Source organism: Vogesella sp. LIG4 (assembly GCF_900090205.1).
Classification (GTDB): Bacteria; Pseudomonadota; Gammaproteobacteria; order Burkholderiales; family Chromobacteriaceae; genus Vogesella.
Map to the genome: position 1 here is coordinate 3731607 of NZ_LT607802.1, position 57508 is coordinate 3789114.

The window sequence follows — 57508 nt, forward strand, 5'->3', positions numbered from 1 at the left end:
TTCAGGCGCAGGCGCAGCGCGTCGGCCATGGCGGTGACGATGGCCTGCGAAAAGTAGCCGGTGTAGTAGAAGACCACGCTCTCGTCGCGGGCCAGGTTCTGGAAACGGTGAAAAGCGTCCAGGCTCATGCGTGCTGCTCCATGAAATGCATGCCAAACAGGCTGACGTCGTCGCGGCGGCTGTTTTCGCCCTGCCAGTGGTGGAAGGCGTCCAGCAGTGCCTGGCGCTGTGCCGCCATCGGCTTGTGGGCGTGTTTGAGAATCTGTTCCTTGAAGCGCTTCTTGCCAAAGCAGATGCGCTTGGGGCCGCCGATCTGGTCGATGATGCCGTCGGTGCTGATGTACAGCCGGCTGCCCGGCTTCAGCTTGACGCGGTGGTTGTCCCACTCGTAGTCCAGCGGCGTGGACACATAGCCCACCCCCTTCTTGTTGCCGTCGACCACCACCACCTCGTCGCTCCCCTTGGGCAGTACGAAGATCGGCGTCTTGGCGCCGGCAAAGGTCAGCGAATGGCTGGCGTTGTCGTACCAGCAGAACGCGCAGTCCATGCCGTCGTCGGAGCGCACCTCGACGTTTTCCTCCACCTGGCGCTCGTCGTCGGACAGCTGGCCCAGCGACTCCTTCACCAGGCGGTTGATGGCGGACAGCAGCGCTGCCGGGTTGTGCAGGTCGTAGGTGCTCAATACCTGCTTCAGCGCCGAGGCCATGATCAGCGTCATGAAGGCGCCGGGCACGCCGTGGCCGGTGCAGTCGATTACCGCCACGAAAAAGCCGTCGTCGCGCTTCACGAAGTAGTAGTAGTCGCCGCCCACCACGTCGCGCGGCTCCCACACCATGAAGTAATCATCCAGCCGGGCCGCCATGTCGCGGCGCGAGCTTTGCAGGAAGGACTGCTGGATCACCGAGGCGTAGTTGATGCTGTCCATCATCTGGCGATGCTTCTGCGCCTGCTGGTCGGCCAGCGCCTGCACCAGCGACACCCCCAGACCCAGGCCGGCGTAGGCACCGTCCACGGTGAGGATGAAGCCGTCGGACAGCACCTTGTCGCCGCGCGACAGCGCCAGGTAGGACAGCTCGGTCAGCGGCAGGTGGTAATCCACCACCAGCGGGTTGGCATCCATGAACGCGGTACACGGCTTGCGGCCGAAGATTTCGCGATGGAACGGCCGCGCCAGCATGCTCATGAAGTGGTTGCGGTTGATGATGCCCAGCGGCGCGCCATCGCGCACCACCGGCAGGTTGGACAAGTCCGGCTGGGCGGTGAACAGCTCCAGCACCTGGTAGTTGCTGCTTTCCGGGGTCACTACCGGCGGGCTTTGCAGCAGATGGCCGGCTACCTGGGTTACCGCGGACAGCGCAGCGCGATCGCTATGCATGATGGATTCCTGCGTCAACGAAACAATGGCGCGCAGTGTAGGCAGCCGGCATTACCGTACCGTGACGTTAATTTGAATGCACTGTTAAACAGAATCCAAAGAATCAAACGTCATTGTTCAATATTAATGATAAGTACCAGGGGAATTTGCCACCACGCAGCCGGGGCAAGCACCGTGGCGGCAGCAGAATCCACCACCAGCAAATGCGCATGCCGCAGCGTTTTCAACGCGCTGGCAGCCCAGACACAGCTGACTGCGAACAGATGCCTATAATATGGTCACGTCATAGCCAACCCGGAGCCCGCCCATGCGCCGCCTGTTCCTGTCTGCCGCCCTGCTGCTGGCGCTGCCCGCCGCCCATGCGGCCAACTGTGACGGCCTGCCCGCCCTCGCCGCCCCTGTTGTGCGCGGGCTGTGTGCCGGCATCGTCGCCGACGGCCTGAGCCAGCCGCGCGGCATTGCCCTGCTGGCCGACGGCGGCGTGCTGTTTACCGAGCTGGGGCGCTGGGATGGTGCCAGCGGCCGCCTGCTGCTGCTGCGCCGCCAGGGTGACCAGTGGCAAAAACAGGTGCTGCTCAAGGGCCTGGACCGCCCGCACGGCGTCACCCAGCTGCCGGACGGCAGCATCCTGCTGGGCGAGGTTGGCCGCATCAGCCGCTTTACCCTGGACAAGCCGGAGCAACGCCAGCAGCTGGCCACCCTGCCCATTCGCCAGCGCCACCCGCTGAGCACCTTCACCCTGGCCGGCGACACGCTGTACGTGAACGTGGGCAGCAGCAGCAATAACTGCGAGCAGGCCAGCGCCGCCGAGCGCCAGGCCGGGCACTGCCCGGAGGCGGAAGGCGACGAGGCCGCCGGCGTGGTGCGCCGCTACCGCTGGGATGGCAGCGCGCTGCAATACCAGGGCATCTTCGCCCGCGGCCTGCGCAACAGCATGGCCATCGCCGTACACCCGTCCGGCAGCGTGCTGCAGGTGGAAAACAGCCGCGATGCCATCCACCTGCCGCTGGGCCTGCCCAACGACAACGAACTGCCGCACGACGAGCTGAACCTGCTGCAGGCCGGCCAGCACTACGGCTGGCCCTACTGCTACGACAACGCGGTGGCGGCGCCGGAATTCCCCGGCTACGACTGCCGCAGCACACGCAAACCGCTGCGCCTGCTGCCGGCGCATGCCGCACCGCTGGGCATGAGCTGGTGGAGCGGCAGCCAGGCGCCGGCGGCGTGGCGCAACTGGCTGGTGATCGGCTACCACGGCTACCGCCAGCATGGTCAGCGCATCGTCGCCTTCCCCACCGACGCGCGCGGCCTGCCGCGCGGGCCGAGCGTCACCCTGCTCGGCCCGTGGCGCGGCCAGCACGGCCCGGCCGGGCCGGTGGAGATCAAGTCGGCGGCCGACGGCAGCCTGTGGTTCAGCGACGACCGCAACGGCCAGTTGATCCGCCTGGTAGCCAAACCCGCCAGCTAGCCCCCCGCAAACCTTTCCCCGACAACGTTTCACCTACCCTGGAGCACCACATGATCGACCACACCGGCATCATCGTCAGCGACTTTGCCCGCAGCAAAGCCTTCTACCTGGCCGCGCTCGCGCCTATCGGCTACCAGCTGCTGCTGGAGTTCAGCGCCGCCATTACCGGCCACACCGACGTGGCCGGCTTCGGCGAGGCACCCAAGCCGGACTTCTGGCTCAGCCGCGGCACGCCGAACCAGCCGCCGCTGCACGTGGCCTTCCGGGCAAGCAACCGTCAGCAGGTGGATGCCTTCCACGCCGCCGCGCTGGCCGCCGGCGGCCGCGACAATGGCGCCCCGGGGCTGCGCCCGCACTATCACCCGCACTACTACGGTGCCTTCGTGCTGGACCCGGACGGACACAATATCGAGGTGGTGTGCCACGAAGCTGTCTGAGTACCATCCAGCAACTTGCGGCCAACTCTGCCACCCTTGATGCGCCAAGGTTGGCCGCAAGGCGCCGGGCTGCTACACTCCGGCGCCTTGAATCATCAGCAAAGCCAAGTCATTGTGAGCAAAGCCAAATTCGCCAGCCTTAACCTGCCCGCCCCGATGCTGGCCAACCTCGACAGCCTCGGCTACCACAGCATGACGGCGATCCAGTCCGCCAGCCTGCCTTCCATCCTGGACAACCGCGACGTGATCGCCCAGGCCAAGACCGGCAGCGGCAAGACGGCGGCGTTCGGCCTGGGCCTGCTCACCAGCCTCAACCCGCGCTGGTTCGGCATCCAGTCCCTGGTGCTGTGCCCCACGCGCGAGCTGGCCGACCAGGTGGCGCAGGAAATCCGCCGCCTGGCGCGCTGCATCGACAATATCAAGGTAATCACCCTGTGCGGCGGTACGCCGATGGCGCCGCAACGCGCCTCGCTGGAGCACGGCGCGCACATCGTGGTGGGTACGCCGGGCCGGCTGCAGGATCACCTGTCGCGCGGCACGCTCAACCTGTCCGGGGTGAAGACCCTGGTGCTGGACGAGGCCGACCGCATGGTGGACATGGGCTTCATCGAGGAGATCGTCGGCATCGTGCGCGCCTGCCCGCGCCAGCGCCAGACGCTGATGTTCAGCGCCACCTACCCGGACAATATCCGCAAGCTGGCCGAGCAGTTCATGAAACAGCCGCACATGGTGCAGGTGGAAGCGCTGCACGACGCGGGCCAGATCGAGCAATGGTGGTACGAGATCGACCCGGATCATCGCCTGGACGTGGTGGCGAGCATCCTGCAAAGCGTGCGCCCCGGCTCGGCGCTGGCGTTCTGCAACACCAAGCAGCGTTGCAAGGAGCTGGTGGAGGCGCTGCAGTTCGCCGGCTACTCGGCGCTGGCGCTGTACGGCGAGCTGGAGCAGCGCGACCGCGACCAGGTGCTGGCACGCTTCGCCAGCAAGAGCGCCACCGTGCTGGTGGCCACCGACGTGGCGGCACGCGGCCTGGACATCAAGGAGCTGGACCTGGTGATCAACGTGGACGTAGCGCACGACCCGGAAGTGCACATCCACCGCATCGGCCGTACCGGCCGCGGCGAAAAGCACGGCCTGGCACTGACCCTGGTCAGCCCCAGCGACGCCCGCCGCGCCTCGGCGATCGAGGAATACCAGAAGGCCGACCTGAACTGGGAGCGTTTGGAGGATCTCAAGGCAGCCCCGGGCGGCCCGCTGCTGCCGCCGATGGTGATGCTGGAGATTGCCGGCGGCAAGCGCGACAAGCTGCGCCCGGGCGACATTCTTGGCGCCTTCACCGGCGAAGGCGGCCTCACCGGCAGCCAGGTGGGCAAGATCACCGTGTTCGAGTTCAACACCTTCGTGGCGCTGGACCGCAACATCGCCGACAAGGCCTTCCCGCGCCTGGCCAACGGCAAGATCAAGGCCAAGCAGTACAAGATGCGGCTGCTGGACTAATGACCATCAAACTGGACAAGCGCGACCGCGAGCAGGCGCTGGACTCGCTGCAACGCTACTGTGCGGCCAACCTGGACGAAACGCCGGGGCGGCTGCAGTGCGAGGCGCTGCTGGATTTCCTGCTGGGCGAGATCGGCCCCAGCATCTACAACCGCGCGGTGCGCGACACCCAGCAGCGCCTGCTGCAGCGGGTGCAGGAAGTGGATGCCGAGGTGCACGAGGAAGAGTTCGGCTGGTGGCAGGCACAGCGCCGGCGCTGAGCTGCCGGTAGCAGCATCCCCCATCGAGGTTGGCCGCAAGGCCAGCCTCTTTTTGTTTGCGGCCGCCTTTTTCTTTGCCGCTGTCGCATTTCGTCTACGCTTTACTGGCAGCCTGCCCCGGTCATAACATCAAATTGCTTTACACTTAAATTATTTAAATCTAACGTACAGCGTACATCACCGCCTCGCCGTCATGTCACGGCAGGCAGTTCCACCCCAGCATTAGGGAGACACACCATGCGTATTGTCTGTATGGGCGGCGGCCCGGCCGGTCTGTATTTCGCCATCCTGATGAAGCGGCTCAACCCGCAGCACCACATCACCGTGGTGGAGCGCAACAAGCCGTTCGATACCTTCGGCTGGGGCGTGGTGTTCTCCGATGCCACCATGGAAGGCCTGCGCCAGTGGGACCCGCAATCGGCCGAGGCCATCCAGGTGGCGTTCAACCACTGGGACGACATCGAGCTGCGCATCCACGACGAAACCATCCTCAGCAGCGGCCACGGCTTTGTCGGCATCGGCCGCAAGAAACTGCTGAACATCCTGCAGGAGCGCTGCCTGGAGCTGGGCGTGGAACTGGTGTTCGAGCACGAGATCGAATCGGACGACGAATTCGCCGATGCCGACCTGATCATCGCCGCCGACGGCATTTCGTCGCGCACGCGGCAGAAGTACGAAAGCGTGTTCAAGCCGGACATCGTCAAGCGCCCCAACCGCTACATCTGGCTGGGCACCAACCAGCTGTTCGACGCCTTTACCTTCATCTGGGAACAGACCGAGCACGGCTGGTTCCAGGCGCACATCTACAAGTTCGACGAGAACACCACCACCTTCATCGTGGAATGCCCGGAAGACGTGTGGCTGGCGCACGGCCTGGACCAGGCCGACCAGCAGCAGTCCATCGACTTCTGCCAGCAGCTGTTCGCCCGCCACCTGGGCGGCCACCCGCTGATGACCAATGCCCGCCACCTGCGCGGCTCGGCCTGGCTCAACTTCCAGCGCGTGGTGTGCGAGCAATGGTGGCTGCAGAGCGACAACGGCGCGCACGTGGTACTGATGGGCGACGCGGTGCACACCGCGCACTTCGCCATCGGCTCCGGCACCAAGCTGGCACTGGAAGACGCCATCGAGCTTACCCGCCAGTTCCAGCTGCACGGCGACAGCCCGCAGCAGATCGGCCACGTGCTGCGCGAATACCAGGCGGCACGCAGCATCGAGACCCTGCGCCTGCAGAACGCCGCCTGGAACGCCATGGCCTGGTTCGAGGTATGCGGCCAACGTTACTGCGACCGCTTCGAACCGCAGCAATTCATGTACTCCATGCTCACCCGCTCGCAGCGCATCTCGCACGAAAACCTGCGCCTGCGCGACAAGGGCTGGCTGGAAGGCTACGAGCGCTGGTTCGCCGCGCAGGCCGGCGTGCCGGTGGCCGCCGACCAGGCTGCGCCGCCGCCGATGTTCACCCCGTTCACCGTGCGCGGCCTCACCCTGCCCAACCGGGTGGTGATGTCGCCGATGGCAATGTACTCGGCACAGGACGGCACCGTGGGCGACTTCCACCTGGTGCACTTCGGCTCGCGCGCCATGGGCGGTGCCGGCCTGCTGTACACCGAGATGACCTGCGTATCGCCGGAGGCGCGCATCACCCCGGGCTGCGCCGGCATGTACCGGCCGGAGCATGCCGCGGCATGGAAGCGCATCGTCGACTTCGTGCATGCCAGCAGCCCGGCCAAGATCGGCATCCAGCTGGGCCACGCCGGCCGCAAGGGCGCCACCCGCGTGGCGTGGGAAGGCATAGACCAGCCGCTGGAGCAAGACGCCTGGGAGCTGGTTTCCGCCAGCGCGCTGCCCTACCTGCCGCACAGCCAGCTGCCGCGTGCGGCCAACCGTGCCGACCTGGACAAGATCACCACCGATTTCGTCAACGCCACCCGGCTTGCCGCCGAGGCCGGCTTCGACATCCTGGAGCTGCACTGCGCGCACGGCTACCTGCTGTCGTCCTTCCTGTCGCCGCTGACCAACCGCCGCGACGACGAATACGGCGGCAGCCTGGAAAACCGCGCCCGCTTCCCGCTGGAAGTGTTCCGCGCCATCCGCGCGGTGTGGCCGCAGCACAAGCCGATCTCGGTGCGGCTGTCCTGCCATGACTGGTTCCCCGGCGGCAACACCCCGGACGACGCGCTAGCCATCGCCCGCCTGTTCAAGGAAGCCGGCGCCGACCTCATCGACTGCTCGTCCGGCCAGGTATGGAAGGAAGAAAAGCCGGTGTACGGCCGCATGTTCCAGACCCCGTTCGCCGACCAGATCCGCAACGAGGCCGGCATCCCCACCGTGGCGGTGGGCACCATCTTCGAGGCAGACCACGTCAACAGCATCATCGCCGCCGGCCGCGCCGACCTGTGCGCCATCGCCCGCCCGCACCTGGCCGACCCGGCCTGGACGCTGCACGAAGCGGCACGCATCGGCTACAAGGGCCTGGCCTGGCCGAAGCAGTACCAGTCCGGCCGCTGGCAGTACGAAACCAACCTTGGCCGCAGCTACCAGCAGCCCGCCAAGTAAGCGCCACCAGACAGGAACACCGGCATGAACAACAAACACTCCACCCTGCTAGACGGCCGCCATGCGCTGGTCACCGGTGCCGGCGGCGGCATCGGCCAGGCCATCGCCGTGGCGCTGGCCAGCCACGGCGCCCGCCTCACCCTGCTGGGCCGTGACGCGGCCAAGCTGGAGGCGGTGCGCCAGCAGCTGCCGGGCGACGGCCACGGCCAGGTACTGGCCGACATCACCAACCACCAGCAAGTGCAGCACGCCTTTGCCGAGGCGGCGCGCGCACGCGGCGATATCGACATCCTGATCAACAACGCCGGCGCCGCGCGTTCGGCGCCGTTCGGCAAGACCGACCCCGAGCTGTGGCAGCAGATGCTGGATACCAACCTCGGCGGCTGCTACCACGGCATCCACGCCGCGCTGCCGGCGATGCAGCGGCACGGCTGGGGCCGCATCGTCAACATCGCCAGCACCGCCGGGCTGACCGGCTACGCCTACGTGGCCGCCTACTGCGCCGCCAAGCACGGCGTGATCGGCCTCACCCGCGCGCTGGCACTGGAGCTGGCGCGCAGCGGCATCACCGTCAACGCCGTCTGCCCCGGCTATACCGATACCCCGCTGCTGCAGGCAGCCATCCACAACATCGTCGCCAAGACCGGGCGCAGCAGTGCCGAGGCCGAGGCCTCGCTGGCCGCCAGCAACCCGCAGGGGCGGTTGATCCAGCCGGAGGAAGTGGCCAATGCCGTGCTGTGGCTGTGCCTGCCCGGCGCCGAAGCCATCAACGGCCAGTCCATCGCCGTTGCCGGCGGTGAAGTGATGTAGCCCCATACCGAGGAAACCGCCATGGCCGAATTCTCCATGCAAGACCACAAGCAGCCGCTGCAGCACTACCAGGCGCGCCATTTCGCCTGGCAGTGCAGCGAGGATGGCCGCGTCGCCACCATCACCCTCAACCGCCCGGAGCGCAAGAACCCGCTCACCTTCGATTCCTACGCCGAGCTGCGCGACCTGTTCCAGCGCCTGGTGCATGCCTCCGACGTGCGGGTGGTGATCCTGCAGGGTGCCGGCGGCAACTTCTGCTCCGGCGGCGATGTGTTCGAGATCATCGAGCCGCTCACCCGCATGAGCATGCCGCAGCTGCTGGCGTTCACCCGCATGACCGGCGACCTGATCAAGGCCATGCGCCGTGCGCCGCAGCCGGTGATCTGCGCCATCGACGGCGTGTGCGCCGGCGCCGGCGCCATGCTGGCGCTGGCCGCCGACTTCCGCCTGGCCACGCCGGAGGCGCGCACCGCCTTCCTGTTCACCCGCGTCGGCCTGGCCGGCGCCGACATGGGCGCCTGCGGCCTGCTGCCGCGCATGATAGGCACCGGCCGCGCCACCGACCTGCTGATGACCGGCCGCGCCATGAGCGCCGAAGAAGGCCTGGCCTGGGGCTTTTTCAAGGAGCTGTACGCGCAGGATGCGCTGCAGGCCGGCGCCGAGGCACTGGCGCGCAGCCTGGCCGACGGCCCGTGGTTCGCCCACGGCATCACCAAGACCATGATCAACCAGGAATGGGCGATGGGCATCGAGGAGATGATCGAATCCGAGGCGCAGGCCCAGGCCATCTGCATGATGACCCAGGACTTCCACCGCGCGTTCGAGGCTTTCGCCGCCAAGCAGCGCCCCCGTTTCGAAGGCAACTGAGGACCGCGCCATGGATCGCAGCCATCTCGACCTGCCGTTTTTCGGCGAAGAACACCGCCAGCTGTCCGCGCAGCTGCTGCAATGGGCGCGCGAGCGCATGCCGGCCATCGACCACCACGATGTCGACCACAGCTGCCGCCAGCTGGTGCGTGCGCTGGGTGCCGCCGGCTTCCTGCGCTACTGCGTGCCCGGCGAGTACGGCGGCGCATTGCCGCAGCTGGATTCGCGCGCGCTGTGCATCGCCCGTGAAACCCTGGCCTATCATGACGGCCTCGCCGACTTCGCCTTTGCCATGCAGGGCCTGGGCAGCGGCGCCATCACCCTGGCCGGCACGGCGGAGCAGAAAAGCTACTGGCTGCCGCGCGTGGCCAGTGGCGACGCCATCGCCGCCTTTGCGCTGACCGAGCCGCTGGCCGGCTCCGACGTGGCTGCCATGCAGTGCGAGGCGCGGCTGGACGGCGAGCACTACCTGCTGAACGGCGAAAAGATCTGGATCTCCAATGGTGGCATCGCCGACTTCTACTGCGTGTTCGCCCGCACCGGCGAGGCGCCGGGCACGCGCGGCATCTCCGCCTTCATCGTCACGCCGGACATGCCGGGCTTCGACATCGTCGAGCGGCTGGAAGTGATGGCGCCGCACCCGCTGGCGCACCTGCGCTTCACCGATATGCGCGTGCCTGCGGCCAACCGTCTGGGGCCGTCCGGCGAAGGCTTCAAGCTGGCGATGCGCACGCTGGACATCTTCCGCGCCTCGGTGGCGGCGGCGGCGCAGGGTTTCGCCCGCCGCGCGCTGGACGAAGCGGTGAGCTACGCACGGCAGCGACCGATGTTCGGCCACACCCTGGCCGACCTGCAGCTGAGCCAGGCCAGCCTGGGCAGCATGGCTACCGATATCGATGCCGCCGCGCTGCTGACCTGGCGCGCCGCCTGGCAGCGCGACGTGCTGCAGCGCCCCACCACCCGCGAAGCGGCCATGGCCAAGATGACCGCCACCGAGAACGCCCAGCGCGTGATCGACGCCGCACTGCAGCTGCACGGCGGCCTGGGGGTGAAAAGCGGCGTCAAGGTGGAGTCGCTGTACCGCGAGATCCGCGCGCTGCGCATCTACGAAGGCGCCACCGAAGTGCAGAAGCTGATCGTTGGCCGCGAGCTGCTCAAGGCCGCCAGCGCGGGAGACAGCCAATGAGCGAACTGAGCCAGCTGCCGGACGGCGGCCGCTTCCGCCGCGAGGTGCGCGTGCAGTTCATGGACTGCGACCCGGCCGGCATCGTGTTCTTCCCGCAGTACTTCTGCATGCTCAACGGCGTGGTGGAGCAATGGTGGGAACAGCTGGGCCACCCGTGGAGCCAGCTGATCATGCAGCGGCGCATCGGCACCCCCACCGCCCACCTGGAAACCGACTTCCTGCGCCCGTCGCGCATGGGCGACATCCTGCAGTTCGAACTGGCGGTAAGCCACGTCGGCACCCGCTCGCTGCAGCTGCAGCACCTGATCAGCCACCAGGGCGAGCCGCGGCTGCGCATCCGCCAGCGCCTGGTCGCCACCTCGCTGGACACCCACCAATCGCAACCCTGGCCGGACGACGTGCGGCTGGCGCTGCTGAACTTCAAGGAAACCCCGTGATGCACAAGATCATTCAACCGGAAAACTGGCTGGCCCCGCGCGGCTACTCCAACGGCATCGAGGCACGCGGCAGGCAGATCTACGTCGGCGGCCAGATCGGCTGGAACGCGCAGTGCCAGTTCGACAGCGACGACCTGGTAGCGCAGATCCGCCAGGCACTGGACAACTGCGTGGCGGTGGTGGCCACCGCCGGCGGCGAGCCCGCCCATATCGTGCGCATGACCTGGTACCTGAAAGACAAGAAGGAATACGTTGCCCGGCTGAAGGAAATCGGCCGCGCCTACCGCGAGGTGATGGGCAGCCACTACCCGGTGATGAGCGCGGTGCAGGTGGCCGACCTGGTGGAAGACCGCGCGCAGGTGGAAATCGAAGTCACCGCCGTGATTCCGGACTGACGCCATGAACGCCGCCCCTTACCAGGCCGACCCCACGCTGCTGCTGCTCACGCCGCCAGCTGCCGGCGTGCTGGAAATCCAGCTCAATCGCCCCGAGGCGCGCAACGCACTGTCCACCCCGCTGCTGCAGGCGCTGGCCGCGCTGCTGGAGCAGGCCGCGGCCGACCCGGCAGTGAACTGCGTGCTGCTCAGCGGCGGCGAGCGCTTCTTCGCCGCCGGCTCCGACCTGGCGGAGATGGCCGCCAAGGACATGGTGGCAGTGCTGCTGGACGAGCGGCGCCAGCTGTTCGCCCGCATCGCCCGCTTTCCCAAGCCGCTGATCGGCGCGGTGTGCGGCTTTGCGCTGGGCGGCGGCTGCGAGCTGGCGATGCATGCCGACATCCTGATCGCCGGCGAATCCGCCCGCTTCGGCCAGCCGGAAATCAACCTCGGGCTGATGCCGGGCGCCGGCGGCACCCAGCGCCTGCTGCGCACGGTGGGCAAGTCGCTGACCATGAAAATGGTGCTCAGCGGCCTGCCCATCACCGCCGCCGAAGCGTTGGCCGCAGGGCTGGTGGCCGAAGTCTGCGCCGATGCCGACTGCCTGCCGCGCGCCCGCGAACTGGCCGCCACCATCGCCGGCAAGGCACCGCTGGCGCTGCGGCTGGCCAAGGAGGCCATCCTGCAGGCGGACGAAACCACGCTGAGCGCCGGCCTGGCGCTGGAGCGCGCCAGCTTCGTGCTGCTGGCCGGCAGCGAGGACCGCCACGAGGGCCTGGCCGCCTTCCAGGAAAAGCGGCCACCACACTGGCGCGGCCGTTAAGCGCCCCACCCCACAGACAACACAGGAGCCCAGCGATGAGCGCACTCCCACCTTCCCGCCTGGTTGCCGTCATCGGCGCCGGCGTGATGGGCAGCGGCATAGCCATGGTGGCTGCCGCCGCCGGCCACCCGGTGCGGCTGTACGACCTGCAGCCCGAGGCCGCCGCCAACGCCGTGGCCGGCATCCGCCGCCAGTTCGCCAAACTGGCGGCCAGGGGCAAGCTGAGCGAGCAGCAGGCCGAGGCTGCGGCCAACCTTGTCAGCCCGGCGGACGCGCTGGATGCGCTTTGCGAGGCCGGGCTGGTGATCGAGGCCATCGTGGAGCGGCTGGATGCCAAGCAGGCGCTGTTCCGCCAGCTGGAAGCCGTGGTGGCCGACGACTGCCTGTTCGCCAGCAACACCTCGTCCATTTCCATCACCGCCATTGCCGCCGCGCTGCAGCAGCCGGCGCGGCTGGCCGGCATGCACTTCTTCAACCCGGCGCCGCAGATGGCGCTGGTGGAAATCGTCAGCGGTCTGGCCAGCGCCCCGCACACGTTGCAGGCGCTGACCGCCACCGCGCAAGCCTGGGGCAAGACCACGGTGGCCGCCCGCTCCGCCCCCGGCTTCATCGTCAACCGCATCGCGCGGCCGTTCTACTCGGAAAGCCTGCGCCTGGCGCAGGACGGCATAGCCGACCATGCCACGCTGGATGCGCTGCTGCGCGAGGCCGGCGGCTTTCGCATGGGGCCGTTCGAGCTGATGGACCTGATCGGCCTGGACATCAACTTCGCCGTCAGCCAGTCGGTGTGGCAGGCCACCTTCCACGACCCGCGCTACACCCCCACCCTCACCCAGCAGGAAATGGTCAACGCCGGCTGGCTGGGTCGCAAGAGCGGGCGCGGCTTCTACCACTACGGCGACGGGGTTTCCCCACCCGTGGCGCAGAGCGAGCCGCCGCAACCCTGCCCGCTCCACATCACCGTGTTCGACGACAGCGTGGCCGGCCAGGCGCTGGCCGCGCGCCTGGCGCAAGCCGGGGTGAACTTCAGCCGCAGCCACGCCGGCGACGGCTGCATCGCCAGCGTGGCCGGCGCACGGCTCTACCCCAGCGACGGCCACTGCGCCAGCCGCCGCGCACTGGAGAGCGGCCAGCCCGAGCTGATACTGCTGGACCTGGCGCTGGACTACGCCCGGGCCACGCGGCTGGCAATCCAGGCCAGCGCCGGCACCTCCCCGGCGGCGCGCGATGCCGCCATCGGCCTGCTGCAGGCCGCCGGCCTGCAGGTGACGCTGCTGCCGGACGCGGCCGGGCTGCCGGTGCTGCGCACCGTGGCCATGCTGGTGAACGAGGCCACCGACCTGCTGGGCCAGGGCCACGCCAGCGCCCACGACATCGATACCGCCATGCGCCTGGGCGTCAACTACCCCTGCGGCCCGCTGGCCTGGGGCGAGCAGATCGGCTTCTCCACCGTGCGCACGGTGATCCGCCACTTGGCCGACAGCCACGGCGAGGATCGCTACCGGGTAGCGCCGCTGCTGGAGCGGCTGCATTTCGCCGAGCTGTGCGGCCAACCTGCCGCCGCGCTGTACCACCAGAGGGGAACCGCATGAAACACGCCTATATCTGTGACGCCGTCCGCACCCCGATAGGCCGCTACGGCGGCAGCCTGGCCGGCATCCGTACCGACGACCTGGCCGCGCTGCCGATCAAGGCGCTGCTGGCGCGCCACCCGCTGCTGGACTGGTCGGCGCTGGACGACGTGCTGCTGGGCTGCGCCAACCAGGCAGGCGAAGACAACCGCAACGTGGCGCGCATGGCGGCGCTGCTGGCCGGGCTGCCGGTCAGCGCCCCCGGCATGACCATCAACCGCCTGTGCGGCTCCGGCATGGACGCGGTAGCCAGCGCCGCCCGCGCCATCGCCTGCGGCGATGCCGAGCTGATGATCGCCGGCGGCGTGGAAAGCATGTCGCGTGCGCCATTCGTGCTGCCCAAGTCGGAGCAGCCCTTCGGCCGCAGCATGGAGATTCACGACACCACCATAGGCTGGCGCTTCATCAACCCGCTGCTGCAGCGCACCTTCGGCACCGACTCCATGCCGCAGACCGCCGACAACGTCGCCGCCGCCTGCGGCATAAGCCGCGAGGCGCAGGACGCCTTCGCCCTGCGCTCGCAGCAGCGCTGGCAGCGGGCACAGGTCGCCGGCGTGTTCCGCGACGAGATCGTGCCGGTCAGCGTGGCGGTATCGCGCAAGGAAAGCCGCCAGTTCGATACCGACGAGCACCCGCGCCCGGACACCACGCTGGACGGCCTGGCGCGCCTCAAGGGCATCAACGGGCCGGAACTGAGCGTGACCGCCGGCAATGCCTCCGGCGTCAACGACGGCGCCTGCGCGCTGCTGATCGCCTCCGGGGACGCTGTGCGCCGCCACGGGCTGACACCGCGCAGCCGCATCCTCGGCATGTGCAGCAGCGGCGTGGAGCCGCGGCTGATGGGCATGGGCCCGGTACCGGCCAGCCGCAAGCTGCTGGCGCGGCTGGGGCTGAGCCTGGACGACATGGACGTGATCGAACTGAACGAAGCCTTTGCCGCCCAGGCGCTGGCAGTGATGGCCGAGCTGGGGCTGGAGGCGGACGACACCCGCGTCAACCCCAACGGCGGCGCCATCGCCATGGGCCACCCGTTGGGCATGAGCGGCGCGCGCCTGCTGGCCACCGCCAGCTACGAGCTGCAACGCCGCCAGGGCCGCTATGCGCTGTGCAGCATGTGCATCGGCGTCGGCCAGGGCATCGCGGTGGTGCTGGAGCGCGTCTAGCGCCACGCCACGCTTGCGGCCAACCCTGCCCGGCACATTGCTTCAGTTATCAATATTTGAATTTTCAATTTTTCAGATTCGCAGATTTGTTGACAGTAAGCCGCCACTACAGCCAATGATGCTGCGCCGGGCAGACCCCGAGTCATGACCGAGCGGCAGCACAGGAGGAGACCCACCATGACCCAGTCTGCCCATGTCGACCGCTTCGTCATCGACAACCTGCCACCGCCGGAGCTGTGGCCGGAGTTGTGCTTCACCCGGCCGGAGCTGCAGTTTCCGCCGCGGCTCAATGCCGCGGTGCGCCTGCTCGACGATGCCGTGGCCGAAGGCCATGGCGAGCGCACCGCCATCATCGGCAAGGATGGCAGCTGGACCTACGCCCAGCTGCAGGCGCAGGTCAACCGGCTGGCGCGGCTGCTGTGCGAGGACATGGGCCTGCAGCCGGGCAACCGCGTGCTGCTGCGCGGCGCCAATTCGCCGATGTTCGCCGCGCTGTGGCTGGCGGTGTGGAAGGCCGGCGGCGTAGCGGTGGGCACCATGCCCTTGCTGCGCGCCAAGGAGCTGAAGCAGATCCTGCAGCTGGCGCAGATCAGCCATGCGCTGTGCGACGCGCAGCTGGCCGAGGAGCTGCTGCTGGCGCAGCAGGACTGCCCGGCGCTGCAGCAGGTGCAGCTGTACGGCAGCGCCGGCTTCGAGCGCCTGCTGGCCGCCAAGCCGGACGACTTCACCGCGGTGGATACCGCCGCCAGCGACCCGGCACTGATCGCCTTCACCTCCGGCACCACCGGCGTGCCCAAGGGCTGCATCCACTTCCACCGCGACGTGATGGTGATGTGCGAACTGGTGCCGCGCCACTTCCTGCAGCCGCAGGCCGGCGATGTGTTCATCGGCACCCCGCCGCTGGCCTTCACCTTCGGCCTGGGCGCGCTGCTGTGCTTCCCGCTGTACAGCCGAGCCAGCACCGTGCTGCTGGAGCGGCTGCCGGCCGAGGAGCTGGCGCAGGCCATTGCCCGCCACCGCGCCACCATCTGCGCCACCTCGCCCACCGCCTACCGGCAGATGACACCGTTGGCCGCACGCTACGACCTGTCCAGCCTGCAGAAATGCCTGTCCGCCGGCGAGGCGCTGGCCACCGCCACCCGCGAACACTGGCATGCCGCCACCGGCATCCAGATCCACGATGGCATCGGCGGTACCGAGATGATCCACATCTACATCGCCTCGCGCCCCGAGCAGTACCGGCCGGGCGCCATCGGCAAGCCGCTGCCGGGCTTCGAAGCCATGCTGGTGGACGACGACATGCGCCCGGTGCCGGTGGGCAGCGAGGGCAAGCTGGCGATCAAGGGACCGACCGGCTGCCGCTACCTGGCCGACGAGCGGCAGCAGAAATATGTGCGCCAGGGCTGGAACATCACCGGTGACACCTTCCATCAGGATGCGGACGGCTATTTCTACTACCACGCGCGGGTGGACGACATCATCGTCACTTCCGGCTACAACGTGGCCGGGCCGGAGGTGGAATCGGTGCTGCTGGAGCACCCGGCGGTGGCCGAGTGCGCGGTGATAGGAATACCGGATGCCGATCGCGGGCAGATCCTGAAGGCTTTCGTGGTGCTGGCCACCGGCCACGCCGCCAGCGATGGCCTGGTGAAGGAGTTGCAGGATTTCGTGAAGCAGCAGGCGGCGCCGTACAAGTACCCGCGCGCGGTGAGTTTCGTGGCGGCGCTGCCGCGCACCGAAACCGGCAAGCTGCAGCGTTTCAAGCTGCAGCAGCTGCCCTGAGCCGCCAGCCGGGCTGGCTTACGCCGGAGGAGCCCCCTCTTCCGGCGCCATCACGCCACCTTGTGCCAGGTGGCTTTTCAGTTTGCCCAGCAGGGCGGACAGGCTGTCCAGCTCGGCGGGCTCCAGTCCGCCGAACAGCGACATCACCCAGCGCTCGTGTTCCGCCGCCATGGCGGCGAACTCCTGGCGCCCTTTCGCCGTCAGGCTCACCAGGTAGGCGCGGCGGTCGTCCGGGGCGTCAACACGGGCGATCAGCCCCTCTTCCACCAGCCGGTCCACCAGGCCGGTGACATTGCCGCCGGTCACCATCATGCGCTGCGACAGCTCGCGCATGCGCAGACCCTCCGGGTAGCGCTGCAGCTGCGCCATCAGGTCGAAGCGCGGCAAGGTGGTGTCGAACTGCAGCCGCAGCATGGTGCGCAGCTGCGATTCCACCAGATTGTGACAGGCCAGCAGCTTCAGCCAGGCGCGCAGCGCTTCGTGCGAACCGGCAGGCAGGTCGCGGGCAGGTGGCGAATCCGGGGAGGGCGTGGAGGACATGGGTTCTGGCATGACGTTGGCTCGGAATGCCGCAAATTCTAATCCATTGTTCAAGCCGGCGGCACGACTTGTAACAGGGCGGCACCTTGGCCGCAAAAACAAAAAGAGGCTGGCCGCGGCCAACCTCTCCGTTGCTGCGACGCCTTATTTTTTCATCAGCTTGGCAAACGCCGCCGCCATGGCGCCGCCGCCCTGCTCCTGCTGCGCCTGCTGCCGCGGCTTGCCACCACCGCGCGGCTCGCTGCGGCCGGCGCCGCTGCGGCTGCTGGTACCCGGCTCGTCGTCCAGGCGCATGGTCAGCGCGATGCGCTTGCGCGGCACGTCCACCTCCAGCACCTTCACCTTCACCACCTGGCCGGCCTTCACCACCGTGCGCGGGTCGTCCACGTACTTGGTGGACAGCGCCGAGATATGCACCAGGCCGTCCTGGTGCACGCCGATATCGACGAAGGCGCCGAAGTTGGCCACGTTGGTCACCACGCCTTCCAGCACCATGCCCGGCTGCAGGTCCTTGATGTCCTCCACGCCGTCCTGGAAGGTGGCGGTTTCGAACGCCGGGCGCGGGTCGCGGCCGGGTTTTTCCAGTTCCTTGAGGATGTCGATCACCGTGGGCAGGCCGAAGCGCTCGTCGGTGTAGTCGGTGGCGCGCACGCTCTTGATGAAGCTGATGTCACCGATGATGTCCTTCACCGCGCGGCCGGTCTTGCCGACGATGCCTTCCACCACCGGGTAGGCTTCCGGGTGCACCGAGGAGGCATCCAGCGGGTTGGCTCCGCCCATGATGCGCAGGAAGCCGGCCGCCTGCTCGAAGGTCTTGTCGCCCAGGCGGCTGACTTTCAGCAGCTCGCGGCGGCTCTTGAAGGCGCCGTTGGCGTCGCGGTGGGCCACGATGTTGGCCGCAAGCGTGCTGTTGAGGCCGGAGACGCGGGTGAGCAGCGGCACCGAGGCCATGTTCACGTCCACACCCACCGCGTTCACGCAGTCTTCCACCACCGCGTCCAGGCTGCGCGCCAGCTGGCTCTGGTTCACGTCGTGCTGGTACTGGCCGACGCCGATGGATTTCGGGTCGATCTTCACCAGCTCGGCCAGCGGGTCCTGCAGGCGGCGGGCGATGGACACCGCGCCGCGCAGGCTCACGTCCAGATCGGGGAATTCCTTCGCCGCCAGTTCGGAGGCGGAGTACACCGAGGCGCCCGCCTCGCTGACCACGATCTTGTTCATCGGCAGCTGCGGGAAGGCGCGGATCAGCTCCTGCGCCAGCTTGTCGGTTTCGCGGCTGGCGGTGCCGTTGCCGATGGCGATCAGCTCCACCTTGTGGCGGGTGCACAGCGCCGCCAGGGTGGCGATGGAGCGGTCCCAGTCGCGGCGCGGCTCATGCGGAAAGATGGTGGTGGTATCCAGCAGCTTGCCGGTGTTGTCCACCACCGCCACCTTCACGCCGGTGCGCAGGCCCGGGTCCAGGCCCAGGGTGGCGCGCGGGCCGGCCGGCGCGGCCAGCAGCAGGTCCTTGAGGTTGGCCGCAAACACCTTGATGGCTTCGGCGTCGGCAGCTTCCTTGATGCGCGACATCAGTTCCAGTTCCAGCGACAGGAATATCTTGGCACGCCAGGTCAGGCGCACGCCGTCCAGCAGCCACTTGTCGGCGGCACGACCGGCATCCTTGATGCCGAACTGTGCGGCCACCAGCTCCTCGTAGGCGGAGCGCTGCGTCAGCGGGGTATCGTCCGGCTGGTACTTCAACGCCAGGCTCAGCACGCCCTCGTTACGGCCGCGCAGCAGCGCCAGCGCGCGGTGCGACGGCGTGGTCTTCAGCAGCTCGCGGTGGGCAAAGTAGTCGGCAAACTTGGCGCCTTCCTGCTCCTTGCCGGCCACCACCGTGGCGGCCAGCTCGGCCTCACCCCACAGCTTGTCGCGCAGGCGGCCCAGCAGCACCGCATCCTCGGCAAAACGCTCGATGAGGATGGCGCGGGCACCATCCAGCGCCGCCTTGGTATCGGCCACGCCCTTGTCGGCATCCACGAAGCCTGCGGCCAACGTTTCCGGGTGCTGCGTCGGGTCGGCCAGCAGGCTGTCGGCCAGCGGCTCCAGCCCCGCTTCACGCGCAATCTGCGCCTTGGTACGGCGCTTGGGCTTGTACGGCAGGTACAGGTCTTCCAGCGTGGTCTTGTTGTCGGCGCCGTAAATGGCCGCTTCCAGCTGCGGTGTCAGCTTGTCCTGCTCGGCAATGCTCTTGAGGATGCTGTCGCGGCGGTCGTCCAGCTCGCGCAGGTACACCAGGCGCTCACCGAGCATGCGCAGCTGGGTGTCGTCCAGGCCGCCGGTGGCTTCCTTGCGGTAGCGGGCGATGAAGGGGATGGTGGCGCCCTCGTCGATCAGGGCAATGGTGGCGCTGACTTGCGCTTCGCGGACATTCAGTTCGGTAGCCAGGCGGCTGGCGATGCTCTTCAACATGCGGCGGGATTCTGTTCGAAAAACGGAAGCCGCTACTGTAACGGCATGCGCTGGAAAAGCAAGCCGCGCGGCGTGTAAAACACAAGGCCCGGCATGCGCCGGGCCTTGTGTCTGCAAGCATGCAGCGTATTACACCGCCACCGGGCGCAGCAGCCAGGCCTGCGCCTCCTCAGCCGTTTCGAAGTATTCGGCATGGCTATGGGTGAGCATGCTGGAAATATGAGATGCCAGGTTGATCCACACATCGTTGCGCACAATGGCGAAGCGGCCGAAGTCGTTCTCGTGCGCACGCATGAAGCGCACCTCCTCCATGGCCATGTCGAGGGTGAAATCCTTCATGCCGGACAGGTCCAGCAGCACATCCGGCTTGCCGTGCTCCCCGGCACGCTTGAGCAGAGCCTGTTCCAGCAGCTTGAAATCGCCGAGGGTGAACTCGTTGAACAGTGCTACATCCAGGCCATATTCCTGTTCGCGGATGGAAATCATGTCGGGCTCCTTTCTGGGTCTTGGCAACCTGCCCCCTTGTGAGCGGTGCCGGCTAAATTCACTCTGAATTCTAGCGGCGACTGGCCAGAATACCGCTGAGAATAATCAAACCCATGGCAAACAGTTCGCCCAGGCTCAGTACATGCTGCCACACCAGCACGCCGAACAGCGCAGAAAATACGACAGTCAGATAAGACAGATTGGCCACCAGCAGCTTGCGGCCAACCTTGTAGGCGCGGGTCATCGCCAGCTGCGCGATCATCGCGGTGATGCCCAGCCCGGCAATCCACGGCAGGTTGGCCGCCGTAAGCGGGTGCCAGGGCTGCCACAGCATCAGCAAGAGCCCGCCCAGGGTGGAAATCAGCGCGAAGTAGAACACCGTGCGCCATTCCGCCTCGCCGGCCTGCCCCAGCTCGCGCACGTGCAGGTAGGACCAGCCGGCGAGAAAGCCCGAGCCCAGCCCCACCAGCCCCGGCAGCAGGCCAACCCCTTGCAGCGTGGGCTTGAGCAGCAGCGCCACGCCGGCAAAACCCAGCGCCATGGCCAGCACCGCCGGCGGCGACAGCCGCTCGCGCAGCAGGATCACCGACAGCAGCGCCAGGAACAGCGGCGAGGTGTAGTTGAGGGTGACGGCGGTGGATAGCGGCAGATGGCTGATGCCGTAGAAGTAGCACAGCAGCGATACATAGCCCAGCACACCACGCTGCAGGTGGCGCGCCAGCAGGGGCGTGGCGAACGACTGCCGCCGCAGCAGCGCGCTGCCGCCCAGCAACAGCACGGCGAAGGCGGTGCGCCAGAACACCAGCTCCACCGTGCCCAGCGTGGCGGCGGCCAGCTTGACGAACACCCCCATCAGGCCGAAGTTTGCCGCGGCCAGCAGCATCCACCAGGCGCCGTTCACCGGCCGCCCCGGATCGCCAGCAGGCCGCAGGCCACGATCAGCGCCATGCCGATCAGCGCGGAAGCCGCCAGCGTCTGCCCCTGGAACAGCACGCCCAGCAGCGCGGAAAACACCACGGTGAGGTAGGACAGGCTGGACACCAGGTACTTGCGCCCTTCCTTGTAGGCGCGCGTCATCGCCAGCTGCCCGCCCAGGCCGAACAGGCCCACGGCAAGCAGCTGCAGCAGCGACGGCAGATCCGGCAGCGCGAAGCCGCCACGCAGCAGCACGATGGCCAGCCCGAACAGCGAAGCCAGCAGGAAGAACCAGAACACGATCACCGACGGCGCCTCGCCCAGCTCGCCCAGCTCGCGCACATGGAACACCGCCAGCCCGGCGCACAGGCCGGAACCCAGGCCGATCAGCCCCGGCAGCCACTGCCCGGCATCAAAGGTTGGCCGCAGGATGAAGCTGATGCCGGCCAGGCCCAGCAGCAGCGCCAGCAGTACCGGTGGTGACAGCCGCTCGCCGCGCAGCAGCACGAAGCACACCGCGAACGACAGCGAGGAGGTGTAGTTGAGGGTGACGGCGGTAGCCAGCGGCAGGTGCGTCAGCGCATAGAACAGCATGGCCATCGACAGATAGCCCATCATGCTGCGCTTGGCATGCGCGCCCAGGTGCGGGGTAAGCAGCTGGCGGGGGTTGCGCAGCATGCCGGGCAGCAACAGCAGGAAGCCGACCAGGGTGCGGTAGAACAGCACCTCGAAGGAATCGAAATGGCCGCCCAGCCGGGCGGCGAAGAAGCTCATCAGGGCAAAGAAAACGGCGGCGACCACCATCCAGCCGGAACCCAGCCGGGCAAACCATTGCTGCATGCTTACGCCCCCTTGCCGCGCGCCACGCTGGCGCCCAGGCACAAGGCGGCAAAGGCCTTGCGGTAGCGGTGGAACTCGGAGGCGTTGGCCGCACAGTCGGCATACAGCGCGCTGCGGCCATCCTGCTGCACCACCCGCAGGTGGCTGCGCAGTATCCACAGCCCGTTCAGCACGTACTCGCCCTCGCGGTATTCCAGCACCAGGCGCCCGGTCTTGCGCTGCAGTTCTGCCTTGCCGGCGGCCTCGCGGTTGCCCTGCGGCTTGCGGTAGCCATCGGCCAGCCGCGCCATCGGCTCCCGGCCCTGCAAGCGCTCGCGCCACAGCCGCACGGCCACGCCGCTGCGCTCGCGGTCTTCCGCCAGCGGTGGCAGCACGCGGATGCCGCCCTGGCTGTCGGGGCGTACCTTCCAGCCGGCGGGCAGCTCGAAGCTGACGCCCAGTGCGGGGTTTCGGTAAGGCACCGCCTGGGCGGCGGCGGCAAGCAGCAAACTAAGGAACAGCAGGCGGTGGGGGCGCATGGGTGGGCTGTCGGCAACAAGATAAGGCGCGCTGATCCGCGCTTCAGACGAAACGCCCTTCGCCACGCGAAAGGCGTGCAGCAAGAAATACGGCGCGGAAATCCGCGCCGTCGTCATTGTGCCGCACAATACAGTGTCTTAGCCAGCCAGATGTTCGCCCATCAGGCGGCGGTAGAACTCGTGGAAGTGCTGCATGCCGTCCTCGGTGGGCGACTGGTAGGGGCCGACCTCGCTCTCGCCGCGCAGCCACAACGCCTTGCGGCCATCGTGCATGCGCTGGCAGATCTCGTCGTCCTCCACCGCGGTTTCGAAGTAGGCTGCCTGCTCGGCCTCGACGAAATCCGGCTCGAACCACAGGATGTCTTCCGGGTAGTAGAACTCGGTGATCACCGTGCACTGCTCCGGCCCCTTGGGCACCACCACGCTTACCACCAGTACGTGCGGGTACCACTCCACCATGATGTTGGGGTAGTAGGTGAGCCAGATGGCGCCGAATTCCGGCTGCTGGTCGGCGTAGCGCTTGAGCACTTCCTCGTGCCACTTGCCGTACACCTTGCTGCCGGAGCGCGCCAGCTTGTTCTTCACCCCCACGGTCTGCACGTGGTACTGGTCGCCCCATTCCCACTTCAGGTCGCCGCAGTTGACGAAGTTGCCAAGGCCCGGGTGGAACGGGTCCACATGGTAGTCCTCGGAATACACCTCAATGAAAGTCTTCCAGTTGAAGTTGTATTCGGTGGTGAAGGACTTGTGGTAGCCGTAGCCTTCAAAGTTCATGTGCCTGGCCACGCCCAGCCTGGCCAGGTCGGCGGCCACATCGCGGCGGGCGTCGAACAGCAGGCCGTTCCAGCGGGTGAGCGCGGTCTGGTTCAGGTTCAGGCACGGTGTTTCCGGGAAGTGCGGCGCGCCCTGCAGCTTGCCGCCCGCATCGTAGGTCCAGCCGTGCAGATTGCACACGATGTGGTTGCCGTTGCCGCGCCCCTGGTAGATCAGGGCCTGGCGGTGGCGGCAGACATTGGAGATCAGCTTGATGTCGCCATCGACATTCTTGAGCATCTTGCCGTGGCCCATCCAGTCCAGCGTCTGGTAGTCGCCGGCGTTCGGCACCATCAGTTCGTGGCCATAGTACTGCGGGGCATCGGCAAACAGGATCTTCTGTTCCAGCTGGTAATAAGCCGGGTCGAAGTAGGTAAAGATGGGCAACTGCGCAGCAGAAGCCGTGAGCAACTGGGACGAAGCCAGATCAGACATTATTCCCACACCTCCGTGGTAGAAGATATAAGACCAGCCGAATCTCGCTCTTAACGAGTTTACGGAGAGCTATAAAAAACAAAAACCTGTCGATACCGGGGCTTGGAAGCTATTCCCCCCGGAATCGAGGCCGGGATTTTGGGCCAAATCCCCCCCTGGGGCAAGCGTTTTTTGCCGCGGTTTTTTGTGCCAAGTCAATGGATTGACCCCGGAAATACCCCTACACCCCGACATTTTAAATTTAGCCCAAAAAAACCGTTTCCATTCATGACCTTGTGTTTTTTCGCCGTCACAATCCGCCTTTTGCAGCACCCTGACGGCAGCAGGGACTCCCCCTATGGTGCAATGCACCACAAACGGCGATAATGCGCGTTCCCGCAAGGCAGCCTGCCTGCTCTGGCGCCGCGCGCGGCAAGAACAACAACACGCAACAACGGCACAGACTCTTTATCTGAAAGTCTTCGCTACGGATCCGACATGATCACCCACACCCTCGTCATCAACTGCGGCAGCTCGTCGCTGAAATTCGCGCTGATTGATACCCGCACCCAGGCCACCACGCTGAGCGGCCTGGCGGAACGGCTCGGCCTGGCCGATGCCGGCATCAGCTTCAAGCAGGACGGCCGCAAGGTGGAGCTGTCGCTGGCGCAGGGCGACCACGCCGGCGCCATGCGCGCCATCCTCGCCTACCTGAACGAGCGCGAGCTGACCGCCAGTGTCAGCGCCATTGGCCACCGCGTGGTGCACGGCGGCGAGACCTTCAAGCAATCCACCCTGATCGACGCCGGCGTGATCGCCGCCATCGAGCGCTGTGCGCGGCTGGCGCCGCTGCACAACCCGGCGCACCTGCTGGGCATCCGCACCGCCATGCAGTGCTTCCCCGGCCTGCCGCAGGTGGCGGTGTTCGATACCGCCTTCCACCAGAGCATGCCGCAGCACGCCTACCTGTACGCGGTGCCGATGCGGCTGTACCGTGAGCACGGCGTGCGCCGCTACGGCTTTCACGGCACCAGCCACCGCTATGTCAGCGCCGAGGCGGCGCGCATGCTGGGCAAACCCCTGGCCGACACCGCGCTGGTCAGCGCCCACCTGGGCAACGGCGCCTCGGTGGCGGCGGTGCTGGGCGGGCGCAGCGTGGACACCAGCATGGGCCTGACCCCGCTGGAAGGCCTGGTGATGGGCACCCGCTCCGGCGACATCGACCCCGGTGTGTTCGGCTACCTGGCCACCGAGCTGGACACCGACATCCAGGGCGTCACCAATATCCTCAACCAGCAGTCCGGCCTACTGGGCCTGTCCGAATTGTCCAGCGACTGCCGCGAGCTGGAGCAGGCCGCCGCCGACGGCCATACCGGTGCCATCGTCGCGCTGGAAGTGTTCTGCTACCGCCTGGCCAAGCAGATCGCCGCCATGACCGTGGCGCTGGGCCGGCTGGATGCGCTGGTATTCACCGGCGGCATCGGCGAGAACTCGCCGCTGATCCGCGGCAAGGTGATCCGCCAGCTGGGTTTGCTCGGCCTGCAGCTGGACGCTGCGGCCAACGATGCCGCCTGTCGCGGCCAGTCCGGCCGCATCAGCCGCGCCGACGGCACCGCCGCGCTGGTGGTAAACACCAATGAAGAGCTGATGATCGCGCTGGATACCGCCGCCCTTACCGGGCAGCAAGGAGCGTAAGCCATGCAGACCTTCCTGATCGCCCCGGTCGGCTTTGACGCCGGCCTCACCTCGGTATCGCTGGGCCTGCTGCGCGCACTGGAGCGCGACGGACTGAAAGTGGGCTTCGTGAAGCCCATCGCCCAGGGTGGCGAAGGCGCCGAGCCGGAACGCTCCAGCCACTTCGCCCGCGAGCTGTGTCACCTCAACGCGCCGACGCCGATCAGCATGGAGCGCGCCGAACACCTGCTGAGCCAGGGCCAGCTCGACCAGCTGCTGGAAGAAGTGGTAAGCCTGTACCAGCAGGCTGCGGCCAACGTGGACGTGGTAATCGTCGAGGGCCTGGTGCAGGACCAGCAACACGTGTTCAGCACCTATATCAACAGCAAGATCGCACGCACCCTGCAGTGCGAGGTGCTGCTGGTGGGTGCCGGCGGTGCGCTGCCCAGCCACGAGCTGGCGGAAAAGCTGGAAATCGCCATGCAGGCCTTCAATGGCGGCAGCAACCGCATCGCCGGTTACATCCTCAACCGTCTGCCGGCCGGGCAGGATGCCAGAACGTTGGCCGCAGAGATCGCCGCCAGCAGCCACCTGCTGCAGACGCGGCGCATCCCCTGCCTGGGCGGCATTCCGCTGGAGCCGGAGCTGATGGCGCCGCGCACGCTGGACGTGGCCAACTACCTGAAGGCGCGCCTGCTGCACGCCGGCCAGATCACCCGCCGCCGCGTGCTAAGCATGTCGGTGATGGCGCGCTCGGTGCCGCACATCGTGCACCTGCTCAAGCCCGGCGCACTGGTGATTGCCCCCGGCGACCGCGAAGACGTGATCCTGGCCACCGCCATGGCGGCGATGAACGGCGTGCCGCTGGCCGGCCTGCTGCTGACCTGCGGCGCGGAGCCGGACCCGCGCGTGGCGCAGCTGTGCCACAAGGCGTTCACCAGCGGCATGCCGGTGCTGTCCATCGACACCAACACCCTGGACACCACCACGCTGATCGCGGCGATGAACCGCCAGGTGCCATCCGACGACCTGGAACGCATGGAACGGGTGGTGGATTTCGTTGCCGAGCACCTGAACACCGCCGTGCTGCAGCAGCGCATCGGCGACAGCCACGAGAAACGCCTGTCGCCGCCGGCCTTCCGCTACCAGCTGATGGAAAAGGCGCGCCGCGCCGCCAAGCGCATCGTGCTGCCGGAAGGCAACGAGCCGCGCACGGTGCAGGCCGCCGCCATCTGCCACGAGAAAGGCATTGCCCGCTGCGTGCTGATCGGCGACCGCGAGGAAATCACCCACGTGGCCGAGGCGCAGGGCATCGTGCTGCCGGCCGGGGTGGAGATCGTCGACCCCAACGAGGTACGCGGCCGCTACGTGGCACCGATGGTGGAGCTGCGCAAGAGCAAGGGCCTGAACGCGCCGATGGCCGAACAGCAGCTGGAAGACAACGTGGTGCTGGGCACCATGATGCTGGCGCTGAACGAGGTGGACGGCCTGGTATCCGGCGCGGTGCACACCACCGCCAACACCATCCGCCCTGCCCTGCAGCTGATCAAGGCGGCGCCCGGCGCCAGGCTGGTCTCCAGCGTGTTCTTCATGCTGATGCCGGACCAGGTGCTGGTCTACGGCGACTGTGCGGTGAACCCGGATCCGAGCGCGGAGGAGCTGGCCGACATCGCCATCCAGAGCGCGGACTCCGCCGCCGCCTTCGGCATTCCGCCGCGGGTGGCGATGATCTCCTACTCCACCGGCGCCTCCGGCAGTGGCGACGACGTGGAAAAGGTGCGCGAGGCCACCCGCATCGCCCGCACCAAGCGCCCCGAACTGCTGATCGACGGCCCGATGCAGTACGACGCCGCCAGCGTGGAATCGGTGGGCCGGCAGAAGGCGCCGGACAGCCCGGTAGCCGGCCGCGCCAATGTGTTCGTGTTCCCGGACCTGAACACCGGCAACACCACCTACAAGGCGGTGCAGCGCTCCGCCGGCGTGGTGTCGGTGGGGCCGATGCTGCAGGGGCTGAAGAAGCCGGTGAACGACCTGTCGCGCGGCGCGCTGGTGGACGACATCGTCTACACCATCGCCCTCACCGCCATTCAGGCCGAGCAGCTGCCGGCGGAGTAACACCGGCGCCCGGACGCCAACGGCGCAGCCGGGAACGTGGGCAGCCCCTCCACACGCAACAAGGCCCCCGCTCTGCGGGGGCCTTGTCTCATGCGGCCAACCTTGCTGCTTTTCGGCAGCCACACTCCCCGGATGTGCTGCGCTTATCCGGGTTACGGTGCCATCTACTTCCCCGGATGCGCCTGCGGCGCATCCGGGCTAGCAAGCTAGGAACCGCCGAGGTTGAACTCCACGCCCGGCACTTTTTCCGGCTGCCCGGTCTGCTGGATTTCCCGGCTGGCCGCCTGTGCCGCACTGCGCAGCGGCTCCGGCAGCGAACCCCACAGATCGATGATGGCCGCCGCCAGCAATTGCCCGCCCAGGCATTCGCTGCTGGCATCCAGCACCTGAGCCAGCGCCTGCAGCTGCAAGGCCTGCTCTGCCGCCAGCGGCAGCTTCTGCATGCGCACCGATGAACTCTTCAGATCGCAGCAGGCCAGGCCGTGCTCGCGGTTCGTCAACAGCTCGCCAACCTGCTTGTCCAGCATCTGCCCCATGATCCCTCTCCTTTGCTGACCGTGTGTCACCAGCATAGGCCAGCGTGGCGGCAATGCCAGTTGGTGCGTGGTGCACTGCGCAATACAAACAATTGTCTGCATGCAAAAAATCCGTTACGAACCAGCTGCTTGCCGAATTCAAACAATTGTTTTAGCCTGTGCGCACGGGTCAAACACTCGTTCGAAAAGAAAAGCCAGTGCAGCCCGCCAGAGGCATTGCCGGCACAACACGAGGAAACTACATGTCTCTCAACGCCATCATCGAGTGGTTCATTCCGGACAGCATCCGCCAGGATGCCGACGGGCTGATCCGCGCGCGCACCGTGGTCAGCGTCGGCCTGCTGGCCGGGGTCATCGCACCGCTGTTCGCCATCTCCTATTTCAAGCTGCACCACCCGGCCATGGGCACCGGCATCGTGGTGGGCGGCATGGCCATGCTGCTGGGCGCACTGCTGCTCAAGCTCAGCGGTGCGCTGCGCGTGGTGGCGCAGTTCATCGTGCTGGTGATGTACCTGATGGTGTGCTGGATGGTGTATGTGAACGGCGGCATCATGTCCACCAGCATCATGTGGTTCGCCTCGGTGCCGTTTGCCGCCATCTTCGTCAGCGGCCGCACTTCCGGCATTGTGTGGACGCTGCTGACTTTCAGCATGATCGCAGTGATGTTCCTGCTGTCCGCCGCCGGCGACATCCCGCCCACGCCGATCGCCCACGAGGAGTTGCCCATCCTGCAGGCCAAGTCGCTGATCGGCCTCACCCTGGTGGTGCTGAGCCTGGCGCTGGCCTACGACCGCGCCAAGTCGCGCAGCTTCGCCCGGCTGGAGCAGGCGCGCGAAGCCGCCGAACACGCCACCCGCGCCATGAAGGAGATGATGGAACAGGTCACCCGCTCCATCAGCGCCGCCTCCAGCGAAAGCCGCGACATTGCCGGCAGCACGCAGATGATCGCCCGCACCATGAGCACGCAGCGCCACCGCGCCGAAGGCATGGTGGTGATCGCGCAGCAGATGGCGGTGGTCACCAGCCAGAACGCCGCGCAGTCGCACAGCGCCACCAGCATGGCGCACAACGCCGGCTCTGCGGCCAACGATGGCGGCGCGGCAATGGACCAGGCGGTGGGCCAGCTGAACCAGGCCGGCGAAGTGATCGCCCACGCGGTGCAGCGCATGGAAGAACTGGAACAGCGCAGCGCCGAGGTGAACGGCATCGTGCAGCTGATCCGCGACATTGCCGACCAGACCAACCTGCTGGCGCTGAACGCCGCCATCGAGGCCGCCCGTGCCGGCGAAATGGGCCGCGGCTTTGCCGTGGTGGCCGACGAGGTGCGCAAGCTGGCCGAGCGCACCCAGCACGCCACGCTGGATATCGAACAGAAAATCGGCCTGATCGTCAGCGGCACCCACCAGGCCATCGACGCCATCCGCAACGGCAATGATCAGGTGCACGCCGGCCGCCAGCACGCGCTGGATGCGCAGCAGCGCCTGGCCGGCATCATCCGCGACACCCACGCGCTGGCACAGCTGCTGGGCGAGGTGTCGCAGGCAGAGGAATGCCAGAACCAGGGTTTTGCGCAGTTTGCCGGCGACATCGGCGCGGTGGGCGATGCCAGCCGCACGCTGTCCGGCGAGACGGAAACCATTGCCAGCGCCACCGAGCGGCTGGACAAGCTGATGGCCGAGCTGGGCGACAATGTGCAGCAATTCCGCCTGGCCACCGCCTGAGAAGGTTGGCCGCAAAGCAAAACCGCCTGCCGCTATGCCGGTCAGGCGGTTTTTTTTGCATCCAGCCTTCAGCCCTTAGCCGAAGGCCAACTCCAGCACCCCGGCCACCGCCGAGTCGGCATGGTGGCCGATGGCACGCGCCTGCGGCACCTGCCCGCTCAAGCGCGGGCTGGCATTGGCCATGCGGTGCGGGTACCCCACCAGCTGCAGCATTTCCACATCGTTCTGCGCATCGCCGAACGCCGCGCAGTCCTGCGCTGCAACGCCCAGCTGCGCCAGCAACAGCGACAAGGCGCTGCCCTTGCTCACTCCCGCCGCCATCACCTCCAGGTAGCAATCCTGCGAGTACACCAGCGCCAGCTGGCCTTCGAAGCGGTGCAGGATGTCCTGCTCGATGGCCGCCAGCCGTTCCGGCGCCGCATGGTAGATGATCTTGGCGACATTGCTGCCGTGGTAATCCACCAGGCTGTCCACCTGCTGCGCCTTGCCGGCATAAGCCAGCAGCGGCCCGTGGTAGCGGCAGGCCAGGCGGTGCTCGTCCAGGTACAGCGCCATCTCGGCATCGCCGGCCAGCACCGGCTGCACCAGCTTGTTCACCAGCGCCGGCGCCAGGTTGGCCGCATACAGTTCGCGGTCGTCGTGGGCATGCACGCGGGCGCCATTGGAGCTGATCACGCTGATGGACAGATCCTGCCCCGCAGCCAGGATGTTGCGCACATCGCGGTGGTGGCGGCCGGTGGCGACGATCAGCTGGCAGCCGGCGGCGGCAGCGCGGCGCAGTGCCTGCCAGCTGCGGGCGTTGACGCGGGAATCGGCATCCAGCAGGGTGCCGTCCAGATCGGTGGCAATGGCGCGAAACATGGTGATCTCCTGGTAACAGACCCAGCAATTGTGCACCTTCATGCACAAACACGCAAACAATCATGCAAAAACGTGCTGCAAATCTGGCAATAAATTGACCTGCCACGCCCGATGCTGCACGATTGCGCAAACTTTACCGGCCAAACACGCATGAACAGCGACAACACCCTGCTCCGCCCCGGCAATACCAGCCTGCCCAGCGAACGCCAGCATTACATCCGCCAGCTGCTGCTGCAGGACGGCCGCGTGCTGGCCACCGAGCTGGCGCAGGCGCTGGGCGTGTCGGAAGACTCTATCCGCCGCGATCTGCGCGAACTGGCCGCCAGCGGCGCCTGCAAGCGGGTGTACGGCGGCGCGGTGGCGATGACGCCCAACACCGGCAGCTTCAGCGAGCGCAGCCGCGAGCATGTGGCCAGCAAGGTGCGACTGGCGGCGGCGGCGGTACAGCTGCTGCAGCCGGGGCAGTTCGTGTTCCTGGATTCCGGCACCACCAACCTGGAAATCGCCCGCGCGCTGCCGGACATGGCACTGAGCATCGCCACCAACTCCATCCCCATCGCCGCCACCCTGCTCGGCCGCCAGCAGTTCGAAGTCACCCTGGTGGGCGGGCGCATGGATCACCGCATCGGCGGCACCATCGGCACCGCCGCCGCGCTGGAGGTGCAGGCGATGCGGCCGGACATCTGCTTTCTGGGCACCTGCTCGGTGGACATCGAGCTGGGCATCGGCACCACCATCGCCGAGGAAGCCGCGTTCAAGCGCCTGCTGGTGCGCCAGTGCAGCCAGATTGTGCTGGCGGTCACCAACCAGAAGCTGGGCACCGCCTCGCCGTTCGCGGTGACGCCGCTTGCCGAGGTGAGCCGGCTGGTGATCGAAGCCGACGCCGAGCCGCACAAGGTGGCGCAGCTGCAGGGCAGCGGCGTGCCGCTGCTGTTCGCCGCACGCGGCTGATACCCGCCAAACGAAAACGGCGCACAGTTCTCACTGTGCGCCGTCTTGTTTGCGGCCAACGTTGGCCGCATGAATCATGCGTGGCTTACACCCGCTCGCCCCACAGGTCGTGCTCGCTGGAATCCACGATCTCGACCTCGACGAAATCGCCCGGCTGCAGCTGGGCGCCATCCTCGATGAACACCAGGCCGTCGATTTCCGGCGCATCGGCGTAGCTGCGGCAGATGGCGGTGCCGTCTTCGTCAACCTCGTCCACCAGCACGGTGCAGCGGCTGCCGATACGGGCGGCCAGGCGTGCGGCGGAGATTTCCGCCTGCACCGCCATGAAGCGCTCCTTGCGGTCTTCCTTCACCTCTTCCGGCACCGGCTCGGCCAGCTCGTTGGCCGCGGCGCCTTCCACCGGCGAGTAGGTGAAACAGCCGACGCGATCCAGCTGCGCTTCGCGGATGAAGCTCAGCAGCTCCTCGAAGTCTTCTTCGGTTTCGCCCGGGAAGCCGACGATGAAGGTGGAGCGGATCACCAGCTGCGGGCAGATCTCGCGCCATTTCTTGATGCGGCCCAGCACGTTCTCGCTGTTGGCCGGGCGCTTCATCAGCTTGAGGATCTTCTGGCTGGCGTGCTGGAACGGGATATCCAGGTACGGCAGGATCTTGCCCTGCGCCATCAGCGGAATGATTTCGTCCACGCTCGGGTACGGGTACACGTAGTGCAGGCGCACCCAGATGCCGTGCTTGCCCAGCTCCTCGCACAGCTCCAAGAGGCGGGTCTTGATCGGGCGGCCGTTGTAGAAGCCCAGCTTGTACTTGGCGTCCACGCCGTAGGCGGAGGTGTCCTGCGAGATGATCAGCAGCTCCTTCACGCCGGCTTTGGCCAGGTTGGCCGCTTCGGCCAGGATACTGTCGATCGGGCGGCTGTCCAGGTCGCCGCGCATGGACGGGATGATGCAGAAGGTACAGCGGTGGTTGCAGCCCTCGGAAATCTTCACGTAGGCGTAGTGCTTGGGCGTCAGGCGCACGCCGATGTCCGGCACCAGGTCCACGAACGGGTCGTGCGGCTTGGGCAGGTGGGTGTGCACGTGGTCCATCACCTCGTCGGTGGCGTGCGGGCCGGTGATGGCCAGCACCGAGGGGTGCGCGTCCTTCACCACGTCGCCCTTGGCACCCAGACAGCCGGTCACGATGACCTTGCCGTTCTCGTTCAGCGCCTCGCCGATGGCGTCCAGCGATTCCTGCACCGCGGCGTCGATGAAGCCACAGGTGTTCACCACCACCAGGTCGGCGCCGTCGTAGGTACCGGAAATTTCATAGCCCTCGGCGCGCAGGCGGGTGAGGATCTGTTCGGAATCGGAGGCGGCCTTGGGGCAGCCCAGGCTTACGAAACCGACTTTTGGTGCAAGTTGCGACATGTAAACGTCAACCCTGATAGATCATGAATACAGAAAGCCGGGCCCTGCAAGCAGGGTCCGGCTGTTCTAAGGTGCTGCGGATTATAGGAAAAACCGCGCCAGAAAAAAACTGGCTGCCGCTTATTTTTTCTCGTCGTCGTTGCTCGGCGGGTAGGCAGGGAAGCCGAAGCCGCTGAACATGGTGCGCGCCTGTTCCTGCATGCGGTTCTGCATGTCGAGGAACATATTGGTGCTCTGGTCCAGGTAGCTGGTCATCATGTTCTGCATCGCCGGGCCCTGGAAGTTCAGGAAGTCGGACCACAGCTTGGCGCCCAGCATCGGGTTGTCGCCGTACATGGTCTTGGCCTGCTCCTGCATGCGCTGCTGCAGTTGCGCGAACATCTGCAGGTTCTTCTCCAGGAACGGGCCCATCATGCCCTGCATGGCCTGGCCGTAGTAGCGGATGAACTGGGTCAGCACTTCGTAGCTGAACATCGGGGCGCCGCCGCTTTCCTCTTCCAGGATGATCTGCAGCAGCACACTGCGGGTGATGTCTTCATGGCTCTTGGCATCCAGCACCTGGATGTCCACGTTATCCAGTACCAGCTGCTTTACATCGCCCAGGGTGATGTAGGAACTGGTAGCCGTATCGTACAGACGACGGTTCGGATACTTCTTGATGACCCGCTTCTCAACACTCATGTATCACTCCCAGCATTATCGTTTTGTTGTGTGCTGCCACATTACCATATTTGCAACACACTAGAGTAAAACTCCTAGGCGCTGATGTTGCACTGCGCTAAGATCGCCCCGTCATTGTGCAACGCACAATCAGACCGCAAATATTGTGCGGTGCCACAGCAATAAAAACAATGGCTGCTGCGCCATGACCGACGTTCTACCATCAACTGCGAGTGAGGGTTTGCAAAGATGAATGCCAACGAACAACTGAACAAGCTGTCTTTCAACGCGCTGGAAGTTGCCTTCCGCATGGCCCAGATTTCCCTGGATAGCGCCGAGAAATTTGCCAAGCTGAGCCTGGAACTGTCCAAGCAATCGCTGGAAGACAATGTGAAGCTGGCCCGTGAACTGGGTGACGTGAAAGAGCCGCAGCAGGCCGTAAGCAGCCTGAACCAGCTGGCTGCACGCAACCTGGAACAGGCCATGACCAATTCGCGCAACGTTTACGACATCGTGTCGCAAACCCAGGCCGAACTGGGCAAGCTCGCCGAAGACAACTTCAACGAGCTGAACAAGAACGTGATCTCCAACCTGGAAGCGCTGACCAAGAACGCACCGGCCGGCTCCGAAACCCTGGTGAACAGCCTGAAATCGGGCCTGGCCGCCGGCACTGCCGCGCTGCACACCCTGAGCAAGGCTGGCCAGCAGGTAGCGGACTTCGCCGACAGCAGCGTGAAAGCTGCCGCCAGCGCCACCGCCGATGCAGTGAAGAGCGCCGCCAAGCGCACCAGCTAAGTCTTGCACTGCAGCTGACAAGGGCCGCCTGGCGGCCCTTTTGTTTTGCCTGCCGGTCTGCACGGCGCTGCAATGCAGCAGCAGATTGCGCATCCAGCCCTGCCCTGCCGCCGGCCTGCCGGCATCCGCCACGCTAGTCACACTGCCCTGCAGCATGCCAGGCGGATTCACGGCAGCAAAGAAAATGCCGCTCACGTGCAGTGAGCGGCATTTTTTCTTGACAGCCGGTATCTTGCCGGCTTGCGGCCAACCCCGGGGTTGGCCGCAAATCTTTATACGGACAGATAGGACGACTGCTTCAGCCCGCGGCAGAACTCGGCGAAGTACACCGAGCGCTCCTCGCTGCTCAGCCCGGCCATGCGTGCCTTGCCTTCGTAGCGGTTGAGAATCTCCTCCGGCGACAGGTGCACGTAGCGCAGCATGTCTTCGATGGTGTCGTGCTCTTCCACGCCCTCGAAGCTCACCTTGCCGCCTTCGCGCACGTACACGTTCACCGAATCGGTATCGCCGAACAGGTTGTGCATGTCGCCCAGGATCTCCTGGTAGGCACCCACCATGAACACCGCGATCAGGTATTCCTCGCCCGGCTCCACCGCGTGCACCGGCATGCTGGATTCGATGCTCTGCTGGTCGACGTAGTGCTTCACCTTGCCGTCGGAGTCGCAGGTCAGATCCTGCAGCACCGCGCGGCGGGTCGGCTGCTCGTCCAGGCGGTGCAGCGGCATGATGGGCAGCACCTGGTCGATGGCCCAGGTATCCGGCAGGCTCTGGAATACCGAGAAGTTGCAGAAGTACTTGTCGGCCAGCTTTTCGGTCAGCTCGTCGTACACCTGGCGCTGCGAGCGCTGGCTGGCGGTGAGCTGCGCCTGCAGGCGGCGGCACAGTGCGGCGTGCACCTGCTCTGCCAGCGCCTTTTCCTTCAGCGTGATGCGGCCTTCGGCATACATGTCCGACACTTCCGAGCTCAGGTGGCTGGCGCGGTAGTAGGTTTCGGTCACCATCTCGGCATCGGTCAGGCTCATCAGCTCGAACAGCTTGCGCACCGGCTTGGGCAGCGCCTGCACGTCCTCGACCGCCGGCACGGTATCCGGCAGACGCTCCACATCGGTCACATTCATCAGCAGCACGGCGTGGTGCGCGGTCATGGCGCGGCCGGATTCGGAAAAGATGCGCGGGTGCGGAATGTCGTTCTCGGCGCAGAACTCGTGCAGCATGGACACGATCACGTTGGCGTATTCGTCCATGTCGTAATTGATGGAGCTGGCATTGCGCGAGTGGGTACCGTCGTAATCCACGCCCAGGCCGCCGCCCACGTCCACGTGGTCCACCGGCAGGCCCAGCGCGCGCAGCTCGCCAAAGTAGCGGATGGCTTCACGGAAGCCGGCGCGGTAGTCGGCGATGTTGGCGATCTGCGAGCCCATGTGGAAGTGCATCAGGCGTACATTGTTGCCGTGACCGGCCGCCACCAGCTTGTCCACCGCCGAGATCAGCTGCGCTGCCGACAGGCCGAACTTGCCCTTCTCGCCGCCGGTATCCGCCCACTTGCTGGACGCCAGCGACGACAGCCGCACGCGCAGGCCGATATTGGCCTTCACGCCCAGCTTGGCGCTTTCCTGGATCAGCAGGTCGACTTCGGATTCCTTCTCGATCACGATGAACACTTCGTGACCCAGGCGCTGGCCCATCAGTGCCAGGCGGATGAAATCGCGGTCCTTGTAGCCGTTGCAGACGATGGTGCCGCCCTTGGGCGACAGCGCCAGCACAGCCATCAGCTCCGGCTTGGAGCCGGCTTCCAGGCCGATGGACACGTCCTGGGTGGCGATGATGCTTTTCACCACCGCTTCTTGCTGGTTGACCTTGATCGGGTAGATGGCGGTGTAGCGATTGTCGTAGTTCTGGCTGGCAATCGCGTTATCGAAGGCGCGGCACAGGCGGGTGACGCGATCCTGCAGAATGTCCGGAAAGCGCACCAGGAGCGGCATGTCCAGGCCCTTGTCCGCCAGGGTGTTGGCGAGTTCGTGCAGATCGATCTCGCAATGGTGACGCGCGTTGGGGCGCACTTTGACACAACCGTTGTCGCCGACATTGAAATAGCCAGCGCCCCAATGCCGGATGCCATACAGGCTCCGGCTATCCGCCACAGTCCAAGCCATGAAAGGATTTCCTAATAGTAAAAGATTGGAAAACTGCTCCTTAGTGCGCGGCTTTCGGGCTAAGCGCCGCTAACAAAACCCCTGATCCTGCGTTGCGCCTTGGCTCAGGTTCTCTGCGAGGTTTTGTTAGCAGCGCTCAGAAAGCTTCATGTGGGCCTGGGATGTCGGAGCGCGCAATAAATGGCGGTTGCCGCCAAAAACGAGCGCGGATTTTAGCAATCTCACGCCCCTTGACAAGCAGAATTTTCCCCTGTCCATTTTAATGAACAAGCATCAAAAACCCCACCTGCCGGCGGCGCCACAATACGCTCGTTATGTGAATGTTTTTTAACAAGTTTATGTCAAAAATGCGCAAATGAAAGCCGGGGCGGCTCGTCCATGATTTTCGACACCGCCCCGGCCCGGATACGGCAGACAACCCTGTTATAGATGATCCTGCAGCCGGTACCAGGCCATGCCCAGCACCAGCGCCGGCGTACGCAGCAGTTTGCCGCCGGGGAAGCGGCGATGGCGCAGGCGTTCGAACAGCGCCAGGCGGCTGTCATCACCCAGGATCGCCTCGGCAATCACCCGCCCGGCCAGGCCGGTGGACGCCACGCCGTGGCCGGAGAAGCCCTGTGCGTAGTAAACGTTGGCCGCAAGGCGGCCGAAGTCCGGCGCCCGGTTCATGGTGATGTCGCAGAAGCCGCCCCAGGCGTACTCCACCTGCACGTCCTCCAGCTGCGGGAACACGCGCAGCATGTCCTTGCGCATCGCCGCCGCCAGATGCGCCGGCTCGCGGCCGGAGTAGCTGACCTTGCCGCCGAACAGCATGCGATGGTCGCCGGACAGGCGGTAGTAATCCAGCACGAAATTGGTATCGCACACCGCCATATTGTTGGCGATCAGGCCATGCGCGCGCTCCTTGCCCAGCGGCTCGGTGGCAATCACGTAGGTGCCCACCGGCATGATGCGGTCTTCCAGATTGCCGCCCAGCTTGCCGACATAGGCATTGCAGGCCAGCACCAGCTGGCGGCAGCGCACGCTGCCGGCCTCGGTCTGCACCAGCGGCGCATCGCCGCCCCGGTAGTCCAGCACCGGCGTTTGCTCGTAGATGCTCACGCCGGCACCGCGCGCGGCGCGCGCCAGGCCCAGCAGGTAGTTGAGCGGGTGGATGTGGCCGGCCAGCGGGTCATACAAGCCGCCCTGGTAACGATCGGACGCCAGCAATGCGGCCAACTGTTCGCGGTTCCACAGCTGGTAGTGGTCATAGCCGTAGAAATCGCTGGCCTCCTGCTGCCAGCTGGCCAGCTCCTGGAAATGCGCCGGCTTCACCGCCGCGTTGCAGAAGCCGCGCGTCCAGTCGCAGGCAATGGCGTGCTTGCGCACGCGCTGCTCGATGATCTCCACCGCCTCCAGCGACATGCGCCACATGCGGCGGGCGCCGTCGTCCCCCAGCTGGCCGCGCAGGGTATCCATATCGCAGGCAAAACCGGCAATCACCTGGCCGCCATTGCGCCCGGAAGCGCCAAAGCCGATGCGCGAGCCTTCCAGCAGCACCACCTTCAAGCCCTGCTCCGCCAGGTTCAGCGCCGTCGACACCCCGGCCAGGCCGCCACCCACCACGCAGACATCGCACTCGATATTGCCTTGCAGCGCCGCCCCGGGCTCCCAGGGAACCGCCGTGGCAGCGTAATAGGAAGGGGCATGAGTTTGATGGGCAAAAGTGAGCATACGGTCCTCGTGGCGATGTGAAGAAAGACGGATCAGGGAAACGCGATACTGGGAAGCAAGATAGTCACCTCATGACAGCAGGCTGTCGCATGAGCGGAAAAAAGGTGAAGCCACATGGCTCCACCACAGCGGACGCCGGGTACTGCCACGGCAGTGGCACCGGTCGACCAAACCCGCAGCAGCCTACCTTACGTTTAATAAAATTTACAAGAATGCAACGCAGAATGGCACATGCTGCTTGGCCGCAATACAACAGCAGCCCTCTATGGCAATGCACTTGACAGGGAAATGACGGCAAGGATCGCCGTGGCTGGCGTTTAAATGCTCAAACACCCAGCAGCAGCGGCGCGCCAGCGGCGGCGTGCTCCGCCACATACAGCGCGCTGCCCTGCCGCTGCTTGGCACCCTTCTTGGCCAGCGTGGCGGCGGCAGCCACCTCGTAGTGCGAATCGAAGGCAGCCGGCACGACCGGCAGCACGCCAACCGAAACACTGGTGAGCGGAAAGAAATGCGGCACGCCATGGCGGTCCGCCACATGAAAGCCACCGGCCAGGCGGTCGGTAGCGGAAAACAGGTGCAGCACCAGCTGGTCGAACTGCGTCAGCACCTGCTGCAGACACTGCCGCCAGGCAGCGCCTTGCAGCAGCATCACGAAATCGTCGCCGCCGATATGGCCAACGAAATCGAGCGCCGGATCGGCCACCGTCTGCAGCAGCTCGCCCAGCAGCCGGATCATGTCGTCGCCGGCGCCATAGCCGTAGTGATCGTTGAACGGCTTGAAGTTGTCCAGGTCAACGTAGGCCACCACGAACGGCCGCCCCTGCGCCAGCAGCCGCGCCACCTGGTCGCTGATCGGCACATTGCCCGGCAGGCCGGTCAGCGGGTTGGCGTAGCGCGCCGCCAGCAGCTGCATCTCGCTGATGGCGCGCACCAGGTCCTGCCCGGTGCCCATGCCCAGGTACTGCTGGCCTTCGACAATGATGAAGCCATCCACCAGGTGGCGCCGCTCCGCCGCCGCCACCAGGGTGGACAAGGTCTGGATATCGGTATCGGCCGGCACCACCAGCGGCGTGCGATCCGCCAGCGTCAGGCAGCTTTTCTTGGCCAGCAGCTCGTGGTTGAACGGTTTGGCAAACAATTCCAGCACGTGCGAGCGCGACAGCAAACCCACCGGCCGCCGCCCGGCCAGCACCGGCACCGCGAACAGCGACGGGTTGTCGGCAAACAGCCGGTAGGCCTCCACGCAGCTGGCGCGGTCGGTAAGGTAGGGCGCCTCGCACTGCAACTCGCGCACCGTGGGCATGCGGCTGGCCGCCCCCGCCTTGCTGCTGCCGGGCAGCACGAAGGTGCCGCTGTGCAGGGGCTGCGCCGTTGGCCGGGCAATCAGGTAGCCCTGCCCCATCACCACCCCCAGCTCGCGCAGCACATCCAGCTCCTGCGGCAGCTCGATGCCCTCGGCCACCAGCACCGCGCCGGCGGCGCGCGCCATGTCCACCAGCGAGCGCACGAACTGCAGCTTCAGCGGGTCGAGGTGGATCTGCTGCACGAAATACTTGTCCAACTTGACCAGGTCCGGCCGCAGCTCAGACCACAGCCGCAGGTTGGAAAAGCCCTCGCCCAGGTCGTCCAGCGCCAGGCGCACGCCTTCGCGGCGCAGCTCGTCCGCCACCTGGCACAGCGCGCGATAACCGGCCTGTGGCCGCATCTCGGTAAGCTCCAGCACCACGCGCGACGGGTCCAGCCCGTTTGCGGCCAACATGTCGCGCAGCTCGGCCGCCCGCAGATGGCCATCCAGCAAGGTGTCCGGAATCACGTTGACGAACAGCGTGCCCGGCAAGTGGCGACGGGCGAATTCGCGCAGCACTACCGTCACGCACATCCGGTCCAGCGCCGCCAGCATGCCCGACTGCGCCGCCTGCTCGAACAGCGCCACCGGCGAGTACAGCAGCGAATCGGACGGCCCGCGCACCAGCGCCTCGTAGCCGACCAGGCCGCCGGTACCCAGGTAGACAATGGGCTGGAACACCACCTGCACCAGTTGGCCGCACACAATGCGCTCCAGCAGCGCCGCCGGGTCGGCGGCGACGGTGGAGAGCGGGTCGGATACAGCGGCTACCGGCACGTGCATGATGACAATGGCAACAAAATTCTATTAAGAGTAACGAGCATATCAAGGCAATGTGACAAGCCCGGGTCAGCCACGCCAATAATATTGCCGCTGCGGCCAACGGCGGTTTGCACCTAGAATGAAACCAGCACAAGGAGAATCCATATGCCATTCGCCACCATCCAGCAGCGCCAGGTCTTTTACGAAATCAGCGGCCAGGGCAGCGATACCCTGCTGCTGTTCAACGGCCTGACCATGAGCACGCTGGCATGGGGGCTGATGATGCCGGCGCTGGAGCAGCGCTTTCGCGTGCTAAGGCTGGATTTCCAGGGCCAGGGCCAGAGCCAGCAGACGCCGGCCGACTACTACCCGCTGCCGCAGCAGGCGGACGATGCCGCCGCGCTGCTGGATACGCTGGGGCTGGACCAGGTCTACCTGGTGGGGCTGTCCTACGGCGGCATGGTGGCGCAGCACTTCGCCCGCCGCCACGGCCACAAGCTGCAACGCCTGCTGCTGGCCTCCACCCTGGCGTGGTCCGATGCGGTGAACGAGCAGATTTCCAGCAGCTGGAGCCGGGCGGAACAGGCCGGCGGCGCCGACCTGCGCTTCGACATCAGCCTGCCGTGGCTGTTTTCCAGCCGCTTCTTCACCACCGCCAATGCCATGCTGCCGGAACTGCGCCGCATTTCCGCCCTTACCGGCTGGGGCGCCATCCAGCGCATCATCGGCGGCGTGCTGCACCACGATGCGCGCAGCTGGCTGCAGGACATCAAGGTGCCCACCCACATCATCGTCGGCGACGAAGACCGGCTGACCCCGCCCTACCAGGCGCAGCTGCTGCAGCAGGGCATTCCCGGCGCCAGCCTGGCTGTGCTGCCGGGCGCCGGCCATGCCATCCACCTGGAAGCGCCGCAAGCGTTCTGCCAGCAGATATTCCAGTTCGCCAGCCGCTGAGAACAGGTGGTACTTGCGCAGATGCGCCATCAACATTCGCAGCCGTGACAGCCAGCTGGCCGGCTGCACGGCTTTGCTTAGAATGGGGCATCTCACAAAGGATTGCGCATGAACCCGTTCGCCCCCGCCCGCGATTTTCTCGATCTCACCCTGCAAGGCCTCACCCCGCAACAAGCCGCATGGCACACCCCCGCACTGCAGGCGCAGTGGCTGGGCCACGGCCTGCTGCAGCTCACCCCGCTTGCGGCCAACTCGCAGCAGGAGCAGATCCTGCTCTCCACCGGCATCCACGGCAACGAAACCGCGCCCATCGAAATCCTCAACAGCATCGTGAACGACCTGCTGGCCGGCACCCTGCCGCTGGCCTGCCGCATCCTGGTGGTGCTGGGCAATATCCCGGCGATGCAAAGCGGCAAGCGCTTTGTGGATTACGACATGAACCGCCTGTTCGACGGCGCACACGCCAAACAGCCGGACGCCAGCGAAGCACGCCGCGCGGTGGCACTGGAGCAGGCCGCCAGCGCCTTCTTCGCCACCGCCCCGGCCGGTGCACCGCGCCGCCACTACGACCTGCACACCGCCATCCGCGGCTCGGTGTTCGAGCGCTTCGCCATCTACCCCTTCATCCACCAGCGCCCGCACAACCGCGAGCAACTGGCCTGGCTGCGGGCGGCAGATGTCGATACCGTGCTGCTGCACAGCAAGCCGGCCGCCACCTACAGCTACTACACCAGCGAGCGCTGCGGCGCCGATGCCTTCACCCTGGAGCTGGGCAAGGCGCGCCCCTTCGGCCAGAACGACCTGACACGCTTCACCGGCATCGAGCACGCGCTGCGCGAGCTGCTGTCCGGCCAGCGCCAGCCGGCGGCCAACCCGGACATTTCCGGCATCCGCCTGTTCAAGGCCAAGTACGACATCATCAAGCACAGTGGTGAATTCGTGCTGCACCTGGCCGACGACGTGGAGAACTTCACCGCCCTGCCGCACGGCATGACCATCGCGGAAGACGTGGAAGTGCGCTACGTGGCCGATGGCGGTGAGGAACGCATCCTGTTCCCCAACCCCAAGGTGGGCGTCGGCCTGCGCGCCGGCATCGTGATCGAGCCGGCCAGCCTGGACTAAGCGCGGCGCCCCTGGCGCCAGCATGATGAAAGCATTGTTTTGCCAAACGGCCCTGGCCGGGAAAGCTCCCGCCAGGGCCGTTTTTTCTGCATTGCAGTCAGGCAACGCCGGCCAGCATGCCCGGCCACTCGCTGCCAATCCGGCACATATCCACAGGCAAACAGGGAAAAAGCTGTGGATATCCTGTTAGCCAACACAAAAAAACGCGCGGCGTCAGCGATTTGCTGTCGTCGCGCATTTTTAATGCAATTTTCCGCTCAGCTCAGCAGCTTGCCCGGATTCATGATGCCATCGGGGTCAAATGCCGCCTTGATGCTGCGCATCAGCGCAATTTCGGCATCACTGCGGCTTACCGCCAGATAATCGCGCTTGAGCAGGCCCACGCCGTGCTCGGCGGACATGCTGCCGCCGAAGTCGCGCACCAGCGCGAACACCTGTTCGTTCACCTGCTCGCAGGCGGCGCGGAACGCCTCCAGCGCCAGTGTCGGCGGCTTCAGCACGTTGATGTGCAGATTGCCGTCGCCGATATGGCCGTACCAGATCACTTCGAAATCCGGATAGTTGGCCGCAAGCAGCGCATCCAGCGAGGCAATGAAGGCCGGTACCCGGCTGATGTTGACGGCGATGTCGTTCTTGTACGGCGTGTACGGGGTGATGCTCTCGCTGATGTTTTCGCGGTAGCGCCACAGCTCGCGCGCATGCTGCAGCGACAGCGACAGCACGCCATCCAGCACCCAGCCCTGCTCCAGGCAGCGCTCGAACAGCTTCAGCGCGGTGGCGTCGCCCACGTGTGCCGGGTCGTCCAGCTCCAGCAGCACATAGAACGGCGCGCGCTTCTCGAACGGCGGCGCCAGCTGGCCATGCGCCAGCACATGCCCCAGCGCCTGGTCGGAGAAGAACTCGAATGCCGACAGCGCGATGCCTTCGCGGAACACTTCGAACACCCGCATTACATCGGCCAGCGCCGGCAGCGCCAGCAGCAGCACCGCCTGCGGTGCCGGCGGCAGCGTCAGCTTCATGGTGGCGCCCACCACGAAGCCCAGCGTGCCCTCGGAGCCGATGAACAGGTGGCGGAAGTCGTAGCCGGTATTGTTCTTGGCAAGACCGCGGTTCAGCTCCAGCACTTCGCCGGCGCCGGTCACCACCGTCAGGCCGGCTACCCATTCGCGGGTCATGCCGTAGCGGATCACCTTGATGCCGCCGGCGTTGGTGGCAATATTGCCGCCCAGCTGGCTGCTGCCGCTGGCGGCGAAGTCCACCGGGTAGTAGAGCCCCTTGTCGGCGGCGTACTGCTGCAGCGCGGCGGTCACCACGCCGGCCTCGCACTGTACGGTGCGTGCCACGCGGTCGAAATTGCCGATGCGGTTCATGCGCTCGAACGACACCACCAGCTCGCCATTGGCCGCCACCGCGCCGCCGGACAGGCCGGTGCGCCCGCCTGACGGCACCAGCGTCACCTGCTGCTCGCGCGCCCAGCGCACGATGCCCTGCACTTCGGCAATGGTGGCCGGCAGGGCAATGGCCAGCGGCGCCGGCTGGTAGTAGCGCGTCCAGTCCAGGCCGTAGTGGCGCAGGCTGTCGTCGTCGGTACGCAGCACGAGCTGCGGCAGGGTCTGTTGCAGGCGGGAAAGTGACGAAGACACGGGATTCTCCGGGCATGGGGTGGGTTGCGCCTCTGGCGGGCGATTCTCAGCCGATGCTACCACGCCGGATACGGCAGTTTTGTTGCGCTGGCGATAAAACTGGCCGCAGCGACAGGTGCGCGGCCACCCTGCCCCGGCAGCCGGCAATCGCGGTGGATAAAACTACGGAGAAAGCGCGCAATCGGGTTACAATTGCGCGTTAATCCCACACCGCATTGACTACTCATTCCGATGTCCGCAGAAAACAACGCACCGGTAATCAGCAATTTCATCCGCGCCATCATCGACGAGGATCTGGCCTCCGGTAAACACAGCAGCATCGTGACCCGCTTCCCGCCGGAGCCGAACGGCTACCTGCACGTGGGCCACGCCAAATCCATCTGCCTGAACTTCGGCCTTGCCGACGACTACCAGGGCCAGTGCAACCTGCGCATGGATGACACCAACCCGGAGAAGGAATCCGACGAGTACGTGCAGTCCATCAAGGACAGCGTGGCCTGGCTCGGCTTCCACTGGAACGGCGAGGTGCGCTACGCCTCCGACTACTTCCAGCAGCTGTACGACTACGCCGTGGAGCTGATCCAGTCCGGCAAGGCCTTCGTCTGCGACCTGAACGCCGAGGAAATGCGCGCCTACCGCGGCAGCCTCACCGAGCCGGGCCGCGACAGCCCGTACCGCGGCCGCAGCATCGAGGAGAACCTCGACCTGTTCACCCGCATGAAGAACGGCGAGTTCGCCGACGGCAGCAGAACCCTGCGCCTGAAGATCGACATGAGTTCCGGCAACGTGAACATGCGCGACCCGGTGATCTACCGCATCCGCCGCGCGCATCACCACCGTACCGGCGACGACTGGTGCATCTACCCGATGTACGACTACACCCACTGCATCTCGGACGCGATCGAGGGCATCACCCACAGCCTGTGCACGCTGGAGTTCGAAGACCACCGCCCGCTGTACGACTGGGTGCTGGACAACATCAGCATCGGCTGCCACCCGCGCCAGTATGAATTCTCGCGCCTGGAGCTGCTGTACGCGCTGACCTCCAAGCGCAAGCTGAACGCGCTGGTGACCGAAGGCAAGGTAGGCGGCTGGGACGACCCGCGCATGCCCACCATCGAAGGCATGCGCCGCCGCGGCTACAGCCCGGCCGGCATCCGCCTGTTCTCGCAGCGCATCGGCGTGTCCAAGGGTGAGAACATCATCGACATCAGCGTGCTGGAAGGTGCAGTGCGCGAGACGCTGGAAAGCGAAGCGCCGCGCGTGATGGCGGTGCTGGACCCGATCAAGGTCACCCTCAGCAACTTCCAGGATGGCGTTACCGCCAGCCGCAGCGCGCCGTTCCACCCGCACCACCCGGAATTCGGCGAGCGCGAAGTGCCCATCGCCCGCGAGATCTACATCGAGCGCGAAGACTTTGCCGAGGTACCGCCGCCCAAGTGGCAGCGCCTCACCGCCGGCGGCGAAGTGCGCCTGCGCTACAGCTACGTGATCAAGTGCGACGAAGTCATCAAGGACGCCAGCGGCAAGGTGGTGGAGCTGAAGTGCTCCATCGACCACGACACCCTGGGGCAGAACCCGGTTGGCCGCAAGGTGAAGGGCGTGATCCACTGGATTTCCGCCAGCCACGCAGTGGAAGCCGAAGTGCGCCTGTACGACCGCCTGTTCACCGAGCCGCGCCCGGATGCGGTGCGCGGCGAGGACGGCGAGTACGTGGACTTCATGCAGTTCCTCAACCCGGATTCGCTGGCCACCGTTACCGGCTACGTGGAGCCGGTGGTACGCGATGCGGCGCCGGAAACCCGCTACCAGTTCGAGCGCATCGGCTACTTCGTGACCGACCGCCTCGAACACCAGCCGGGCAGCAAACCGGTGTTCAACCGCACCGTGGGCCTGAAAGACTCCTGGAGCAAATAAGGCACTATCATGAAAGCGGCATGCACCCTGTGCATGCCGCTTTTTCTTTTGCAGCCCGCACACCTGCACGGGGATGACATGACCACACGCCACACCTGCATCAGCCTGGCACTGCTCGCCCTGCTGAGCAGCCTGCCCGCCCAGGCCGCGCCGCAGCGCGACCACAGCTACTACCTCACCATCATCCACACCAACGACCACCACGGCCGCTTCTGGAAGAACGGCGACGGCGAGTACGGCATGGCGGCGCGCAAGAGCGTCATCGACCAGATCCGCGCCGACGTGCGCATCCACGGCGGCTACAGCCTGCTGCTGGACGGTGGCGACGTGAATACCGGTGTGCCGGAATCCGACCTGCAGGACGCCGAGCCGGACTTCATGGGCATGAACCTGCTGGGCTACGACGCCATGGCGGTGGGCAACCACGAGTTCGACAAGCCGCCGGCGGTGCTGGCCAGGCAGCGGCAATGGGCAAAGTTTCCCATGCTGTCGGCCAATATCTACCGCCACGGCAAGCGCATGTTTGCACCGTACCAGCTGTTCCGGCTGGGTGATCTGCGCGTGGCGGTGCTGGGCCTGACCACCGACGACACCAAGAAGATGACCAACCCGGAAAATACCCGCGACATCGAATTCCGCCCGCCGGCGGCCGAAGCGGCGCGGCTGATGCCGCAGTTGCGGCGCCGGGCCGACATCATCATCGGCGCCACCCATATGGGCCACTACCCGGACGGCAAGCATGGCGTGAGCGCGCCGGGCGACGTGGAAATGGCGCGCCAGGTAGCAGGCTTCAACCTGATCGTGGGCGGCCACAGCCAGAACCCGGTGTGCATGAAGGCGGAAAACGTGCGCGACGACGCCTACGTGCCGGGCAGCGACTGCGCGCCGGACCGCCAGAACGCCGCCTGGATCGTGCAGGCGCACGAATGGGGCAAATACGTTGGCCGCGCCGACTTCGAATACCGCAACGGCGCGTTCCGGCTGCTCAAGTACCAGCTGATCCCGGTCAACCTCAAGAAAACGGTGAGAATGGCCGACGGCAGCGAGCAGAAAGTGCCGTACAGCCGCGAGATTCCGGAAGACCGGACCGCGCTGGCCCTGCTGCAGCCCTACCAGGACAAGGGCAGCGCCGAGCTGTCCACCGCGGTGGGCAGCAGCGACGGCAAGCTGGAAGGCGAGCGCAGCGTGGTGCGCAAACAGGCCACCAACCTGGGCGTGCTGATTGCCACCACCATGCAGCAACGCGCCCATGCCGACCTGGCGCTGATGAACGCCGGCGGCATCCGCGACTCGCTGCCGGCCGGCAGCATCAGCTACCGCGACATCCTCAAGGTGCTGCCGTTCGGCAATACCCTGGTGTACGTGGACATGAGCGGCAGCGAACTGCTGGCCTACCTGCAGGCCGCTGCGCGCATGACGCCGGGCTCCGGCGCCTTTGCGCAGTTTGCCGGCGTGCGGCTGCGCATTGCTGACGGCAAGGTGACGGAAGCGCAGATCGCCGGCCAGGCCATAGACCCGGCACGCCGCTACCGGCTGGCGCTGAACAGCTTCACCGCCGTCGGCGGTGACGGCTACCCGCGCCTGCTCGGCCACAGCGGCTATGTGAACACCGGCTATGTCGATGCCGACCTGCTGCGCGGCTACTTCGCCAGCCACGGCACGCTGCACAGCGCCGACTTCGCCCCCGGCGATGCGGTAGTGCGGCAGTAAGCCCTCCGGCCGGCATTGTCGCCAGGCTGCACGCAATACTTCGATCGCGTGCGACCGGACCCGGCAAAGCCGGGCCGCATTGTCGTTACAAACTTGCCGCATCTCGGCCTGCCCACGCAGGCCGTTTGCCTGTAAAATCGCCCGGTTCATTTTGGCGGCTCAACAAACGTTGGCCGCAGCTAATTCCGTAGAAAGTTGAGCAACGTGAAAGACGCGTTCCTGAAGAAGATTGCAGACAAATCTGCAGTCATCGGCATCGTCGGCCTGGGCTACGTTGGCCTGCCGCTGATGCTGCGTTTCAATGAAGTGGGCTTCAAGGTACTGGGTTTCGACATTGACCAGAGCAAGGTCGATGCACTGAACGCCGGCAACAGCTACATCGAACACATCAGCGGCGACAGCATCGCCAGCGCCCGCGCCGCCGGCTTCGAAGCCACTACCGACTTCGCCCGCGCCCCGGAAGCCGATGCGCTGATCCTGTGCGTGCCCACCCCGCTCAACAAGTACCGCGAACCGGACATGTCCTTCGTGCTGGGCACCATCGACAGCCTGGTGCCGCACCTGCGTGCCGGCCACCTGGTATCGCTGGAATCCACCACCTACCCCGGCACCACCGACGAAGAACTGCTGCCGCGCATCGAATCGCGCGGCTTCAAGGTGGGCGAGAATGCCTACCTGGTGTTCTCGCCGGAACGTGAAGACCCGGGCAACCCCAACTTCAGCACCCGCACCATTCCCAAGGTATGCGGCGGCGTAACCCCGGCCTGCCAGGAAATCGGTGTGGCGCTGTACAGCGCGGTAATCGACAAGGTGGTGCCGGTGTCGTCCACCCGCGCCGCCGAGATGACCAAGCTGCTGGAGAACATCCACCGCGCGGTGAACATCGGCCTGGTGAACGAGATGAAGATTGTTGCCGACAAGATGGGCATCGACATCCACGAAGTGATCCGTGCTGCCGCCACCAAGCCGTTCGGCTTCGTGCCCTACTACCCGGGCCCGGGCCTGGGCGGCCACTGCATCCCCATCGACCCGTTCTACCTGACCTGGAAAGCGCGCGAATATGGCGTGCACACCCGCTTCATCGAGCTGGCCGGCGAAGTGAACTCGTCGATGCCGGACTACGTGATCAGCAAGGTGGCCGCGGCGCTGAACGAGCGCAAGAAGGCGATCAACGGCAGCAAGATCCTGGTGCTGGGCATTGCCTACAAGAAGAACGTGGACGACATGCGCGAAAGCCCGTCGGTGTTCCTGATGGAAAAACTGCGCGACCTGGGCGCCGAGATCAGCTACAGCGACCCGCACGTGCCGGTGTTCCCGAAAATGCGCGAGCACCGCTTCGAGCTGTCCAGCGTGGCACTGACTGCCGACAGCATCGCCAGCTACGACTGCGTGCTGCTGGCCACCGACCACGACAAGTTCGACTACGCCCAGCTGCAGCAGCATGCGCAGCTGATCGTGGACAGCCGTGGCAAGTACCTGCAGCCTGCGGCCAACGTAGTGAAGGCCTGATCGCCAGCCGGCAGGGATAAAAAAGGCGCCTCCATGGAGGCGCCTTTTTGTTTGGCCGTCCGACCCCCGCTCAGGCGGAAGTGTGCTTGAAGCGGTCCACCTGCTGCACCAGCTCGCCGGAAGTGTTCGACAGCTGCTCGGACAGTTCGGCGGCTTCCTGCACGATGGCGGCGTTGTCTTCCGCCAGCGCGGCGATGCGGCTGATGTTCACCGCCACTTCACTGCTGGCGGCGGTCTGCTGCTGCATTGCCACCGCGGTATCCTGGCTCTTGGAAGCGGTGTCCTCCGCCTCGCTGTGGATCAGCTCCAGCTCCTGCAGCGTTTCCGACACCAGCGCCATGCCCTGGTCCATCTGGCCGCGCGCCTGCTGCATGCGGGTGGCTGCCGCCTGGGTGTCGCCGGTAATCACTTCGATCAGCTGCGCGATTTCCACCGTTTCCTTGCCGGTACGCTCGGCCAGCTTGCGCACTTCGTCGGCCACCACGGCGAAGCCGCGGCCCTGTTCGCCGGCACGCGCCGCCTCGATGGCAGCATTCAGCGCCAAGAGGTTGGTCTGGTCGGCGATCTCGCGGATGGCAGTGATGATCTGGCGGATGTTCTGCGATTTTTCCGCCAGCGAGATGATCATGCGTCCGGCGTCGTCCACCGTGGCGGCGGTATCCTCGATGGCCCGCGTGGTGGCGTGCATGCGTTCACGGCCTTCATTGACGCCCCGCTGCATCTCGCGCGCCACCACCAGGTTCTGCTGGGTGTTGTCACTTACGGAGGAGATGCCGGCCGACATCTGCTCCACCGCGGCGGCAATCTGGGTGGACGAGCTGCTCTGCGCCTCGGCGGCGCCGGCGGCACGCTCCGATACCCCCTGCAGTGCACCGGCGGCGCGCTGCAACTGGTGGGCATTCACTTTCACCACTTTCAGCGTGCCGGCAAAGGCATCCACCAGCGCGTCCAGCGCCCGGCCCATGCGGGCGATCTCGTCCTGGCCATCCAGCCGCGCACGCACGCCCAGGTCCAGGTTGTGGCTCATCTGCGTCATCATGCCTTCCAGCTGCAATACCGGGCGGCGGATGCTGCGGTAGACAGCAAAGCCGCCGATCAGCAGCAGGATCGTCATTGCGGAGGTGGCACCGGCAATCAGCGCCAGCTCGGTGCCGGCACTGTCAACCTGGGTGTCCACCTGCTTGCGCAGCTGCTCCAGCAGCGTATCCTGCGCCGCCTTGAGCTTGGCGATGCGGGCGGAAGTACCGGCAAACCACTGCTGCGGCGTCGTTGCCAGCGGGCTGCCCAGCGGCGCGCCGTACACGCCGTCGCGCAGCGCCTGCACCGCGGACACCTCCGGCGCCGTCAGCTGCGGCTGCAGTGCCGCCAGCAGTGGCGCCGGCGCCAGTTGCTGCAACTGTCCCAGGCAGGCTTCCTGCTGCGCCTGCAGCGACTTGGCCTGGGCGAATTTGGCCTGGTCGAAGCTGCCGGCCACCAGCACACCATTGACGAAACCGCGCTCGCGCCCGGCCAGCTCCTTGGCGCACAGCAGGTTGGACAGCGCGGTGCCGTAGCGCAGCACCTGCACGTCGTCACTGCCGGCGGCCAGGTCGGAGGTAATGGCGATCAGCCGCTCGATATTGCCGCTGTAGTCGGCAAACACCGCCGGCGCCGGCTGGCTGCGGCTGTCGATGGCGCCGCGCTTGCCCAGCAGGGTCTGCACCGCGCTGGCCGCTTCGCCGGCGTGCTGCCCCAGTTCGCCCTTGCGCCCGCTTGCCTGGGCGGCGAAGGCCTGCAGCGCGGCATCGCTCTTGCCGCGCGCGGTAACCAGCGCTTCCGGCACCGCGCCCTGCCCGTTCAGAAAACCGTTGGTCAGGCCGCGCTCGGCCTGCAGCGTGTCGACCAGCGCGGACGCCTGAGCCGCCACATCCACCAGCTGGCGCGCGTCCTGCATGTCGCGCAGGCGGGCAAACTGCTGGAAGGAGACAACCCCGGACAACACGAAGGTCATGAAGGCGAACGGCAGCACCAAGAGCATCAGCTTGGGGCCTAGATTGAGTCGGGAAAGCATGGTGGGCTCCGGGACAAGATTTCGATGAGGCGCCGTTTCTGTTTTTGGTACTGCGACGGCTTACGTTTTATAGAAAATTTAATGCAAAACGCGTGCCGCCTTCTTGTCGCAGCACAAGAAAAGCCAAAGGCCATGCCACCAGGCATGGCCTTGAGCCTTGCAGGCCCTGTTTAACCGCGCGGGCGCACCAGCTGCCAGGCACGGCCCAGGTAGCCCACCGCACCAAAACCGCTCCACACGTGCACCAGACGGGTGAACGGGAAGATGGCGAACAGGCTCATGCCCATGAACAGGTGCAGCTTGAAGATGGGCGAGGCGGCCACGATGAACTGGTCGGCATCACCGCGGAAGGTGATCACGTGCTGTGCCCAGGTCATCAGCAGCACCATTTCGTGGCCATCCAGATGCCGGGAGGACACGACAATGGTGGACAGGCCCAGCAGCAGCGTGGCCAGAATCCACAGCAGCACCAGCTTGTCGCGCCAGGTGGTGTTGGCGGCCAGGCGGTCGCTGCTGAAGCGGCGATGCAGCAGCATCAGTACGCCGATCAGGCACAGGCTGCCCATGATGCCGCCGGCGGTCATGGCGAACACCTGCTTGAAGCTGTGCGCCACGCCCAGCGCGTCCCACACTGCCACCGGGGTGAGCAGGCCCACGGCATGGCCGAAGAACAGGCCGATGATGCCGAGGTGGAACAGGATGTTGCCCACGCGCAGGCTGCCGCGGTGCAGCAGCTGGCTGGATTCGCTCTTCCAGCTGTACTGCTCGCGCTCGAAGCGCACCAGGCTGCCCAGGATGAAGATCGCCAGCGCGATGTACGGGTAGATCCCGAAAACGAATTGATGCAAGTAGTCCATGTCTTTCTCCTTGCGGCCAACGGGTGGGCGCTGCCGCCCGCCCGGGCCGGCGACGGATTAGTGGCAGGCGGCCGGGCCGCTACCCTTGGGATAGAAATTGACCGGGGCGATCTGCGGCAGCGCGGGCTTGAGCAGCGGCTCCACGCCGTCGATGCCGGGGCCGAAGGTCTCCAGCGCCTCGTCCATGTCGCGGATCGGCGGCACGGACAGCGGCTCCGGCGCCACCGGCGACAGCCACACCAGCGCCGCCAGCACGCCGGCGTAGTCACTGCCGCTGTCGGCCAGCTTGTTGCCCACGTGAGCCAGCACGTGCACCGCGTCACCCAGCAGGCGGTTAGCTTCGTCCGCTTCGCACAGCGACAGGAACTCCAGGAACAGCGGCACGTAGTCCGGCAGCTCTTCGCTCACCGGCTCGAAGCCATGCGCCTTGTACTCCTCGATCAGATCCACCATGGCCTGGCCGCGGGCGCGGTCCTCGCCGTGGATGTGCTCGAACAGGTGCAGCGAGTGCGAGGGGTTGCGGTCGAATATCTGCACGTAGTCCTGCTGCAGCTCGATCAGCTCGCCTGCGGCCAACCTTTGCAGCAGCGGCTCGGCATTGCGCGCCACTTCCTCCTCGCCGGCCAGTACGGCGCGAATCTCGGGCAGAGCCTCGACCAGCTCCGCCTGCGGGTAGCCCAGCAGTGCTGCCAGGGCGCGATAGATCATCGGGTTGTGCATGATCAGCCTCCTGCGTTGGCCTTGCGGTCACGACGCATGTCGTGGAACACGATGGGGGTGGCCTTCTTCTTGCCGAACAGGCTGGGCTCGGAAGTGCCGGTGGAGCAGCCGTTGCCAAAGCTGAAGCCGCAGCTGGCCTTGTCGTCGAAGGTGTTTTCCACCATCTCCTTGTGGCTGGACGGGATCACGAAACGGTCTTCGTAGTTGGCGATCGCCATCACCTGGTACATCTCTTCCACTTGCGGGCCACTGAGGTGGGTGCCTTTCAGGGTGGCCGGGTTAATCACCTTGTCCACGCTCTTGCTGCGCATGTAGCGGCGCATCGCCACCATGGTTTCCAGCGCCTTCACTACCGGCTCTTCCTTGCCGGCGGTCAGCAGGTTGGCCAGGTACTTGATCGGAATGCGCAGGTCCTTCACGTCCGGGATGATGCCGTTCTCGCCGATCAGGCCGTTTTCCAGCGCGGACTGGATCGGCGACAGCGGCGGGATGTACCACACCATCGGCAGCGTGCGGTATTCCGGATGCAGCGGGAAGGCTACCTTCCACTCCATGGCCATCTTGTACACCGGCGACTTCTGCGCGGCGGTGATCCAGGCTTCCGGAATGCCCTGCTTGCGCGCTTCGGCGATGATGTCCGGCGCGTTCGGGTCCAGGAACACGCCCAGCTGCGCCTCGTACAGGCTCTTCGGATCTTCCACGCTGGCGGCGGCTTCGATCTTGTCGGCGTCGTACAACAGCACGCCCAGGTAGCGGATGCGGCCAACGCAGGTCTCGGAGCACACGGTAGGCTGGCCGGCCTCGATACGCGGGTAGCAGAAGATGCACTTCTCGGCCTTGCCGGTGGTCCAGTTGTAGTAAATCTTCTTGTACGGGCAGCCGGACACGCACATGCGCCAGCCGCGGCACTTGTCCTGGTCGATCAGCACGATGCCGTCGTCTTCACGCTTGTAGATGGAGCCGGACGGGCAGCTGGCCACGCAGGCCGGGTTCAGGCAGTGCTCGCACAGGCGCGGCAGGTACATCATGAAGGTGTTCTCGAACGCCGAGTACATCTCCTTCTGGATGCCTTCGAACAGCGCATCCTTGGCGCGCTTGGAGAATTCGCCGCCCAGGTCGTCTTCCCAGTTCGGGCCCCATTCGATCTTGTCCATCTTCTTGCCGGTGAGCACCGACACCGGACGCGCGGTCGGCGGGGTGATCATTTCCGGTGCGTTCTGCAGGTGCTCGTAGTCGTAGGTGAACGGCTCGTAGTACTCGTCGATGGACGGCAGATTCGGGTTGGCGAAGATATTGGCCAGGATCTTCAGCTTGCCGCCCTGGCGCGGTTCCAGCTTGCCGTCGCTGCGGCGCACCCAGCCGCCCTGCCATTTGTCCTGGTTTTCCCATTCCTTGGGGTAACCGATGCCGGGCTTGGTTTCCACGTTGTTGAACCAGGCGTATTCGATACCGTCGCGGCTGGTCCACACGTTTTTGCAGGTTACCGAACAGGTATGGCAACCAATGCATTTGTCGAGGTTGAGCACCATACCGATTTGGGCACGGATTTTCATGTTCTTGCTCCTAATGTCTCAGAAGGCTCGGGAGAGGCGGCGCCCGGGGCGCCGCCAATGCGCTTACACGCCTTCCGAGAGCGGCTTGTCCAGCCAGTCCACGTTCTTCATCTTGCGCACCACCACGAACTCGTCGCGGTTGGAGCCCACGGTGCCGTAGTAGTTGAAGCCCCAGGCCAGCTGCGCGTAGCCGCCGATCATGTGCGTGGGCTTGGTCACCGCACGGGTTACCGAGTTGTGGATGCCGCCGCGCTTGCCGCTGGTTTCCGCGCCGGGCACGTTCACGATCTTCTCCTGGGCGTGGTACATCAGGCTCATGCCTTCCGGCACGCGCTGCGATACCACGGCGCGGGCAGTCAGCGTGCCGTTGACGTTGAACACCTCGATCCAGTCGTTGTCGACGATGCCGGCCTTCTTGGCGTCGATCTCGGAGATCCACACGTGCGGGCCGCCACGGCTCAGGGTGAGCATGCGCAGGTTGTCGGAGTAGGTACTGTGGATGCCCCACTTCTGGTGCGGAGTGATCCAGTTCAGCACGATCTCGCTGTTGCCGTTCGGCTTCTTGCCCAGGATGGCCGCGGTGGTTTTCAGGTCGATATGCGGGCGGTACACGCACAGGCCCTCACCGAAGGCGCGCATCCACTGGTGATCCTGGTAGAACTGCTGGCGGCCGGTGATGGTGCGCCATGGAATCAGCTCGTGCACGTTGGTGTAGCCGGCGTTGTAGCTCACTTCTTCGCTTTCCAGGCCGGACCAGGTCGGCGAGGAGATGATCTTGCGCGGCTGTGCCTGCACGTCGCGGAAGCGGATGCTGTCATGCTCGCGCGGCAGGGCCAGGTGGGTGTGGTCGCGGCCGGTGATCTTGGACAGCGCGTCCCATGCCTTCACTGCCACGTGGCCGTTGGTTTCCGGCGCCAGGGTCAGGATCATCTCGGCGGCGTCGATGGCGGTATCCAGCTTGGGCTGGCCTGCGGCCACGCCGTCGGCCACGGTCTTGTTCAGGCCGCGCAGGATGTCCACTTCATGGCCGGTCTTCCAGGCAATGCCCTTGCCGCCGTTGCCCACTTTCTCCAGCAGCGGGCCGATGGAGGTGAACTTGTCGTAGATCTTGCGGTAGTCGCGTTCCACCACCGTCATCTTCGGCATGGTCTTGCCCGGAATCGGCTCGCACTCGCCTTTTTTCCAGTCGCGCGGGTCGAACGGCTGGCCCAGTTCTTCCGGGGTGTCGTGCATCAGCGGGGTGAGAATCAGGTCCTTGCGGGTGCCCAGGTAATCGCCGCCAACTTCGGAAATCGCCTTGGCGAAGCCCTTGTAGATCTCCCAGTCACTCTTCGACTGCCACAGCGGCTGCACAGCCTCGGACAGCGGGTGGATGAACGGGTGCATGTCGGAGGTGTTCAGGTCGTCCTTCTCGTACCAGGTGGCGGTAGGCAGCACGATGTCGCCGTACAGGCAGGTGGTGGACATGCGGAAGTCCAGCACCACCAGCAGGTCCAGCTTGCCTTCCGCCGCCGGGCGCACGGTGATTTCGCTCGGCTTGATGCAGCCGTCCTCGTCGTTCATCACCGCGTTCTGGGTGCCCAGCAGGTACTTCAGGAAGTATTCGTGGCCCTTGCCAGAGCTGCCCAGGATGTTGGAACGCCACACGAACATATTGCGCGGGAAGTTCTTCGGGTTGTCCGGGTCGTTGCAGGACATGTCCAGCTTGCCGGATTTCAGGTTCTCCACCGCGTAGGCGATCGGGTCCTTGCCCTCGGCCTCGGCATCGCGCACCACGTCCAGCGGGTTGGTGGTGAGCTGCGGCGTGGACGGCAGCCAGCCCATGCGCTCGGCCTTGGCGTTGTAGTCGATCAGCGCCATCTGGCTCATGCGGCCATCGGCGGTGGGGGCCAGAATCTCGTTCACGCCCAGCTTTTCGTGACGCCACTGGCTGGTATGCGCGTAGAAGAAGCTGGTGCCGTTCATCTGGCGTGCCGGGCGGTTCCAGTCGGCAGCAAAGGCCAGCGGAGCCCAGCCGGTCTGCGGACGCAGTTTTTCCTGGCCCACGTAGTGGCACCAGCCGCCGCCGCTCTGGCCGATACAGCCACACAGCATCAGCATGTTGATGATGCCGCGGTAGGTCATGTCCATGTGGTACCAGTGGTTCAGCGCGGCACCAACGATCACCATGGAACGGCCATGGGTCTGGTCGGCGTTCTGCGCGAACTCGCGCGCCACCTGGATCACCATCTCCGGCTTCACGCCGGTGTGCTTCTGCTGCCATGCCGGGGTGTACGGCACATCGTCCATATAGCCGGAGGCCACATTGCCGCCGCCCAGGCCGCGGTCGATACCGTAGTTGGCCGCCATCAGGTCGAATACGGTGGCCACCAGCGCGCTGCTGCCGTCGGCCAGGGTGATCTGCTTCACCGGCACATTGCGGGTGAGCAGCTCGTCATGCTCGCTGCCGAAGTACGGGAAGCCCACGCCCACCACGTCGTCGCGGTTGTCGATCAGCGACAGGCGTGCCTTGATTTCGCGGCTGCTGTTGCCGTCCTTCTCTTCCAGGTTCCACTTGCCGCTCTGGCCCCAGCGGAAGCCCACCGAGCCGTTCGGCGCCACGATGTCGCCGGACAGTTCGTCCAGCACCAGGGTCTTCCATTCCGGGTTATTGTCTTCGCCCAGGCCACCGGCAAGGTTGGAAGCACGCAGGAAGTAGTCCGGAATGTAACGGCCGCCGTCTTTCTTCAGCGTCACCAGCATCGGCATGTCGGTGTACTGGCGGATGTAGCCGGTGAAGTATTCGGACGGATTGTCGAGGTGGAATTCCTTGAAGATCACGTGGCCCATGGCCATGGCCAGCGCGGCATCGGTGCCCTGCTTCGGTGCCAGCCAGATGTCGCCGAACTTGGCCATTTCGCCGAAGTCGGACGATACCGCCACGGTCTTGGTGCCCTTGTAGCGCACTTCGGTATAGAAGTGGGCGTCCGGGGTACGGGTCATCGGGATGTTGGAACCCCATACCATCAGGTAGTTGGAGTTGTACCAGTCGGCCGATTCGGCCACGTCGGTCTGCTCGCCCCAGATCTGCGGGCTGGCCGGTGGCAGGTCGCAGTACCAGTCATAGAACGACAGCGGCACGCCACCGATCAGGCTC

Annotated in this window: 46 protein-coding genes (2 of these 46 only partly in view); 24 read left to right on the forward strand and 22 right to left on the reverse strand. The window is 65.9% G+C overall.

Going from position 1 to position 57508, the window contains the following annotated elements:
- Positions 1–128, reverse strand: partial view of a SiaB family protein kinase gene (locus PSELUDRAFT_RS17325; RefSeq protein WP_088968015.1) — the 5' portion only. Its footprint begins 433 nt before the window's first position; only the first 128 of its 561 coding nucleotides appear in the window; it begins with the start codon at positions 126–128; its stop codon lies off the left edge, out of view.
- Positions 125–1375, reverse strand: coding sequence for a SpoIIE family protein phosphatase (locus tag PSELUDRAFT_RS17330; RefSeq protein WP_088968016.1), 1251 nt, complete (start codon positions 1373–1375; stop codon positions 125–127). Before PSELUDRAFT_RS17330 ends, PSELUDRAFT_RS17325 begins: the two co-directional genes overlap by 4 nt.
- 307 nt (positions 1376–1682) lie before the next feature.
- Between PSELUDRAFT_RS17330 and PSELUDRAFT_RS17335 the strand changes: the two genes are divergently transcribed.
- From PSELUDRAFT_RS17335 to PSELUDRAFT_RS17400, 14 genes are all read left to right on the forward strand, one after another.
- Positions 1683–2843 (forward strand): sorbosone dehydrogenase family protein, encoded by a 1161-nt coding sequence (locus PSELUDRAFT_RS17335; RefSeq protein ID WP_088968017.1) that lies wholly within the window; start codon positions 1683–1685, stop codon positions 2841–2843.
- A 50-nt stretch (positions 2844–2893) separates the two neighbouring features.
- Positions 2894–3280: a VOC family protein gene (locus tag PSELUDRAFT_RS17340; RefSeq protein ID WP_088968018.1), complete on the forward strand. Its 387-nt coding sequence runs from the start codon at positions 2894–2896 to the stop codon at positions 3278–3280.
- Between the two features lie 114 nt (positions 3281–3394).
- Positions 3395–4777 (forward strand): ATP-dependent RNA helicase DbpA, encoded by a 1383-nt coding sequence (gene dbpA / locus PSELUDRAFT_RS17345; RefSeq protein WP_088968558.1) that lies wholly within the window; start codon positions 3395–3397, stop codon positions 4775–4777.
- Positions 4777–5037 carry a DUF2164 domain-containing protein gene (locus PSELUDRAFT_RS17350; RefSeq protein ID WP_088968019.1) on the forward strand — a complete coding sequence of 87 codons (261 nt, stop codon included), beginning with the start codon at positions 4777–4779 and terminating at the stop codon, positions 5035–5037. Before dbpA ends, PSELUDRAFT_RS17350 begins: the two co-directional genes overlap by 1 nt.
- A gap of 237 nt (positions 5038–5274) precedes the next feature.
- Positions 5275–7596: a bifunctional salicylyl-CoA 5-hydroxylase/oxidoreductase gene (locus tag PSELUDRAFT_RS17355; protein WP_088968020.1), complete on the forward strand. Its 2322-nt coding sequence runs from the start codon at positions 5275–5277 to the stop codon at positions 7594–7596.
- A gap of 24 nt (positions 7597–7620) precedes the next feature.
- A complete protein-coding gene (locus PSELUDRAFT_RS17360) occupies positions 7621–8406 on the forward strand; it encodes an SDR family NAD(P)-dependent oxidoreductase (RefSeq protein ID WP_088968021.1) in 786 nt (261 codons plus the stop codon).
- Positions 8407–8427: 21 nt separating this feature from the next.
- The gene (locus tag PSELUDRAFT_RS17365) at positions 8428–9273 is read left to right on the forward strand and encodes an enoyl-CoA hydratase family protein (RefSeq protein WP_088968022.1); all 846 of its coding nucleotides are present in this window, start codon (positions 8428–8430) and stop codon (positions 9271–9273) included.
- Between the two features lie 10 nt (positions 9274–9283).
- Positions 9284–10459, forward strand: coding sequence for an acyl-CoA dehydrogenase family protein (locus PSELUDRAFT_RS17370; protein WP_088968023.1), 1176 nt, complete (start codon positions 9284–9286; stop codon positions 10457–10459).
- Positions 10456–10896 (forward strand): thioesterase family protein, encoded by a 441-nt coding sequence (locus PSELUDRAFT_RS17375; protein ID WP_088968024.1) that lies wholly within the window; start codon positions 10456–10458, stop codon positions 10894–10896. The genes PSELUDRAFT_RS17370 and PSELUDRAFT_RS17375 overlap by 4 nt, the downstream gene beginning before the upstream one ends.
- A complete protein-coding gene (locus tag PSELUDRAFT_RS17380) occupies positions 10896–11291 on the forward strand; it encodes a RidA family protein (RefSeq protein ID WP_088968025.1) in 396 nt (131 codons plus the stop codon). The genes PSELUDRAFT_RS17375 and PSELUDRAFT_RS17380 overlap by 1 nt, the downstream gene beginning before the upstream one ends.
- Before the next feature lie 4 nt (positions 11292–11295).
- A complete protein-coding gene (locus PSELUDRAFT_RS17385) occupies positions 11296–12093 on the forward strand; it encodes an enoyl-CoA hydratase-related protein (protein ID WP_088968026.1) in 798 nt (265 codons plus the stop codon).
- Positions 12094–12128: 35 nt separating this feature from the next.
- Positions 12129–13685, forward strand: a complete 1557-nt coding sequence (locus PSELUDRAFT_RS17390) for a 3-hydroxyacyl-CoA dehydrogenase (protein WP_088968027.1) — start codon at positions 12129–12131, stop codon at positions 13683–13685.
- Positions 13682–14887: a 3-oxoadipyl-CoA thiolase gene (pcaF, locus tag PSELUDRAFT_RS17395; protein ID WP_088968028.1), complete on the forward strand. Its 1206-nt coding sequence runs from the start codon at positions 13682–13684 to the stop codon at positions 14885–14887. Before PSELUDRAFT_RS17390 ends, pcaF begins: the two co-directional genes overlap by 4 nt.
- A 177-nt stretch (positions 14888–15064) precedes the next feature.
- A complete protein-coding gene (locus PSELUDRAFT_RS17400) occupies positions 15065–16669 on the forward strand; it encodes an AMP-binding protein (RefSeq protein ID WP_088968029.1) in 1605 nt (534 codons plus the stop codon).
- Between the two features lie 18 nt (positions 16670–16687).
- Here PSELUDRAFT_RS17400 and PSELUDRAFT_RS17405 read toward each other — a convergent pair whose 3' ends face one another.
- From PSELUDRAFT_RS17405 to PSELUDRAFT_RS17435, 7 genes are all read right to left on the reverse strand, one after another.
- Positions 16688–17221, reverse strand: a complete 534-nt coding sequence (locus PSELUDRAFT_RS17405) for a MarR family winged helix-turn-helix transcriptional regulator (protein WP_088968030.1) — start codon at positions 17219–17221, stop codon at positions 16688–16690.
- 132 nt (positions 17222–17353) lie between these two features.
- Entirely contained in the window at positions 17354–19660 is a 2307-nt protein-coding gene (locus PSELUDRAFT_RS17410) for a Tex family protein (RefSeq protein WP_088968031.1), read from the reverse strand.
- Positions 19661–19789: 129 nt separating this feature from the next.
- On the reverse strand, positions 19790–20146 hold the full coding sequence (locus tag PSELUDRAFT_RS17415; protein WP_088968032.1) for an STAS/SEC14 domain-containing protein: 357 nt from the start codon (positions 20144–20146) through the stop codon (positions 19790–19792).
- 70 nt (positions 20147–20216) lie between these two features.
- Positions 20217–21047 carry a DMT family transporter gene (locus PSELUDRAFT_RS17420; RefSeq protein ID WP_231895255.1) on the reverse strand — a complete coding sequence of 277 codons (831 nt, stop codon included), beginning with the start codon at positions 21045–21047 and terminating at the stop codon, positions 20217–20219.
- Positions 21044–21901, reverse strand: a complete 858-nt coding sequence (locus tag PSELUDRAFT_RS17425; RefSeq protein ID WP_088968034.1) for a DMT family transporter — start codon at positions 21899–21901, stop codon at positions 21044–21046. Before PSELUDRAFT_RS17425 ends, PSELUDRAFT_RS17420 begins: the two co-directional genes overlap by 4 nt.
- Positions 21902–21903: 2 nt before the next feature.
- Positions 21904–22419: a hypothetical protein gene (locus PSELUDRAFT_RS17430; protein WP_088968035.1), complete on the reverse strand. Its 516-nt coding sequence runs from the start codon at positions 22417–22419 to the stop codon at positions 21904–21906.
- A 138-nt stretch (positions 22420–22557) separates the two neighbouring features.
- Complete coding sequence (locus tag PSELUDRAFT_RS17435) at positions 22558–23667, reverse strand: aromatic ring-hydroxylating dioxygenase subunit alpha (RefSeq protein WP_088968036.1); 1110 nt, start codon at positions 23665–23667, stop codon at positions 22558–22560.
- Between the two features lie 477 nt (positions 23668–24144).
- Here PSELUDRAFT_RS17435 and PSELUDRAFT_RS17440 point away from each other — a divergent pair, with 477 nt between their 5' ends.
- The gene (locus PSELUDRAFT_RS17440; RefSeq protein ID WP_088968037.1) at positions 24145–25341 is read left to right on the forward strand and encodes an acetate kinase; all 1197 of its coding nucleotides are present in this window, start codon (positions 24145–24147) and stop codon (positions 25339–25341) included.
- A gap of 3 nt (positions 25342–25344) precedes the next feature.
- Positions 25345–27435, forward strand: a complete 2091-nt coding sequence (gene pta / locus PSELUDRAFT_RS17445; RefSeq protein WP_088968038.1) for a phosphate acetyltransferase — start codon at positions 25345–25347, stop codon at positions 27433–27435.
- Positions 27436–27641: 206 nt separating this feature from the next.
- Here the strand turns inward: pta and PSELUDRAFT_RS17450 are convergent, their stop codons facing one another.
- A complete protein-coding gene (locus PSELUDRAFT_RS17450) occupies positions 27642–27971 on the reverse strand; it encodes a hypothetical protein (protein WP_088968039.1) in 330 nt (109 codons plus the stop codon).
- Positions 27972–28213: 242 nt separating this feature from the next.
- On the opposite strand from PSELUDRAFT_RS17450, the gene PSELUDRAFT_RS20050 reads away from it, so the two are divergent.
- Positions 28214–29692 carry a methyl-accepting chemotaxis protein gene (locus PSELUDRAFT_RS20050; protein WP_088968040.1) on the forward strand — a complete coding sequence of 493 codons (1479 nt, stop codon included), beginning with the start codon at positions 28214–28216 and terminating at the stop codon, positions 29690–29692.
- A 75-nt stretch (positions 29693–29767) separates the two neighbouring features.
- On the opposite strand, the gene PSELUDRAFT_RS17460 is transcribed toward PSELUDRAFT_RS20050, so the two are convergent.
- The gene (locus PSELUDRAFT_RS17460; protein ID WP_088968559.1) at positions 29768–30553 is read right to left on the reverse strand and encodes a Cof-type HAD-IIB family hydrolase; all 786 of its coding nucleotides are present in this window, start codon (positions 30551–30553) and stop codon (positions 29768–29770) included.
- A gap of 150 nt (positions 30554–30703) precedes the next feature.
- On the opposite strand from PSELUDRAFT_RS17460, the gene PSELUDRAFT_RS17465 reads away from it, so the two are divergent.
- Positions 30704–31504 (forward strand): DeoR/GlpR family DNA-binding transcription regulator, encoded by an 801-nt coding sequence (locus PSELUDRAFT_RS17465; protein ID WP_088968560.1) that lies wholly within the window; start codon positions 30704–30706, stop codon positions 31502–31504.
- An 85-nt stretch (positions 31505–31589) separates the two neighbouring features.
- Here the strand turns inward: PSELUDRAFT_RS17465 and rimO are convergent, their stop codons facing one another.
- Both rimO and phaR read right to left on the reverse strand, forming a co-directional pair.
- The gene (gene rimO / locus PSELUDRAFT_RS17470; RefSeq protein ID WP_088968041.1) at positions 31590–32909 is read right to left on the reverse strand and encodes a 30S ribosomal protein S12 methylthiotransferase RimO; all 1320 of its coding nucleotides are present in this window, start codon (positions 32907–32909) and stop codon (positions 31590–31592) included.
- A gap of 120 nt (positions 32910–33029) precedes the next feature.
- Positions 33030–33590, reverse strand: coding sequence for a polyhydroxyalkanoate synthesis repressor PhaR (gene phaR / locus PSELUDRAFT_RS17475; RefSeq protein WP_088968042.1), 561 nt, complete (start codon positions 33588–33590; stop codon positions 33030–33032).
- A 228-nt stretch (positions 33591–33818) separates the two neighbouring features.
- Between phaR and PSELUDRAFT_RS17480 the strand changes: the two genes are divergently transcribed.
- A complete protein-coding gene (locus PSELUDRAFT_RS17480) occupies positions 33819–34364 on the forward strand; it encodes a phasin family protein (RefSeq protein ID WP_088968043.1) in 546 nt (181 codons plus the stop codon).
- 272 nt (positions 34365–34636) lie between these two features.
- Here PSELUDRAFT_RS17480 and speA read toward each other — a convergent pair whose 3' ends face one another.
- The 3 genes from speA to PSELUDRAFT_RS17495 form a co-directional block, all read right to left on the reverse strand.
- Entirely contained in the window at positions 34637–36517 is a 1881-nt protein-coding gene (speA, locus tag PSELUDRAFT_RS17485) for an arginine decarboxylase (RefSeq protein WP_088968044.1), read from the reverse strand.
- Between the two features lie 423 nt (positions 36518–36940).
- Entirely contained in the window at positions 36941–38230 is a 1290-nt protein-coding gene (locus PSELUDRAFT_RS17490) for an FAD-binding oxidoreductase (RefSeq protein WP_088968045.1), read from the reverse strand.
- A 325-nt stretch (positions 38231–38555) separates the two neighbouring features.
- Positions 38556–40358: a GGDEF domain-containing protein gene (locus tag PSELUDRAFT_RS17495; protein ID WP_088968046.1), complete on the reverse strand. Its 1803-nt coding sequence runs from the start codon at positions 40356–40358 to the stop codon at positions 38556–38558.
- A gap of 144 nt (positions 40359–40502) precedes the next feature.
- On the opposite strand from PSELUDRAFT_RS17495, the gene PSELUDRAFT_RS17500 reads away from it, so the two are divergent.
- On the forward strand, positions 40503–41291 hold the full coding sequence (locus PSELUDRAFT_RS17500; protein WP_088968047.1) for an alpha/beta fold hydrolase: 789 nt from the start codon (positions 40503–40505) through the stop codon (positions 41289–41291).
- A gap of 108 nt (positions 41292–41399) precedes the next feature.
- Positions 41400–42413: a succinylglutamate desuccinylase gene (gene astE / locus PSELUDRAFT_RS17505; protein ID WP_088968048.1), complete on the forward strand. Its 1014-nt coding sequence runs from the start codon at positions 41400–41402 to the stop codon at positions 42411–42413.
- Between the two features lie 257 nt (positions 42414–42670).
- On the opposite strand, the gene PSELUDRAFT_RS17510 is transcribed toward astE, so the two are convergent.
- On the reverse strand, positions 42671–44056 hold the full coding sequence (locus PSELUDRAFT_RS17510; protein WP_088968049.1) for an FAD-binding oxidoreductase: 1386 nt from the start codon (positions 44054–44056) through the stop codon (positions 42671–42673).
- 231 nt (positions 44057–44287) lie between these two features.
- Between PSELUDRAFT_RS17510 and PSELUDRAFT_RS17515 the strand changes: the two genes are divergently transcribed.
- The 3 genes from PSELUDRAFT_RS17515 to PSELUDRAFT_RS17525 all read left to right on the forward strand — a co-directional run bounded on the left by PSELUDRAFT_RS17515 (position 44288) and on the right by PSELUDRAFT_RS17525 (position 49192).
- Positions 44288–45973, forward strand: coding sequence for a glutamine--tRNA ligase/YqeY domain fusion protein (locus tag PSELUDRAFT_RS17515; RefSeq protein WP_088968050.1), 1686 nt, complete (start codon positions 44288–44290; stop codon positions 45971–45973).
- A 78-nt stretch (positions 45974–46051) separates the two neighbouring features.
- Positions 46052–47683: a bifunctional UDP-sugar hydrolase/5'-nucleotidase UshA gene (ushA, locus tag PSELUDRAFT_RS17520; protein WP_088968051.1), complete on the forward strand. Its 1632-nt coding sequence runs from the start codon at positions 46052–46054 to the stop codon at positions 47681–47683.
- 204 nt (positions 47684–47887) lie between these two features.
- Entirely contained in the window at positions 47888–49192 is a 1305-nt protein-coding gene (locus tag PSELUDRAFT_RS17525; RefSeq protein WP_088968561.1) for a nucleotide sugar dehydrogenase, read from the forward strand.
- Between the two features lie 70 nt (positions 49193–49262).
- On the opposite strand, the gene PSELUDRAFT_RS17530 is transcribed toward PSELUDRAFT_RS17525, so the two are convergent.
- The 5 genes from PSELUDRAFT_RS17530 to PSELUDRAFT_RS17550 all read right to left on the reverse strand — a co-directional run.
- A complete protein-coding gene (locus tag PSELUDRAFT_RS17530; RefSeq protein ID WP_088968052.1) occupies positions 49263–51242 on the reverse strand; it encodes a methyl-accepting chemotaxis protein in 1980 nt (659 codons plus the stop codon).
- A 170-nt stretch (positions 51243–51412) separates the two neighbouring features.
- Entirely contained in the window at positions 51413–52099 is a 687-nt protein-coding gene (gene narI / locus PSELUDRAFT_RS17535; RefSeq protein WP_088968053.1) for a respiratory nitrate reductase subunit gamma, read from the reverse strand.
- 57 nt (positions 52100–52156) lie between these two features.
- Positions 52157–52819, reverse strand: coding sequence for a nitrate reductase molybdenum cofactor assembly chaperone (gene narJ, locus PSELUDRAFT_RS17540; protein ID WP_179947560.1), 663 nt, complete (start codon positions 52817–52819; stop codon positions 52157–52159).
- Positions 52820–52821: 2 nt separating this feature from the next.
- Entirely contained in the window at positions 52822–54372 is a 1551-nt protein-coding gene (gene narH / locus PSELUDRAFT_RS17545; RefSeq protein ID WP_088968054.1) for a nitrate reductase subunit beta, read from the reverse strand.
- Between the two features lie 63 nt (positions 54373–54435).
- Positions 54436–57508, reverse strand: the 3' portion of a protein-coding gene (locus PSELUDRAFT_RS17550) for a nitrate reductase subunit alpha (protein WP_088968055.1). Its footprint extends 617 nt past the window's final position; 3073 of the gene's 3690 nt are visible here — the last part of the coding sequence; its start codon lies off the right edge, out of view; it ends in the stop codon at positions 54436–54438.

What these genes read in the sequence shown, in the direction of transcription:
- narI (WP_088968053.1), bottom strand. Translation starts at nt 52,099, where the DNA reads ATGGACTACTTGCATCAATTCGTTTTCGGGATCTACCCGTACATCGCG.
- PSELUDRAFT_RS17355 (WP_088968020.1), top strand. Translation starts at nt 5,275, where the DNA reads ATGCGTATTGTCTGTATGGGCGGCGGCCCGGCCGGTCTGTATTTCGCC.
- narJ (WP_179947560.1), bottom strand. Translation starts at nt 52,819, where the DNA reads ATGCACAACCCGATGATCTATCGCGCCCTGGCAGCACTGCTGGGCTAC.
- PSELUDRAFT_RS17435 (WP_088968036.1), bottom strand. Translation starts at nt 23,667, where the DNA reads ATGTCTGATCTGGCTTCGTCCCAGTTGCTCACGGCTTCTGCTGCGCAG.
- astE (WP_088968048.1), top strand. Translation starts at nt 41,400, where the DNA reads ATGAACCCGTTCGCCCCCGCCCGCGATTTTCTCGATCTCACCCTGCAA.
- PSELUDRAFT_RS17335 (WP_088968017.1), top strand. Translation starts at nt 1,683, where the DNA reads ATGCGCCGCCTGTTCCTGTCTGCCGCCCTGCTGCTGGCGCTGCCCGCC.
- PSELUDRAFT_RS17385 (WP_088968026.1), top strand. Translation starts at nt 11,296, where the DNA reads ATGAACGCCGCCCCTTACCAGGCCGACCCCACGCTGCTGCTGCTCACG.
- phaR (WP_088968042.1), bottom strand. Translation starts at nt 33,590, where the DNA reads ATGAGTGTTGAGAAGCGGGTCATCAAGAAGTATCCGAACCGTCGTCTG.
- pta (WP_088968038.1), top strand. Translation starts at nt 25,345, where the DNA reads ATGCAGACCTTCCTGATCGCCCCGGTCGGCTTTGACGCCGGCCTCACC.
- PSELUDRAFT_RS17490 (WP_088968045.1), bottom strand. Translation starts at nt 38,230, where the DNA reads ATGCTCACTTTTGCCCATCAAACTCATGCCCCTTCCTATTACGCTGCC.
- PSELUDRAFT_RS17500 (WP_088968047.1), top strand. Translation starts at nt 40,503, where the DNA reads ATGCCATTCGCCACCATCCAGCAGCGCCAGGTCTTTTACGAAATCAGC.
- PSELUDRAFT_RS17400 (WP_088968029.1), top strand. Translation starts at nt 15,065, where the DNA reads ATGACCCAGTCTGCCCATGTCGACCGCTTCGTCATCGACAACCTGCCA.
- PSELUDRAFT_RS17380 (WP_088968025.1), top strand. Translation starts at nt 10,896, where the DNA reads ATGCACAAGATCATTCAACCGGAAAACTGGCTGGCCCCGCGCGGCTAC.
- PSELUDRAFT_RS17360 (WP_088968021.1), top strand. Translation starts at nt 7,621, where the DNA reads ATGAACAACAAACACTCCACCCTGCTAGACGGCCGCCATGCGCTGGTC.
- PSELUDRAFT_RS17415 (WP_088968032.1), bottom strand. Translation starts at nt 20,146, where the DNA reads ATGATTTCCATCCGCGAACAGGAATATGGCCTGGATGTAGCACTGTTC.
- PSELUDRAFT_RS17370 (WP_088968023.1), top strand. Translation starts at nt 9,284, where the DNA reads ATGGATCGCAGCCATCTCGACCTGCCGTTTTTCGGCGAAGAACACCGC.
- PSELUDRAFT_RS17375 (WP_088968024.1), top strand. Translation starts at nt 10,456, where the DNA reads ATGAGCGAACTGAGCCAGCTGCCGGACGGCGGCCGCTTCCGCCGCGAG.
- PSELUDRAFT_RS17465 (WP_088968560.1), top strand. Translation starts at nt 30,704, where the DNA reads ATGAACAGCGACAACACCCTGCTCCGCCCCGGCAATACCAGCCTGCCC.
- PSELUDRAFT_RS17450 (WP_088968039.1), bottom strand. Translation starts at nt 27,971, where the DNA reads ATGGGGCAGATGCTGGACAAGCAGGTTGGCGAGCTGTTGACGAACCGC.
- pcaF (WP_088968028.1), top strand. Translation starts at nt 13,682, where the DNA reads ATGAAACACGCCTATATCTGTGACGCCGTCCGCACCCCGATAGGCCGC.
- narH (WP_088968054.1), bottom strand. Translation starts at nt 54,372, where the DNA reads ATGAAAATCCGTGCCCAAATCGGTATGGTGCTCAACCTCGACAAATGC.
- PSELUDRAFT_RS17425 (WP_088968034.1), bottom strand. Translation starts at nt 21,901, where the DNA reads ATGCAGCAATGGTTTGCCCGGCTGGGTTCCGGCTGGATGGTGGTCGCC.
- speA (WP_088968044.1), bottom strand. Translation starts at nt 36,517, where the DNA reads ATGGCTTGGACTGTGGCGGATAGCCGGAGCCTGTATGGCATCCGGCAT.
- PSELUDRAFT_RS17405 (WP_088968030.1), bottom strand. Translation starts at nt 17,221, where the DNA reads ATGCCAGAACCCATGTCCTCCACGCCCTCCCCGGATTCGCCACCTGCC.
- PSELUDRAFT_RS17365 (WP_088968022.1), top strand. Translation starts at nt 8,428, where the DNA reads ATGGCCGAATTCTCCATGCAAGACCACAAGCAGCCGCTGCAGCACTAC.
- PSELUDRAFT_RS17330 (WP_088968016.1), bottom strand. Translation starts at nt 1,375, where the DNA reads ATGCATAGCGATCGCGCTGCGCTGTCCGCGGTAACCCAGGTAGCCGGC.
- PSELUDRAFT_RS17515 (WP_088968050.1), top strand. Translation starts at nt 44,288, where the DNA reads ATGTCCGCAGAAAACAACGCACCGGTAATCAGCAATTTCATCCGCGCC.
- rimO (WP_088968041.1), bottom strand. Translation starts at nt 32,909, where the DNA reads ATGTCGCAACTTGCACCAAAAGTCGGTTTCGTAAGCCTGGGCTGCCCC.
- PSELUDRAFT_RS17390 (WP_088968027.1), top strand. Translation starts at nt 12,129, where the DNA reads ATGAGCGCACTCCCACCTTCCCGCCTGGTTGCCGTCATCGGCGCCGGC.
- PSELUDRAFT_RS17430 (WP_088968035.1), bottom strand. Translation starts at nt 22,419, where the DNA reads ATGCGCCCCCACCGCCTGCTGTTCCTTAGTTTGCTGCTTGCCGCCGCC.
- PSELUDRAFT_RS17410 (WP_088968031.1), bottom strand. Translation starts at nt 19,660, where the DNA reads ATGTTGAAGAGCATCGCCAGCCGCCTGGCTACCGAACTGAATGTCCGC.
- PSELUDRAFT_RS17495 (WP_088968046.1), bottom strand. Translation starts at nt 40,358, where the DNA reads ATGCACGTGCCGGTAGCCGCTGTATCCGACCCGCTCTCCACCGTCGCC.
- PSELUDRAFT_RS17460 (WP_088968559.1), bottom strand. Translation starts at nt 30,553, where the DNA reads ATGTTTCGCGCCATTGCCACCGATCTGGACGGCACCCTGCTGGATGCC.
- PSELUDRAFT_RS17480 (WP_088968043.1), top strand. Translation starts at nt 33,819, where the DNA reads ATGAATGCCAACGAACAACTGAACAAGCTGTCTTTCAACGCGCTGGAA.
- PSELUDRAFT_RS17350 (WP_088968019.1), top strand. Translation starts at nt 4,777, where the DNA reads ATGACCATCAAACTGGACAAGCGCGACCGCGAGCAGGCGCTGGACTCG.
- PSELUDRAFT_RS17530 (WP_088968052.1), bottom strand. Translation starts at nt 51,242, where the DNA reads ATGCTTTCCCGACTCAATCTAGGCCCCAAGCTGATGCTCTTGGTGCTG.
- ushA (WP_088968051.1), top strand. Translation starts at nt 46,052, where the DNA reads ATGACCACACGCCACACCTGCATCAGCCTGGCACTGCTCGCCCTGCTG.
- PSELUDRAFT_RS20050 (WP_088968040.1), top strand. Translation starts at nt 28,214, where the DNA reads ATGTCTCTCAACGCCATCATCGAGTGGTTCATTCCGGACAGCATCCGC.
- PSELUDRAFT_RS17440 (WP_088968037.1), top strand. Translation starts at nt 24,145, where the DNA reads ATGATCACCCACACCCTCGTCATCAACTGCGGCAGCTCGTCGCTGAAA.
- PSELUDRAFT_RS17340 (WP_088968018.1), top strand. Translation starts at nt 2,894, where the DNA reads ATGATCGACCACACCGGCATCATCGTCAGCGACTTTGCCCGCAGCAAA.